The organism is Bacillus sp. K2I17, assembly GCF_002209985.1.
Lineage (GTDB): Bacteria > Bacillota > Bacilli > Bacillales > Bacillaceae_G > Bacillus_A > Bacillus_A wiedmannii.
The window spans coordinates 1-56,310 of record NZ_NJGF01000029.1 but is presented as its reverse complement, the minus strand read 5'-3'; the positions used below and the strand labels follow the sequence as shown (position 1 = coordinate 56,310).

Genomic DNA, 56,310 nt, shown 5'->3' with positions numbered 1-56,310 from the left:
GTTCGATAGAACTCTTTACTTAGGAATCCCTCACTTCTAAACGAAGTGAAAGTGGGGGTAGTTCAACAGAAACTGAATTGTTAATAGCTCATGGTTTTTCGTATAAAATCATATATATGTGTACTTAAAGAAATATGGGTATTACTAACGGTAGACGAAGAAATGAGGGATACTGATAGTAATTTTAAAGCGTATAAAGTCGATGTATACGAACTAAATGTAAAAGTATTCTTGATTTAAATCCTTCTTTTCCCTGATATAAGTAAATGCTATTAGTTGAGTATTCCTTATACTTAGTATTATGAATAGATGAATTGTTTGGATATAATTATTTATAATATCAGTGTAATTTTCTGTTTCGGGTGTACCTTAGTATTTATTATCTATAATGATACCTCAATTTGTAGGATTCGTTATTGACTCAAGAATGACATTACATGGTGGATTTCAATATAAAAGAATTGAAAATACATCTCTAGAATGAACTACCCTTGAATCATAAAGATTTTCTTAGTTATTGATTTTTTTGTATAAAGAGTATTTGTATTTCTTTATAGAAAAAACTGCCTCCCAATCGTTAGACATGTCTAACAGTTGGGAGGCAGTTTTTTTGTGCTCTCTATAGTAGAACATAAAAATTTAATCGCCATTCTTTGAATTTATATCATTACGAAGATGAATGGGTAAGAACTTCGCTAAATATGTCCCTGTTCTTTTAATTTGTATAATTACGGAGGTGAAACAGAAAAGAACTCCGCTGAATTTTATCTTTATTGGTTTTTTATTATAAATCATTAAGTAAGCAAAACGCAATGATTGTACTTAATTTAACAACTATTAAATCATAACATAAATAATAATGATATACAAATAAAATGATATATATATGTTTGATTTTCAACATTATTGGTTTGATTATTATAGGACTCGTTGCAATATATATTGGAGCTAGCATGGCACTATTTTTGAATTATGTAGGGAATAGAAATAGGAAAATCAAGTGAAAATATTACTTGATTTTTCATCATCATCTTTTTTCATTTTATAGCATTCCTTCTCAACCATATAGTCAAAATTCAAGATTTATATCTTGTATCAATAAAAACAGTTAATATGTAAGAGGAGATACCCAGCGTATTCTATTTAGTATGATATAGTAATAAAACATTGATATTATAAATATAATATATTAATATATATAATTATTAATTGTGTAAGAGGTGCATCTATGGAAAGAGAAATATGTTTCAATAATATTTGTGAGGGGAAACCTTTAGTAGGAAAATTGTATAATGTTAGGAAAGAATACTATAGATTAAGTAGTCCATATTTTGATCTAGATCAACTTCCAAACTTCTTAAATATTATCTTAAGTATAGTATTTATATTTATAGTTTTTATTCCCTTTGCATTAGTTTTTAGTATAATTCCAGAGTATTTTGCAATAATACGATTTATATTTGTATGGATTAGTTTTGGTGGTTCAATATATTTAGGGGCAAGATGGTATACCGAGGTAATTTATAGATTAAATAGGATACAAATAAAGAAAAGAGTTGAAAAAAATAATCATACATTGACGAATCTAATACTAGCTGAGAAACAATTAGTAGAACAATTAGATATATTAAAGATACCTGTAGATTATCGTTATCCATATGCAATTAGTAGGTTTGAGAATTATCTCTCTAATTATAGAGCAGATAACTATAAAGATTGCGTGAATATATTTGAGCAAGAAAGACATAATGAAAGAAGAATAGATGAATTAAGAACGATTCAGGAATTACAAAGAGTTACTAATCATAAAATAGATGAAGGAAATACTATTGGTTTAATAAACCTTATAAAAAATAGATAATATGTAATTGTAAATCTCTCAAAGTAGATAAAAATATTATTTTTTTATTTGGTAGTTGTAAAGAAAAACAGTGAAAAGGGCGTATCTAATAAATAAGATACGTCCTTTTTATGTTAATAATTATAATTATTTATTGAGCACGTCTTTTGTATTTCTTGCTTTGAAAGGAACATAGTTAAAACACATTAAAGTGTAGTGACTGTGCAGAGATAATAAAGTCATTTAAAAAATAATATAATTGTTTAAAATTCTTTTTCGAATAACGGAGCAGATTAGTTCAATAAGGAATTAAAATAAGAACTTGTAGATTCTGAAGAAATGGAAAGAACGAAAGATCTTAAATACAAAGTAGGCTCTGTTATACAGAGGTAAAGAGATTATAATTCATTTTTTGTTCTTCGTTCTAATCATTACTGGAAACACGAATATAGTCTAATTGTTTGTACTCATAAATTAACAGCCTCTTTCAAAGTGAGAATTTTAATGTTATTCAATTTAGTTAACTTAAATTATAACAAAAATACACAAAAGGTACTTTTGAATTTTGAAGTGTCCCAAAAGTATTTTTTATACCTTTTGAAGTGTCAAGGTATGAAATGATTTAAGGTTTGGTAAGTATTTATATAATTTAATATTTTAATTAATGAGAGTTATGTTCAGTTTAACTTCCGTTAAATGTGTTTTAGAATTAAGTATGAGCACTTTTTATAAAGAAATGGCGTCTGTTGCAAATATGGAGAAATATAGAAAATCATCGAAAGTGATTGCGCTTTGGGTTAACTTAGTATTAAGGTAACTTTTCTAAGTAAGTATTTAAGGGGTGATTAATTTGAATTTCACATATAAGAGACCGTTAATTTTTATAGTCCTACTGTATATTGTATTGATAGCTTTTAACTATGCAAATCATAATCATTTCAATTGGTTTGAAAACCTTATAAAAACACTATTTATAGTAGCGTTTTTTGAAATTATGATGTGGTTATTTTCTTCCAAAAAAACAACCTCTAGAAAATAAGAGGTTGTTTTTTATTACTTACCATGTTTTTCCTGTCCAGCCTTCTTCTTCATATATACATGTACCTAGATACCAAGCAAGTTGACCAGCTAAACTAACTAAATTACCTTTGACGCCTAATCTAATCATTTTTCTAGCTGCTAATTCATATTCTTTGTTAGTAATATTAGCAATAATAGAACCTAAAAAACCTACTGATAGAAATTCTACATAATTTGCTATAAGTTTTCTTTCTATACAGTTATCTACAGCTTCTGTTTCTTGTTTGAATGGATCTTCATAGCCAGGCGGTGTATTTACACGTTTGATTTCTTGTCTCAATTGTTCTAATTCTTCAGTTTTACCATATTTGTTTTCTATCATATCAATATCAATATCTACTACTCTTCCATGTTTATCTTTAACTGAAGCTTCTTCAACAACAAATTTCAATTGTGCAGCTACTTCTTGTACTAATTTTTCTTCTTCACTATTAATCTCTTGCGCTTTAGAGATTCCAGCGAAAGAAGTTGTAAACAAAGCGAGTACGAGGGCCATTGATACAATACTTCTTAATATAGTCTTCATTTTTAATCCCATCCCTTTTCCTTATTTATGATTTTTTACCGGTATTTTCTAGCGCATTTCTATCTTAATACATAAATATATAAAAATATATACCCTTCAGAAAGCGGAAAAATGATGGAATTCAACGATTATTCACTTTAAAACCGCAGCTTCAAGATAATTGCAATTTAATTATTTGAATATTACGTGTTTTATTTATCAATTAAATTGTGGATATAGAAATAATGTTAGGTAGTGAGTAATTAATAACGAATTGATAGATTAATAAAAAATTCATTATTACCCTTTTAAGAATTAAAAATCCCTAATGTTAAAATGGGGTTTTCTTACAAAAAACGTAATTTTGTACCTTTTGTAGTAGGTGAATTTTTTTGTATTGGGAATTAATACACATGAGATATAAAAACAACACTGTGTCTGAAGACTTTTTAGTGGGGAAGTGGATCCTCCATCATAATGTTTTATGGTAATTCGGGAGTTGGAAAGACAGAAACAGCTAAATTTATTAGTGATTCATTAGGTGGGAACTTATTTCGAAAGCAATTATCTATGTTTCAAAATAATGAACTCTTAGACTACCTTTTTGGAACCAAACATAGTGCGTCCAGTTTTACTAAAGATCTTTCAGAGAGAGAATCAAATGTTATTTTATTGGATGAGTTTGATAAGGCATATTTTTCAAGCTATAATGCTTTTTATCAAGTCTTCGATGAGGGGATATTCGAAGATAAAAATTATAAAGTTAATCTAAAAAATACAATCATCATTTGTACATCTAATTATAAGACACCAGAAGAGATGAGAAGGGCATTAGGAGATCCGATTTTCTTCAGGTTTGACAAAATGATTAAATTAGAAGATTTAACTTTGGAGTCCAAAATAGAAATCATTAATCAGGTAATTTCTGAGGAGTATAAGAAATTAAATTCGGATGAACGACAAGTGGTGCATTATGAAGAATTGAAAAGTAAGTATATAGACCAGGCTAAACGTTTTGTTAATTATAGACATATTAAATTTCTTATTCAAAATGATATAAATGGAATTTTAGTTCGGGATTTTCTTGAAGATCATTGATGCTCAAGTTTATTAAGAGGTTCAGGGAGGAATAATTGTATCTAATTAAATATGTAATTAATAGTAAAGTTACGACTAAAACAATAGACTCGCACCTATTAATAAAGTTAATTTGTTAATATATAAAAAGAACTTGTAGGAAACCCTACAAGTTCTTTTTTAAATGAAACAAACTATCTCATAATTTGAATCGGAGCAAACACTCTAACCACGGGTTAATTTTATTATATACCGATTCTTAAAATATGCGCTTTTTATATTTGAAAATTATGTGAATTTAGAAAGGGAGAATAAATAACTGTCTCAAACACCTAAAAATCCCAACTAAATATTCCGAACAAAACATTTTTAAATCAATATACATTTCATGTTAAATTATACAAATGTAGCATTCTTATAGAAGGACTTATTTTTAAATTAAGCATAGGGAAATGAAATGAATTTTTGTTTGAAATATTTTAGTTATGAATCAATGTTTGAGTTTGATGTGTTCAGTGTTCAATTGTTCGTTTATTTAATTCCTTCTTTATTATATAAGTTTTATATAACAAAGAAAAAAGCTACCGTTATGGATGCTTTTTTCTAAAAATTTATAGATACAAGTTCTTCTTAAAGGTTTTCTAACTATTTTTTCATAGTAGCCCTCATAGCTTCCGTACGTCTAATAAAATAGTTAGATTCTATTAGGTATCTATATAACTTTTCAAAATGAATGTAATTTTCACACCAGAATCGCATATAATTCTTAATTTGAATAATTAAGTTTGCTATATCTTTATTTAGTAATTCGTATATAGATTTCCTTTAATTTAAAAATTTGGCCATTGTCTAATCTCTTCATAATCTACCTTAGTAACAACTTCATATGTTCTTCCAGCACTACCTGGTTTAATAACGACCATACCCATATATGGGATTCCTCCAAAAGCACTATGAGCAATAAAAACCTTATTTTTACCTTGTAAAGGTAGTGTTTGAAAAAGCTTAATCAAATTATCTTTTATTGTTTGTTCTTCAGGTGTTGATACATCGCGTTCTAAATAATCGATTCTACCTAAATCATTATTTATCTGTATATTTTGTGCATCAAAAGCGATTTCACCAGTTTCTCGAGTACGACAGTATGGACTTGTCAGAACAGGGAACTCAATAGGTAGTTTTTGTATTTTGAGTATTTCACCAACTATTTCTGCCTGTCTTCGTCCATTTGCATTTAAATTCCTTTGAGTTTCACATTTTGTTAAATCCACATTGGATTCATGAGTATCTTCTGTTTCACCATGTCTTAAATAAAGGATATAACCTCCTTCCATAATTTGTTCAAATATAGTTTCATTTGAATTTGTACTCATATATGTAATCACCTCTCTAAAATTTGTAAATATATATTTAACTTGGTTTCTTAGTCTATTTTTCATACTGGAAAAACCTTGAAAAATTAATAGTCATTTTGTTTTGTTTATTAGATTATAACAATATTATTATTTTAAAAATGAAATTTAAAAAATCTATGTATAAGGAATAAAATATATCTTTTGCGAAACAATAGAAATTGAATTTAATATTTCATTGAAAAGGAGTGTAATAATCTTGTCACAATTTTTAGATGCCCAAGCGAGCGAAAATGGCACAAAATTTTTAGTCTATGCCCAAAATAAAAAGTTAAAAGGATTTGAACAACCCGAGGTTATCTTCATTAATCTCCCACCTGGTACAATTCAGCCAGGTCCAGAGGATGAGAAGATGTATGTAGTTGATGCTAAAGATAAATCAGAATATAAATTTGTAGGAGAAGGGCCACCATATCACGGACCTCGATTTCCAGCTGTTAAACCAGATCAAGAAGGTCATTTTGATTATGTTAAGCCTAATGAACGTGCCTTTTCTTCTACAGTTATGTATGCAACTGTAAGACGCGTTTTAGATATATGGGAAGATTATTTTGGTCATAAAATTGAATGGTTCTTTCATGCAGAATTCCCTAAGCTAGAACTTATTCCAAGAGTAGAATGGGATAATGCTCACTCAGGTAACGGATTTCTTGAATTTGGGTTTGGCCGTAATGCAGATGGAACTATTGACCACAGTAATCCGTATTGTGAAAATTTCGATGTCCTTGCTCATGAAATGGGTCATACGATAAAAAACTCTATAATTGGCTGGCCAGATAGAAATCAAGATACTAAAGAATATCATGGGCATCATGAAGCTTTTGGTGATTTAATTGCAATTGTCTCTGTTTTGCACTTCGATTCAGTAATTAATCACCTACTTAAAAATACGGAAGGTAACCTGTTCAGTGTTAATGAACTTTCGCGTATGGGTGAGTTGAGTGAGTCACGTGAGATTCGTATGGCATTTAATGATATGAAAATGTCAGATGTTCAAGGCCAAGGAGAAGAGCACCTTTTATCTATGCCATTTACCGGCGGAGCATTTGATATACTAGTACAGGTTTTTCAAATTCATTTAATTGATAAAGGTCTTATTACCAAGGAACTAGGAGAAAAAGCTTATAAAACTCATGATTGTCATACATCAGAGGATGAAAGAAATAATATACACAAAGAATTCGAACAATGTTATCAAGGTAATAAAGATGCGTTTAAAAAAGCATTACTTGATGCTCGTGACTATTTTGGAAAATTGATGGCAAAGGCTTGGAGCAATACTTCTCCAAATAACTTGACTTATGGAAAAGTATTAAATCATATAGTTGAAGCTGATCAAGAATTAAATCAAGGTGAATATAAGCAAGCTATTTTAGAGTGTTTCGATTGGAGAGAGATTCTTCCAGAAGCTGAAGACCATCGTATGCTCCTTAAAACACATATAGTAGATGAATTAGAGAGATAATCTTTTGCTATCTAGTTACTGAATTTCGCTCTAAAATAAACAAACCAGTTGTTACATCTAAAAGTGCTCCTAAAATATCTAGGAGCACTTTTTTGGAAACTTTACTTTTTAATTGCTTACGAACTACCTCATTATAAACACTTCGCCTTACTACCAGGCTAACGTCAATTCTCTCAATTTCTTCAATCTCCCCATTTTTGAAATGAATTCTGTTGTAAAGTTTAAAAAAAGTATAAACAGGTTAATAAATAAGAAGAAATATTTAGAAAGATGCTAGTAATTGTATAAGGAATAGATGGTCTCACTACCTTTTATTATATGGGAAGCATGACGAGGATTTAGAAATATTAGTCCAAGTTTAGAAGTATGAAGACAAGACTTTTTCAAATTATATAAATTGACCGGTAAAAAGAATGTAGATTAAAACCTACATTCTTTATAACTTAGTATATAAATTCTCACTAATAAATAACTTGTAGGATAACAAGTACTGTAGAAGCAGCATGGTTAGTTGTTAGAATCACTTAATAATATGTTTTGACTAAATATGAACAACTTTTGAGTAAACTTGTATTGAGCTATTTGTATTAAAGAGTAGCTTTTTTTATTTCCATTAATTTAGATCTTAACTTTTCATCGTGTGCATATAAATAAAGACCTTTTATCCCTCGTTTTAGCAAGATATTAAGCGCATTTAAAATGATTTCTTCTTTTATTTTTGCAGCATTAGGGTGATCTCCTAATCCTTTAAATGCTTCGGTGTCTTTATATCTATCACTTAATATTAAAAGTTTATTATTTTTTTCATCATAAGTGATAGATGGGCCCAATATTACACCCACATAGTTTAAGTCAAATCCTTGTACAGTATAAATTGAACCTACCTCATCAACTGAACTTCCATGTAAGGAAGTTTTCTCTCGTTGCGCCCATGTTGTAGAAGAATCAGTAAGATTCCATGGTAGATCTAAGCCACCAGTTGTAACATGATATTTTCCACCATCTTTTTTATGTTCAAAATCAAAGGTGGAAACAACTCTAGAAAGTCCCCATTTCGTATTTTGTTGTTGTATTTTTTCATGCATATCAGAAGCATGTTCAAAGATGTCAAAATCATAAGTCTTAGGGACATTTGGCATAGGCGTAATTTTCTTTTGAACTAAATTATCTAACCATGTAACTAATTTATCGCCAGCATGCATTCGCATTTGAGTAGAAAGTTCATATCTTTTAGGCTTATATTTTGATAGGACAGCGTTTAAAGTTTTAGCATCCCAATATGCCTTATTGCGGGTTATTTGCTTAGAATCAAAGATAATAATAGTCACCTTAGCTCTTTTAATAATATCTTCTAGATGGTTTTGACCGTGATATGAATTATAAGAATCTGAACTTGAGAGTAGTAGATGGGCTTCATCAACAAATACAATATCAGCTGGTGTAGTCTCTGTATCTAATGGCATTTGATTAATAAAAGAAGTAGGTTTTAATATCTTATTCTTCTGCATAATTTTCACATTAGAAGCTATGCTATGGAACGTTTTTAATGCTTCATTATGGTTAATCAAAATATAACTGGAAGTATCATATAAATGTGAATTTTTGTTTTTAGACATCTCTAACGTTTTATAATAAAGAGAACTTAAAACAACGCTTTTACCAACCCCAGCACTACCTTCAATGAAAAGCACTTTATGTTCTGTTTTGTTTTGAGTATTCATTTTAAAGAATTGTTCTTCTAATTCATATACAACATCTTGGTATAATTCAAACTGTTCAGATGTAAGTTGTTTAAACGGAGATAGTTTGAAAATATCATTATTCTCAATTAAAAATAGATCCTTATTAACAATCTGTTCAGTATCTTTCAAGGTTTTCCAGATTGCTTCAAAAACTTCATCATTATAAAAGCTTTTTTCATAGTAGTTATGCACAACTGAAGATACAGTTTGACTAACATTTCTTAACGTGTAACGTTCATCACCTAAGAAATAATTAATTAACTTTGTTTCCAAATTATATGTAGCAGATTGATTAAATTTTTCATGTTTAATCAGTGTTACGTGCTTAAAATCATGTCTGTTTTTAACATTAGAAGTATTATTCCTATTTAGTCTATGGTTGTGTAATCTATTAAAAGCATTTACTGTTTCACCAATATAAGCTTCTTTCTCCTTATGTAGGATATATATAATAGGGTAGTCATTAAAAACATTATAATCCGTTTTAATTTTATCAATTTCTTCTTTTGTGAAAGGGATAGTTTTAATCGTTAATCCTTCCATGAATATACCTCCTATTTTTAAAGACCAATGTCTTAGATTCAAAGTGGAAAACTTTACTGCTAAATCTTGCTTAAATAATATGGCATTGAAATACTTAGAAAAAGGTTTTAAAATTATAGAATTTCACTTTAATTGTATAATTTAAAAAATAAATATACAACTTATGTATTATTTATTGGTACAATATAAAATGGCATCTATATTGAGTAATTGATATCTTTGGATATTATGTTTATACAAGAAATATAACTGTTTAATAGAAAATAAATGGATTAAACCTTAATTGAGCTGAAGAAAAATTCTAATTCAGATTCTAATTATGGGAGTTAATTACCATATAAAATTCCAAAGTATGTATTAATTTGTAAAAAATTATCTATTTTAGATTGAAGGTTTAGTATAATAATACTAATGTTTTTTATTTGGGGGTTTGTACAAATTGTTTATTGAAGGAATGGTTGAATATCGGCCAGGCATTGATGCGGAGCGTTACGTTTGGAAGAAAGTAAAATCAGCATTCATTGAACGTGAAAGTTTTGGTTTTTTACATTTTCCAATGTTCAAGGAAAATCATGCTAGTAAAAGAGAAATAGATATCTTATTAGTTGATCGTGACATTGGTGTAACTGTAATTGAAGTAAAAGGAATAAATATAAAACAAATTGAGGGAATACAGGGTCATATATGGCACTTTACCAAAGATTATTATGCATCTAAAGGCGAGCCTTTTAACCAAGCGGAGCAACAATTAAATATGTTGTGTGATGATATTGAAAAAAAGGACAGTCTGAATCGAGCGTTTTCTAAGCGAGCGGTAGTAGCCTTACCTTATATTACGAGTGAACAGTGGATAGAACGTGGTTTTAATCAATTGTTAAATATGCCCTTTATTTTGTTTAAAGATGACCTTGAACAAGGGACCTGGGTTCAAAAACTTGAGCGTATGAATATATATAAAGCAAGATTGGATTTACAGGATTCTCAATGGGATGCATTAAAAAAACATTTTTATATTAGAAATTTGGCAAGGGAAAAAACAGATGAAATAAAAAGCGAAAAACAAAAACGATTCTCTAATTTATATGTTTTTACTAGTGAGGAGCAATTTCACAAAGAGAAAGAGGAAATCGACAAATTATTAAAGGAAGGCCTAAAAATCTATATCTTTAGTACGTTTTCTATTTCTACGAGTTGGCTTGTATTGCAAAAGGATTTTTGTGATGAATTTCAACTTCAAGTTTTTCAAACAAAAGAGACACTCCTTTCAGTGGATACAAGAATTATCCAAGACGGAGAGGTAGAGGCATCCTTCTTAAAGAATATATTGTCTCCGACGTTCCCAGAGTTTAATTTGGGTCAGTATATAGCAGTTCATACGCCGCATACTGATAACTTAATGATTACAGCAGGTGCGGGAACAGGAAAAACATACGTTATGATTGATCGTATTTTTTATCTGTTAGAAAAGGTAGGCATCACACTTAAAGACATCATAATGGTTACTTTTACAAATGCGTCTACTAATGAAATGAAGGAGCGTTTGCAAAAGAAATTATTAAGCATGTTTAAATTGACAGGGAAAACAAAGTATCTTTACTTTGCAGAGGAAGTAAAAAATATACAGATTAGCACAATTCATGCGTTTTCTAAATCTATTTTAACTCAATTAGCACATGAAATTGGTTTTGGTAGAAACTTAAAGGTAAGAAGTTTTATTAAAACGAAGAGTGACATCCTTGAAAAGCTTGCTAACGAGTTTTTCCAAAAACATTCTGCGAAAGCTTTAGTCGATTTAAATTTAAAGTTTTATGAAGTTACAAAAATGATGAAGAGTTTCTGGGATGAAATGGAGAAGAAGGGTTTAACTAGACAAGAAATTGAGTCAATTGATTGGGGTACGGTAGTAACAGAAGAGCATCAGGTTCTTAAGGATCTTTTTCAATATGTATTCAAGCAATGTGAAGGTTTATTAGAAGCACAAAAAAAGAAAGAAAATGCGATTGATACAGGGGATATGGTCCGAAAACTAAAATTATTTACACAAGGTGATACACTCAAACAACTTCAAACTGAAAAATATCTATTTGTCGATGAATTTCAAGATAGTGATAATACACAAATTGAACTAGTGGCTAGTCTACAAAATCAATTAACATATCATCTTTTTGTAGTTGGGGATATTAAGCAATCGATTTATCGTTTCCGTGGTGCAGATTACACGTCCTTTAAAAGATTAGCAGAGAGGGTGAATTCATCATTTACGCCTGTTGCTTTAAATCAAAACTATCGAACAACTAGCAGTTTATTAGAAAAGCTAGATAAGGTATTTTCTGTTTGGGGACAGAAGTGCTGGGGCCCAAAAGGTAAAGAGTGTTTGCTTCCTTATACGGAGGATGATCGTTTGAAGGGGATGAAGATAACTGAACCAACAATAGGGGAGTTCCTTTATCCTAATACAAATAAGGATAATGTAGAAGAAGAAACAGTTCGTCAAATTTTAGAATCTGTGGATATAGCAAAGCAGTTATCAGATGATGAAAATAAAAGAATCGCCCTTGTGGTACGTACGAATAAACAAGCTCTTGAAGTACGAGAGTGGTGTGAAAAAGCAGGAATAGGGACTGTACAAAATTTAGATGGTACGTTTTATAAATCAGATGCAGTCATACATTTTAAAATGATGTTAGATGCTCTGTTGTATCCAGGTGAGGCAAAGCATGTCGTTAATTTTCTACAATCACCTTATTTTAGATATGCAATTCCAACTAAACTACTTATTCCCTTAAAAGGTGATAGTGAGAAAATTATAAAGTTTTTGCAATTGCATATGGGAAATGACTTTACACAGTATCTTGATGAGCTAAAAAGATTACCTGTTATGGCTGTTATACAGAAGATTATCTCTGAAAAGGGATTACTACAAAATATTTCATCCTATTATGAAGTGAAGTATGGAGATGACCCAGACATAGATGAGTCTATAAAACAACTAGAGATTGAGATAGCTGTAAAACAGTATGAGAAAAATTTATATCATTTAATGAACACCATTCAAAAGCAGTTTGATTCCATGAGTGGTACGCTTTGGAACATACATGAATGGTTAACCTTACAAATTCGCGTAAATCGTAATGAAAATGAACCAATGATTGAAACGAAATTAGGAGTTGTAGAAATTACGACTGTTCATCGCTCGAAAGGCCTAGAGTACCATACTGTTATTATGCCTAAACTGAACCACTCATTTAGTAATAAACAAGCCTCTTTTTACATACAAGATGAAAAAGAGATGGGTGACGATAAACGGACTGTTGGTTGGAAAGCTAAAGATATTAAAAATAATTATTTTGCTACACTTCAAAATTATGAAAGTTTTGAAGTAGAAAGAGAAGAAACTCGATTATTGTATGTAGCGATGACACGTGCGAAAAAGAGACTAATTTTAATGATGCCTGAAAAAACAAGTGAAAATACATGGGGTAATTTACTAGGACGAGCTTTTAATGAGGTGAATCATGAACGTTGATGTATATACATATGATGATCCCAAACGTTGGAGAAATCATTCAAAATATAACAAGATAAAAAATGCTATTCATATATGTGCTACAAAAAATATGAAGGACGGTATTATAGAGGCTTATCAAAATAAAGAAGAACGAGAGTTTTGTTATGTGTTTACAATTCGCGAAATTATTGATGAATTATTAACAAGATGGAATTTACCTGAAGAGCAGTTAAAACAATATTTAAAGCTTTCTCGGGTTATCAATGAGCTTAGCACGGATAACGCAGAATTAAAAAATGCATTTAAAAATAATCGTCCTGATCTTCTTGAAACGATTCGATTTCTAACGTATACCGGCGTGAAGCCTATTGATTTAACTACAATAAATCTAGAAAGTAATACGCTAACAGATAAGGAAAAGCTCTTTCAACAAATTTGGTTTGAAGTAGAGGAAAAAGATACTACCTATAAAAATATTCGAAATAAGCTTCGTAAGGGATGGGCAATAGAAGAAATCAAAGAGAAAATCAACAAGCTTTTAAAGGAAAGTGAAAGGCCGGCCCTAGATGTTGGGATGAATCAGCTTGTCTTACATGGATTTTACTTCATTACACCTGAGCAGCAGATTTTTCTACAAGCTCTCAGGAAGGCAGGATTTTCTATTACATTCTTTAATTTTTATGATCCTCGTTTTCCAGCAACCTTTGATTTTATAAAAGGCTTTATTTCTAAAGAATATCAGTGGACTGATAATTGGCAAATTGAAAGTAATCGAGAAAACAAGGAAGAGTCCCTCGGCACTGAATTTCTAAGTGCATTTGAAGGAGAGAATGCACCGGGGGGAACCCTTAAAAAAGAAGTTATTCGTTATAAATCCTTTTTTGATTTTTTAAATGATGTAATTGTTCCTAATTATCCGATTGGTGAGACAGAGGATGATGAGGATAAAAACAAGGATAAAGTACAAATTATTGCAACCAATGCTGATATGTTGAATGAGATTCTTGTTCAATATTATCCGAATAAATTTGCGGAAAACAGAAACTTTTTACAATATCCGATTGGTCAATTCATTAGTAAGATCCATCAGATGATTGATGAAAATACATTGATTTTAAATGAAGATATTTTAATTTCAGCGTTTTCATCAGGGTGGTTATATAACCCTATTAATAAGAAAAACGCTAGAGATTACACATACTTGCTAAAGCAACTGTTACCGTTCTTCGGTAATTGTCATACAATTCATGAGGATTGGTTACCGAGGTTTTCTGATTTAATGAAGCATTACAAAGAAATATTACCAGCCTTTGAAGGACCAGATGATGATAGGGTTGTAACGAGTGTGCGTAGTCCCTTTTCTAAATTTGCTCATTTTTCACTAAGCAAGAAGCAAGTTGAAGAAGTTCACTATTTTGTGAAGCAACTTGTTTTCATTGCGGAAGAATTGTTTGATATAGAAGCAAAGGAAGCTTCTATAAGTGAGCATTTTAATAAATTGTTAGCGATATTAGATAAACATAATCCAATGCAGCATTCTAAATTACTTCAAGATGAAACGGATATTATTCATTCATTGAATGAAAAATTAAAGAAAATTCAGGATGATAATTTCTTTCTATATGATGATGTTGGGGAAGCCATCAATGTTTATTTGAGTGGGAAATTATCAAACACAGATGAAGCCTTTATAAAACCATTTATTGAGGTTGATGGGGAAGCTTTTAAACAAAATATTAATACCTTTTATCTAACAGGGCTAGATGAAAAAGGTCTACCTCTTGATGAATTCAGTACACCATGGCCATTACAGGAGGTTACGTTTGAAAAACTCTCCATTCGTCATGAAGTACTTGAATTACATACATTGAGAAACCAATCTATCAAGCAAATCTCAAGGTATTTACTATTTATTGCTTTGGAATTTTTATTGGATAAAAATACTGAACTGTCTTGGATGCAAAATTTTTTAGATAAGGAAGATCTGCAACCTGCTGTGTATGTCCATCAACTAGGATTAAAAGTAATAGATTATAAGGAGAAGGCAAATCACCTTGTAGTGAAAACACGTCCTAATCCAGTTGATTTTGAAGACATAGCGGTAGATATAAATGATGGGGATTTAACAGAACTAACATTTACAGATTTTCTAATAGAATATAACCAATGTAAAAGGAGATTTTACTTTAGTTATATCCTAGGTCATTCACCTGTTTTTACTGATGAATTTATTCATCAATTTATGTTTACGGAATTAATTCGATTGGTCAAGCGTAGTACCACTTTAGCGGATGAAAAGGTTATTAAAACGGTAAGTGAATTATTCCCTCATTGGACGAACTATAAAAAAGAAGTAATGGCCGAAACGTTTATAAAAATTGCGAGGCAAGATGAAGAGCTAGAGCCAGTTAGTGGAAATATTAGTATCAGTAAAGCAAGGAAGAATTTTCAGCTTCCAGGTCTTACAAATGCTAAAAGAAATGAATGGATAGAAGAAACTGTTAAGAATAAGCCTTCCTTGTTGATTGAGATGAAGGAAGATGTAATGAATGAGAATATATTCCATGCTAAACCAGGAGAAAATTGTCGTTACTGCCCTCATGTAGATATTTGTAGTGAAGGACGACATTTGATCGGTTAGGAGGGAACAGGATGAATAATATTTGGAGGCAAATAGCTACTAACTGGAGAACATTTGAAAACGAAAGTGATTCAGAAGGTTTGATAGAAGAACTAACAAATGATGCATTGAATATGGTTCTAGTAGAAGACTCCTTTAAAAGTGCATTGGAATACTTAGATGAAGAAGAAAATGATGATGACGACGATGATTGGCCGTAATATGATAAGAGAGGTGTAGGAGAAGGGGAGAAACTCCCCTTTGTATGTGTATGGAAAATAAACTTGAGAGTACTGAACTAATATTAACTAAGCAACAACAGGATATAGTTGATTACACAGGGAATGAAATTTTGATTAGAGGGATTGCTGGTAGTGGAAAGACGCTTGTTTTATTAAAAAAAGCGAAGCAAACAGCACTGAAATATCCAAATGAGAAGGTTGTAATATTCACTTACGCGGGATCTCTTTCGAATGCAACTAAATTTTTAATTGAGAAGTACAACCTTCCTAACTTAGAAGTGAAAACATTTCATTCATGGGCGTTTGGTGCATATTGTAAGATTATGAAGAAGAAGCCTATTATGACACAAAAGTATAAACAGGAAGAATTTTTAAAAGAGGCTATAAAAGGCTTAGCAAGTCTTGACCACCGCTTTGTAAAAAATGACGATTATTTCGATTTCCTAAAGGATGAAATACAATGGATTAAAGGAAAAAACATCACTACTTTAAGTGATTATTTGAAAGTAGATCGAAGAGGGCGCGGTACCAATACACGTGTTACCATGAATGATCGTGAGATAATTTATCAAGTCTTTGATCAATATAATAAGAAGAAAAACTATTTACTTGATTTTGATGATTTAGCTGTTGTTCTCATGAAGAATCCGGCTATATTTCCAGATTCCATTAAATATGATCACATTTTTATTGACGAGGCTCAAGATTTACAACAGGTTCAACTGCAAGCATTAAAGCAGATTGCTAGAAAATCATTTATTGTTGCTGCTGACAAGGGACAAAAAATATATAAAACATCCTTTACATGGAAAGAGATTGGTTTGAATGTCACGGGTAATCGTACGAAAATATTAAAGGAATCCTACCGTTCGACAAAACAAATTATTCAATTAGCAGCAAGTCTCCAACAAAATGATATGATTATTCTCGATGAGGAATACGTTATTCCAAATTTACCGGAGAGGGAAGGTCCTATTCCGTATTTAATGAATTGTAAAAATGCTGAATCTCAAGATAGAGAAGTTATTAAATCAGTAAAACAAATTATTGAACAAGCACCCAATTGTACAATTGGTATTTTATATCGTGAGGGATCTTCAAGAAACTCAGCAAAATTTAGAATGCAACGTGCATTAAACGATGCTGGGATTCCTTCAGAAGATATTAGGGAGAAGGGAAATCCACACACTCCTGGTGTAAAACTTTGTACCTTCCACTCAGCGAAAGGTCTAGAGTTTGATTTTGTATATATTATTGATTTAATTGAACCTACTAGAATACCAGATGAGGATAAAGAAGAGAATTATTGGGAAATTGAAAGACGTTTGCTGTACGTTTCCATAACACGTGCTTGTAGACATTTACAATTATTTACTTATGGTGATACGTTAAGGTTGGTTAAGGAATTAGATTCAGATTTCTATAAAAGTTTCAATCTATAGAAGGAAAAAGGGAAATAAAAAACTTATAAGAAGGATAGAAACATTCTATCCTTCTTATTTTTGAATAAAAAGTAGCATTTTATCTAATTAAAAATGGTAAAGTTCGGTAGTTAAAATTTAAAAAATGTACTAATATCAAGATTCGCTTAATCCTCAAAGCAAAATGAAATTATTACCTTTCTAGCTGTAGATATACTCCATTATCAAATATTTCTTTTTTGATAAATCCAGCTTTGATAAACATTTGTTCTACTTTATTACTAATAGGATTATCATTTAAAATCATGGCTGATATATTTTCTCTATAATTTTCTCTATAGTGGTTAACAAATTTAGTTAATGCAGTTGATCCATAGCCACTGTTAGGTAAGAATATAATGATATCTAACTCTATTTCGTTTGATTCTGTTGGAGTAAGTATGATATCTCCAACATGTGTTGCATCATCTAATATAATTTCATAGCAAATTGCATTTTCTGAACATCTAGGAATGAGTATACCAGCAAGTAATTGTTCTCTTATTTTTAAGATAGCGTCAGCAGTAAAATACTCTTTACCAAAAGCATATACATTTTCTTCGAGTACATCAAGAATCTGGGGCGTAAACAATGGCGTGTTGTTGATTTTAAGTTGCATAATTAAGTAAGAGCCTCCCTTAAATTTTAAATACTGTTAAATAAAACTATAAATTGAACAATTATACTGGTTTCTTTAGAATAATATAACATGTTATGGCGTGTTAAATGTATAATTAAATGGTAAAAAAGATTTCATAACATATTTCTTTTTTATGTGGCACCATGCATTGTTTTTATAAGAATTAAATCTTAATACCCATTTAATATGTTTATTTGATATCAATTATGTAGGTGGAAAAAGTAAGTTGTTTTCGAGAAAATTATTTAATTCTCGTAATAAATAACGAATAGAAGCTAATTGAAACTTTTTTATAAATTACTATAAAATTTCACACTAATTTAGTTGGATTTTATGCTAATTTATTTATCTATTGATTCAGGTTTAGTCACTAAATAAAATAAAATTACATTGTATATTCACTGTTCTAAGAAATATAAATATGTAATGTAAAACACAATATAAAAAATCAACATGGTTTAAATGTTAAAGGGGAATATATAAAAGGGATTTAGTAAGAAAATATTATAATTTTAGTTGTAAGGAGAGGAAAGAATTCTATGAATGAAATTGAAATTAAAATGTTTCCAGCATCATATGGAGATAGTTTTTTAGTAACGTGTAAAGGTAAAAAAAATACACATATACTTATTGATATGGGATTTATGTCTACCTACAATAATTCCATTAAACAAGAATTAAAAGCGATTAAAGAGATCAATAAAGAAGAGATTGATTTATTAATTTTTACTCATGTAGATGAAGATCATATACTTGGTGGAATAAAATTTTTCCGAGAAAATGGTAATTTTAATGACCCTCAAATTGTTGCAATTAAAGAGATTTGGTACAACAGTTATAAGCATCTTCAATTTAATAAAAGGCAGGAAGATAAATCACTTAGTAATGAGGAACAGAAACTAACCTCTGTACTAAAAACCATTGTCGAACGGGGACATGCTAGAGAAAAAGGGGTTAGAACTGTTTCTGGTATAAGTATAGGACAAGCTTTTACACTTTCAGCTCTTCTACATGAAAATGGATATGATGATATATGGAATAAATCTTATAATAATAATGTTGTTAAATTAGAAACCGAATTTGATGATAAAACATTAAAATCGCATTATATAAATGAAGAGGTGAAGATAATAATCTTATCACCAAGTCAAGAGAAACTAGAAATATTAGATGAAAAATGGGAAGAATATTTAATTAAAAGGGGATGTTCAAATATTAATAATGGTAATGAGTTAATGGATAGTGCATTCGAAGTTTACATGGCGAATTTACAGGTGAAAAAGAAGAAACGTAGTGTTAATCCAATTTCTATTGGAGCACAGGAGAATATTAAAGATATAGCTGAACAACCTTTTGATTCTGACACCGCTGAGATAAATGGAAGTTCTATAGCTTTCATATTAGAGTTTTATGGAAAGCGTCTGCTTTTTCTAGGAGACTCACATTCATCAGTAATAGAACAAAGTTTAAAGAAAGTGCTCGAGACAAGTGGGGAAAAGAAACTGCGATTTGATGCAGTAAAAATCTCGCATCATGGTAGTAAACACAATACAAGTCCAGATTTATTAAAAATGATTGAATCAGAAAAGTACATAATCTCCACCAATGGGAGGGGAAAGAACTTTAGTCACCCTGATGTAGAAACCATCTATAGAATAATTGCATTTAATACCTTAGAAAAAACAAAAATTATATTTAATTATAAGCCCTTTAATATTTACAATAAGATAAATGTTCAAGGTTTAAAGGAAAAATATAATTATGAACTTAAATACACTAATGATAGCCTATTATCTAAAAAGGAAGAAACAACTAAAATAATTATAAAATAAAAGAGGGAAACTATGTTAGAGATAATTGATAAATTACACATGTTAACCTCCAAGTTATCATGTGGGGAGCAAGGTACTGCTTTTCTAATTGACAAAAATCGTGCTGTAACAGCAAGGCATGCTGTAAAGCAGAATATATTATATCAACATCCGATAAAGCTGGAATTCTATATATCAGAAGGAAACACAATAATTAGGTCCGCACGAGTGATTGATCATGATAAAACACATGATATAGCCATTCTAGAGTTAGATAAGGCAGTAACTCATGTTAACGGGTGGCTACAATGTAGTAGTCGAAAGATTGAAAATGTTGATGATTGGGAAACGGTAGGATTCCCGAGGGATTGGATAACTGAGGGAGAAGGAAGTCGCTATTGTTATATTAAAGGGGATATATTTCTAAGGACTAAAACAGATGCAACAGCTAAATATGATATTCATTTAGCTAGTGATTATATAAAAGAAGAGTGGCCCCATGGTTTTGGAGGGTTATCGGGTGCGCCGTTAATTGTTAACGGTGATATAGTAGGCGTTATAATTGATGAAGAATATAGTGCTATTAAGTCGCCGCTGAAGGCTGTAAGCATAGAGAAGTCTATAGATATTTTTACACGTAATAACATAAGTGTACTTAATGATTCAGCAAATCAGCCATTAAGAATGAAACATCTACTTAGTGAAAGGATGGAATTACAACAAAATACGTGCAAGGAGCTATTCCAGAATTTTGAATACTATGTTTCCCCTCCTTTGTCGGAATTAAGCATATCAGTTAATTCCTATCATTTAAAATATGATGGAGGAGGTACCCATAGAATTAAAGAATTAGCAAAGCATCTAGGTGAAATGTTAATTAAGTATGCTTGTACACTAAGTGATATAAATAAATTAAATAATTCATTAACAGTTAAAAATCTTGAAATTATAAAAGAAAAAACAGATAAATGTATCTCTAGAATAAAAAGTCAAGGGGAATTAGGTCCTCTAATGCTTTGGATGTTATTAGAAGGAGTATTAGGTTTACCTAGAGTATACACAAGAGCAAACTTGTATGACTTAGAACCATTAAATCAAGTTCATGTTGGAATTAATAATGATAATAAATTTTCTTTATACTTTGGGGATGGGAGATTAAAAGATTCATTTGATTTGGCTATTCAAGAAGTTATAGAATCATTAACGGGCTCATTTGATTCAAAATCCCCTTCTTTAGATGCGCAGGATAGCATGTATCTTTTGGATAACTATGCTTTTGATTGTATTGATTCTTGTCGTTTAAAAGATTTACTAGATCCCTTCACTAAGCCACATGAACGGGATTGGACTAAAGTAGCTTGGGAAGTAACAATTTTTACTGGTTATAATTCTAGTACTTTATCAAATCTAGCAAAACGAAATTTATCTAAAGAGGAGCTTGAGCAGGTTTTACGTCATTCCTATGAGCGGGAATATAGAGCAAATCTTTTAAAAATATATGATTTAATAAAGGAAAATATACATATTAATCAGTTGAAAATCCATTGGTTTATGTTACCTTTTAATACAGTTGAAGAACTTGAGAATCTAGTATTAGAGGAGATAAGGAGGGGAATATAAAGTTGGGTATACAAGATATTATTAAGTCAATTGAATCTGCAGACATTATTCCACAATTATTAATTAAAATAAAGAAAATGGAGATACAAAAGGATTTATTTTCTCATACAACGGAAACCATTACTCATCAAGAGATAAAACTATTAATTGAGATAGCTAACATTCTTGCTGCCTCTCCTGAGATAGAACATAAAAAAGAAGCACTACATATAGCAACCTCTCTCCCACTTATTACGGAATTTAAAGGGGTACAACTTACTTCACTCATGATATTAAGAAAGTTGGAAAATTTTCCAGCTATACATCTTCTAGAGGAAAAAAGGAATATTTCGGAGTATAGAAATGGATTAAGTGGACTTAGTTTATTTGAGGCTTATTTCCAGGAAAGTCTTAATACAAGAAATTTCTTTGGGAAAGACTTTGTATTAACAAAATTTCAGAAAAAAGTTTCTAATTTAGTTTCTGAGTTTAAAAACTTGAGCATTTCAGCCCCTACTTCTGCAGGAAAATCCTTTATCTTTTTAAAAGTAATACTTAACTTGATTTATGAAGAGAAAGGAGCTACAGCTATATATATCGTTCCTACAAGGGCGCTCATAAGACAAGTAATGAATGATTTTTTGGAGAATATTAAACAATTTAATTTAGAAGATATATATATTGGTTGCTCTTCTGAAATAAGTAGTTTATTAGGTCGTACGGGTAAATCAAATATTTTAGTGTTGACACAGGAAAGACTATATCAACTGTGTACTAAAGAAAATGTGAAAACATTAAATACAAAAATAATAGTTGTAGATGAGGCACATAATATTGAAAGTGGTGGAAGAGGAGTATTACTTGAAGGAGCTCTTAAGTATGCACAGATTTTATGGCCACAAGTTCGTTTGTTGTTTTCAAGTCCATTAGTTAGTAATCCAGAGAAGTTATTAAGTACATTTAAACTAGAAGATTCTTGCCCAGAAAAAGATTTGTTTCCTTTGGTTAGACAGAACATTATTGAAGTTCAAAGAACTTCAAAAAAACTTATAGTTAGTTCAGATTTTAAAAAAAATAAGTTTGAGATCGCACGAATTTCCTATGTGAATAATGGTAGTTCTAGAGCGAAAATTTTGGCTAATGTAGTAATTGAATTGTGGAATGAGCAAACATCAATTATTTATGCTAGTGAGCCGATGCTATCTTCAAATGTAGCTCGTGAATTATTTAATAGTGGGAAGTTTCCGCAATTAAATGATGAAAGATTAGATGAATTTGCTGATTTTATCGAGGAGTACATTTCTGAAAGGTACGAATTATCTGAATTTATAAGGTGTGGAATAGCCTTTCATTTTAGTGCTTTGCCACCTATTGTTCGAGCTGGAATTGAAGATTTATTTAAATGTGGTGCGTTAAAAATTATTAGTTGTACATCTACCTTACTTGAAGGGATAAATATGCCCGCGAAAAATATTTTTACATATAAACCAAATAAGGGGAAAAATACACCTATTGATAGACTGAACTTTTGGAATTTAGTAGGTCGTGCTGGTAGAATGGGGACTGACTTTGCCGGAAATATAATTTGTATAGACCCTAATAAATGGGATGAAAACCCATTAGAAGGAGAAGTATTGCAACAGGTAATTCCTGCATCTGAGAAAAAACTTGTAGATAAAGATGAAAGTGAAAAGTTAAAGGAATACATCGCCAATAGAGATAAACCATCAGGGATTGATGATTATAATGAACAACTGGCGAGTATGATTATTAGAGAAAAGATACGAGGAGAACAATTAGTTAATTCAATATATATGAGTCAGGAAAATATACAAGTTTTAAAAGAAATAGACGAAATCACAGAAACAATATTAAATGAATTTACTGCTCCAATTGAATTATTAGAACTTAATCCAGGAATAGACCCTGATCGTATTAATGATTTATGGAAGTTCTTTATGCAAAATGAAGAGTTATATAAGCAGTTAATACCTCGGTTTCCTTATGAAGAGGAAGGTTATCAAAGGCTTAGGTTAATGATAAAAATAATAAAGAAAGTTTTTCTATTCAATGAAGATTGGTCTGAAAAGTTTATAGAAAAAATTACTGCTGTAAGTCATAATTGGATGATTGGTGCACCACTATCTAAAATAATATTTTATAATAAAACAGTATTGCAAAAGGAACCAAAGAAAATTACAAGTTATGTGAAAGAACAAATAGATTTTCTTAATACCACCATTAGATATAAGTTAGTTAAATATTCACAAGTATACACAGAGGTGTTAAAAGTATTTTTAGATAGAATTGGGAAGAAAGAAGAAGCGAAAAAAGTTGTAAATATATCTGTTTATCTAGAATACGGGGCTTGTTCTGCACCTGCATTAGAGTTTATGGCTATTGGACTTCCAAGAGAAGCTGCAGTCAAGTTGGAAAAATTAATAAACAAAAAACAAAATGCTACTAGTGAATATTATTTAAAGTGGCTTAAAAATTTAGATTTGGACGCATTAAAGATATCAAGTTACTTGAAAAAGCAAATAAAAAATGTTCGAGAAACGCTGTAGATATTCTATTTTTAGGATTTAAAATTTCCGATGAAGTAGTCTTTAAAGAGGAAATCTAAATTAAAAAATTGCGATTCTTTTTATTTAAAATACTAATTAAACAAATCTTAATCGAAACAAAAGCTCATTACATAAGACTCTCCCTGATAATCAAAGAGAGTCTTATGTCTATATTAAGGTCAAGTGTATTAGATTATGAAGCGGATAAGGTAAAGAAATTAAAGAACAAGTAGTAGGCGAATTCATAGAGAGTTCGCTTTTGATTTAATAGTTTACAGACAAAAATTGTAAACAACACCTTCACCAACTTTAGTGTGATAGAACTTCTTGAACAAATCGTCAATCGTTTGTATAGCAAATGTTTGTAACTCTTTCTTTACACGTTTCCCTTTACGTTTTGAAACTGTTCTTTCATTATTATTATTATTATTATTATTATTATTAGTTGTCATACAAAAAATTTCGTTTTTGAAAATGAGATGATAGACGTATAACTGTCGTCTTAGCTAACCGCCCCCGGTTTAGACGGCAACTGCGCCCTCTGCACCAAGTCAGTTACCATATCAAACGTTAATCTGATGAGGCTTACGACCAATGTATGACCTCGGAGAGGCTCGAACCAGCGACCGCCACCCTGTCAAGGGAACTTCCCAGTGGACTGTAGAGGCTTAGGGTCAGTAAAACCTATATGTATCAAGGCTCTCAAGTTATTATCCTCATTGAGAACCACTTCAGTTAGAGTTTCTTACGGAAAATACTAAAGTAGTTTTAATATTTAGTCAACCCTCTTTTGCTACGACCTCCCACAGGCTATCTATCTTGGTACAACTGGGGAGGTAAGTTGATGGATGGTAGACCACAGAGGTAGCTCTCTCTCTAGGTACTACTACAGTGAACAGTCACTATCGTTCTAGAAGATACCACTACAGGGTTAACTCTTCAACCCCCACCTCGATGAGATCCCTTTTAGCTATCTTCCTGTTAGAATGAATGGCCATTCACCTCAGTAGCTTTCCTTATAGTCTGCTACCTCAATAGGTACTTCTACACAGTGTATACAATCATGCATAAACGAGTAGGTAAACCCTATAGATAAAGCATTCCTGTCTCATAAGTATGCAACGAGATAGCATGAATCCTATGCAGATAAATATACAGATGATACCTATAAGGGGTACGCAACTCCTTGTGGCTCTAGGGGTAAAGGCTTGTCGGACGGTCTCTAGAGAAGTTCCTATAAGCTATGTTATGTTAACAAGATAGTCATTACCTCCTCAGTCAATCACCTACAGAGACAGACAATCTAGAATGCCCTGTAAGGCTTCTGACGAAACTTAGCTGAATAGCAGACTATAACTTCTTGTGCAGGATAATATAGAGCCTCTGAGGAGTGTACTAGTCGATTTACCTATCAGGATAACTCCCTTGTCTACCTCGTGTATGCGTGTGAGTGCGCCTACGTGGGGGAATCCCCTCCAGTATTATCGTATAGGGGGTGTGTACCTACGTCGGTTGTTAACAAACGTAGACGAAATATATTAGAAATTTTTCTCCCAAAAGTTTTCCTATTGAGACTGCTACCTCATTAGATTTACCTAGTACATTATGTACCAATTAGTTTTCCATAGAGTCCGCCAGTTGTAGTATTACCTACGAGCGGTACCTCAGGAGATCGGCTACCTCGGTATTGGAGCTGGTAAGCGACATACCATTAGGATATGCCTATCAGAGATTTTTATAAAATATATTTTCTGAAGGTTGCATCCCTTGAGCTGGCTTACACAGTACGTAACTCAGGAGACCGCCACCTTAGTAGATCACCACTTTTAGCCGACACTAATCGGTATCACCTAGCAGTTTATCTCACCTAGTTAACTTGATAGATGAGATATAGTAGTAACATGTAGCATTCATCTTCTAAGTTACCTGTTTAACGTCCTCAAGCGTTAATATCTAGTGGTGAAATACATTGAGATTATCCTAAAATAGCGCGAATCTCGTACTCTATCTAAAAAGAGATTACTAGATAGGTAAAACTAATAGTTCACCTAATAGAAATAATCACTAGAGAAAGAAAAAAAGGACTCTAGAGAATAACCTATCAAGTATATCCTATCTCGGTAACGAGAAAGAATAACCCTGATAGAATAATCTAAGAGTTGCTACCTCAGTAGGTATTGTATTTAATGATTTTAAAAAAAGGACTCCTAGAGCTGGGACAATAGAGGTTATTCTTTAAAGGCTTTTCTATCTCGTTACCGAGAAGGCAGATCCTTAAAGCTATTCTCTATAGGTTGTCCTTCTCAGTCCTTTATTTTTGTTTTGAGAAGTTAGTAACTATGAGGTAGCCTATTAGTTTCTTCTCTATAGTTTACTATATCTAGGTTATTGCAGATTATCTGCATGGCTAATACTATAAGGAAGTCTAACGGAGATAGCCAATTATAGGGTGTCTCCTTTTTGTTGTGCCTTTGGAGAGATAGCTTAGTAGGGTTTCTATAAGAATAAAGAAGGGTTTTACATGGTGAAACAGGGTTTAGCCTTAGAGCCACAAGGGATTGAGCCGATTTTTATCGACGCATTTTTTTTACGTATTTGGGAGAATCGACGCATTTTTTTACACTTTTTGTTGTGTCTTTGGAGAGGTAGCCGAGTAGGTACACAGATACAGAGAAACCCGACATTGAAAATGGCTGTATACCTTGGGAGAGTAAGGGTGAAGGCGCTTTTGATAGGGCCGGTTTCATACACCAAAATTGGATGAGCCTTGGAGGTACTACTGTATAGGGGAAACAAAGTAGGTCATGGTGTAACTACTATATTGTAAGCCAACAAAAGAGATAGCGCGGGAAGGGTACTACAGTATAGGGAAACAAATGGGTAACGCTTTGTCTCCTAAATTTGTAAGCCAACAAAAGAGATACACTACGCATTATCTACTTCATTAGTACAAGGAGTTAGTCCTATTTTATTTACCCATACAAGCATAAACTTTTATGCTACTTAAGGAGGAAAACAAATGAATAGAGAAGCAAACAAGCGCACACTAGAAAGATTCAACGCCTACCGAGATAGCAACGGAGTTACTTTTCAATTTTTATCTAAACAGGTCGGTCTCCATTATAACAATATATCTAAGTGGAGAGCGAATAAGATGCAGTTTAGCCTAGATACATTGAGACGGATAGAAGCCTACATTGATGCTAAGGAGGGAAAATAAATGTTACTAACAGAAAAGGTTGCTAAGGATTTTCTACACGAGAACGGATATGAAGTACTAACACCAGCTCAGATGGATTCTCGAAAAAATTACGCCGAGAAGAAATCTAAACAAGACAAGCACCACCACAGTAGAATGATACTAGAAAGATATGATGCTATTAAGGAAAACTTAACGTTACAACAACATGGGTTACTACTCTACTTAGCAACTTGTATGAGTATCGGCCATGATGGAATCTTGTGTGATAGCCGAGGAGATCGCATAAGTGTTAAAAGTCTAGTTAATAAACTAGGAAAAACTCGTTCTCAGATTAACAAAGTGTTAGCCGAGTTAGAATCCAATGGAGTTATCAAACGAGTGACAGAGGGGAAAACAACGTATGTAGATATGACTGATGCGGTTTACATTTGTGGCAAACTAGAAGGTAAATACAATACAGTGAAGCTATTTAAGACTCATTTACACGAGAAGGCGAAGGACTTACCGTTGAATGCTTTAGGATTATTCGCTCTGTTGCTAACTCATATGAACTGGAAGACGAATCTAATTGTAGAGAACCCCAACGAGCAGGACACAAAGAAGCTTGTACTACTGAAGCGAGCTCATTTGGTTGGTCTATTAGGACTATCAAAGCCTACTGTAAACAAACTTATGACAGAATTGAACCGAGCTAGGTTGATTGTAGAGGTGAAGACTATAACGGAGGCTATCTGTTTAGATCCTAAGGCTGTTAGTAGACAAGCTGAGAAGATTACACTCGAAGACCTTCTTGATAGCATCGAGGAGGCTTCTCTTTCTATTAGTAACTTCAAGAAGTAACCCCTAACCTATTGTCTTCATAGGCTCGCCTCTGAGCCAATCTTAATAACAAAACAAGGAGGAAAATTAAATGATCTACACTAAACAGTTTACTTTAGAGTTATTAGCCGAAATGAAATACATTGGAAATCCAATTACCGAGGTGGTACTAATGAGAGACCGTCCTCACCTGTACAACTCAATGAGATGCTACTTTAAGAGCTTCGAGGATGCACTAGCTCAGATACAACCATTTGAGCCAACTCCTTATATGGTAAGCAAACGAGACAAACGAACTATTGAGCGTATCGAATTAGCTACTAACTAAGAGGAGGAATGCTAATGAGCAGAATCAAATGGACGAAAGAGTTAGTCATCGAGCATATCCGCGAAAGGGAAGCGATAGGGGAGTCACTAGGAGGTGGATCTATACAGAAAACTAATCGTTCTCTGTATAGTGCTGGCTGCAGACTCTTTGGCAACTGGTCTAGTGCTTGTGAGGAAGCAGGTGTTTTAGTGCCAGCTAACCCTAAAGTAACCAAGGCAGAAGTACTCAAAGTGTTTGAACTACCTCAGGTGGATCAAGTGAGCCGGTCTAATAAGGCATATGAGGACTTCAGAATAATAACTCCAGATTATGAAGAGTATACTAGAAAGCTAGCATGGAGAATGATAGGAACAATCGGATTAGCAGCAGATCCATTTAGTTTCATCCCCGAGAAGACAGGAGTTAACGTGAGAATCTTCAATGATTGGCTAAGAGGAAGCGCAACAATGGGGTACGATGATACGATTACAATAGGTAAATACTTGAGAGAGCTGGCTCAATAGGAGTTGGTTCTCTTTTTGGTATACACTTGTATATACAACTCACACAACTGTTACTATATAGTAGGGAAACAAAAGAGTTGCTTCTTTATCGTTTCCTCCATAGTTTTACTCATTGTATCATCCCCCTCCCAGTACCTAGTGAGAACGGAAACTTACTAGGCACAACCTTAATCTTGTATGTTGCTAGTAAGGTGTATGCCTCCTGAGGGCTAACTCTCTCTTGACTTACTAGCAACATAGAGGGTTAAGCCTCTACCATTTATATAACCTTCTGAGGTGATGTTTTAAGGGGACATCTAATCGGGACTTACTCCTTGTTCTCACGAGCAGGGAGTCCTTTTTAAATAACTAATCGGTACAACTTAGTACCTATATAGATTAACTGATTAGGAGCTGATAGTATATGAGACTATCTCACGAAGAAAAGGAAATTAAGACTTGCTTAAATGAAGCTACACGAGAACGCTACAAGAAGTATAAACAACTCACAGGTTGTTCTAATACTGCATTTGCTAACAAAATCGGTTTTAGTAGATGTACATTCCAAAATTGGTTAGCTAACAAGTTCGACTTTAGTGTAGGAGCTTGTGAGCATATGCAATTCATCATGGGTTGTATCCATGACGAGTTAGCAACAATTAAGTAGCACTAATGAGACGGATAACTGCTGAAGGTATAAAACTACCGGAGGTTACTGTCTCGTAGCTACTACAAAGGGAACAAACTTATATGATCTCCTGAGGGTTATATTCTACTTTGTTTCCTTTGTAATAGTTCAGCTACTGAGTAGCACTTACTACACTATTACCATAAAACTAATTGGCTCATCATAGTAGCCACACAGGAGGAAATATAATATGTCAGATTTAATCTTAGGTCAACATCCACTACTAAAGAAACAATTCATTGATGCTCGTATTCGTGAACTATCAGAGCCACGCTTTGTAGCAGATGCTTTACTGATGACTGTCTCAGCAGATGCACTAGCGGTTAAATTCTTCAAAGACGGAGAGGGTTACAACTCTTACGAAGAAGTACCTGAAGTAGGTGAAGGTTCAGGGTTCAAACGCATTGGCTTATCAGAGGACGCTCGTTTGGAGATGATCCGTAAGTATGGCCTTGAGTTTACGTTCTCTTATGAGATGCAAAAGTGGGGAACTGCTGGACAGTTCGAACGAGCTTTCCGTAAGTTATCTAGCTCAGTAGTAGCTATGGTGAATGGAATGGTTTACGATAAGTTACACGATTCGGCAACTGCTGGGAATGGTAACTTACAGAACAAAACAGATAACTATTGGAATGCCCCTGAGGTAGGAGCTACTGCTGGACAACCTCTACCTCCAAATGGTGCTGACAATATGATCGCTGACATTGTTAACGCTAAGAAGGTAGCTAAGGACAAAGGCTACAAGTTAAACACAATGGTTATCGGTACAGATGTAGAAGCAGCACTACTATCTAGTAAACCTGTTCGTGATGCTCTAAGCAAGAACAACACAGATCTGACTCTGTTTGATGGCTACATTGGAGACTTCTTACAAATTTCAATCATTGTAGATGAGCATTACCCAGCAGATCAAGCTCTACTGTTAGAGCGTAAGATTGTAGGGGAGATTGCTGATGCTGAACCATTACGCTCTACTACGTACAACCAAGAGGAAGACATGACAACTATCGGACGTGTTACTCGTTTCACTACTGCATATGTGACAGACCCTTCAGCGTTATTCCTAATCAAGAATGTCCTCAACTAATTAACCCCCTAAGGAGCTTGCCATCTCGTATGGTGGCTCCTTTTCTTATTTAAACTAACGAGGTGAAACAAATGAAACTAGTAAAGTTTAATTATACAGGTGAGCTAGTGGACTCCTTCTCAGAGGAGGGAAGCGATCTAGTGAAGGATGCTGAGTTGTTCTACACAGGCAACCACAGAGGACGCAACTATACAGTGAAAGACTTACAGGCTTTGGCTAGCTCGTTCAACAAAGAGGATGATGTTCCTATTCAATTAGATCACTCAGAGTCAGCTAGAGACACTGTAGGTTTCCTAGAGAGTGTATCTGTAATAGGTGATAAGCTCTACGGAAAGTTACGTATTGTAGAGGATTCCATTAAGGAACGAGTACGAAAGGGACTAGCTAAAAAGGTGTCTATCTCGTTCTATACAGACTCTAGCGGTAATCCTACGAGAATAAGAGAGGTCTCCCTAGTAGCATTCCCTCAATTGAAAGGAGCTACTTTATTTAGCGAGCAAGCACACTCCCCAAAGTACACTCCTCAAGAGGTGTATGCGTCTTTCTCTATGGTAATGAATGCTATGGAAAAAGAGAAACAAGACTTCCAAGAAGAATACCAACAGTATAAGCGATCACTACGAGTATAAGGAGGCTGATTAGATGAACAAAGTAAAGATTGTTACCCACTCAGGTGGCACGTTAGATGTAACACTAGAGGACGGAAAGTTAGCTGACTTTATCGGCTGGCTCGAGGGGGAAGAGTCTACAGTGTTTCCTATCTCGGTAAATGATAAGAAGACAATCTACCTAACGAGCGTATCTGTAGAGTTATTCTCAGTAAACAAGGAGGAAAAGTAATATGACTAAAAAAGGTGAGAAGCATAGATACTCCTCTCCGGAGGCAAAGGCTAGAGCGTTAGCGAATCTTCCCCAGAAGGGACAAAAGAGGACTTATTCCTCAGAGGAAGCAAAGGAACGCTCTCTAGTTAACCTTAAGAAGCCTGACGGAAGTGGACATTATTACATTCACGGCATCTACTCGAAGAACTTCCGCAATAGTTGGACAGAGGAAGAGCAAGCCTACTATGATGACTTCATGAGCCACTATAAAGAGGAATATTCTCTGAGCAAAATGGATGAGGATATGCTAGATCGCTATCTCGTAGCAATGATTAAGACGAGACGGATTGACTCTGTAGGAATGGAGTATGCTATGAATCGTAGCTCTAGTAAGATGAACTTTGACCAGGAAGCTGTTCGTATGGCCCAAGAGCTGGGACTATCTCGTAGGTATCGACTAAGTAAGGGTAACGTAGAGAACAAGTCAGAGTTTGACGTATCAGTACTCTTTGATGGTATGAACGATAAGCAATAATAACACTAGGGGGAATGCTTATGAAGTACCGTTGTTATGTGAGATGGACACACTCAGGTAGAGAGTATCTCTCGGAGTTTACTACTGAGACCGCTAACCCTGAGGAGTGGCTCATACAGGATATTACCAAGTGTTATAATAAGCAATTCAGATACACTATCGATGGAAGACTAATAGGAGTGGAACTAGAAAGGATGTAATTATCTTGTGAGACCGGACTATTACTACTACAAGCTCATAGGTGCTACTATGCTGATAATCTTTGGAGGCATCGTTATGATGCTCACTCTCATGAGCCTGTAACTATATATAGGAAATAAGATACCGAGAGAGCAATTCTAAGGTGATTAACTTTATCTAGTAGGGTACTAGTAGACTAATCTCTTGAGAATGTGCTGTCTCGGTTTTTTTTGTGAGGTAGCCACTCCGAGGCTGTATCCTTGTATAAAAAATACACGTTCACAACATCGAGGTATTACCCCAGTAGACCAATCTCACATAGGGTATTCCTTTTGTTGGTTGCCAACTCTATAATTATTTATGATAGGTGGTGATAAGATGATACCTATGCTGGAATACAAAGATATTTCAAATCAAACACTAAAAGTAGAGGTTATCTTAGGTTCAATGTACTTTACAATTAAGGATGAATACAGACGTTATGTCCATTGTGTATTCTCAAGCGGAGGATCCCGTGAGTTTGCGAGAATCTTAAATAATGGAGAGGTGGCAGAGGTGTTAGATCGTGGAGGAGATCCATTAAGAATTCGTCCTCTGAAAGGTGATCTCCTCGGTATTGAAATTGAATCGAAGGAAATGGTAAAAGGGTTTGTGTTAGATAAACAGCAAGTTCAAGAGTTATCTGATTGGTTCCAACGAGTGCATAAAATATAATTTCAATTACTGTAATGTTACCCCGAGGAAGAAAGTAAAAGAGCCGACTCAATAAGAGCCAGCTTGAGGGGGAGTGTCCTAGAGTTTTTAGTTTTCCCCCTTAGTTATTATCTTCTCGATCCCACACTCTTAGTTTACCCTTCTCGAATACCATTACTGCAAAGTCGATTTCACCGATTTCCTCTCCGTCACCATCGTAGGTAACGTTTGTGTAGCCATTAGAACTGGTACGCTCTCCTTTTCCTCCTACAAGGTCTGCAACCTCTGAGAGTGTCATCCCTTCCTCTAAAGAGTTGTATTCTTCTTCAGAGATTGTTGAACTGTTGCAAGCACTCAGCAGGATAATGCTGAACAGGAAAACAACTATTCGCTTTTTCATTAGTATTCCTCCTCAGTTAATTCATCTAGATTAAAACTAAGAGTTTTAGGGATTTTGCTTTTTATTGAATATATATGAACAAACGTACAAGAAAAACATACTCATTTTACATTGTATATAACAGTATGATACGTAAAGGAGTTTGGTTGTTCATGTCATCAAAAAATAAAAAATGCTGCAACCCTTGTTACCAACCGTTAGGGAGTGGATTTTCCTCTACTTGTTCCAACAGTTGTCCTCAAGAAGGATGCCGCAATGATCGTATCGTAAGTGATGCAGTCATTCATTCCGATTTGCTCATCATTCGCCAAGACTTTTGTGTGGACGCAACTGTGGGAGTGGCACCACCCCCAGACGGCGTTACGATTCAAGAATTTATTGAAAATACGATTTTTCAATATGCACCAGGTGTTGATCTTCCGACAGCCCCTCTCCGTCTGATGACTGTCATCGCTCAAAATCTCTCCAACAACTTTGTGAATGTAGCAATACAACGTTCCGCCCCCTTAAATACTGATATTCCACCAGTGACATTAGCTAATGCTACAGCTACGCCGAACAGCGAGATAGCTTTGTCTGCTCCTAATGCGAATAGACTCATCGCTTCTGCGGAAGTTCCAAGCCGAGTACGATTCTTTATTACGATTTTTTATCCAACAGATCCGATAATTCCAGGGGACCCTATTTAGCAGAGGAGTTGCAAAACAAGGAACTTCTGCTTACGAGAATTATGTAAATGAGCTGTCTAAAATATTGGCGATTCCCGATAGTGTGTGCTTCTCCTCAGATTAATCTTGTAGGAAATTGAAAAGTTTATTCTTCAGTTTTCTTTGCTCAACAGACATCATCTTTGAGAGAACGCCAAATAAATAACCTTTGAAGTCTTTTCTAATCTTGTTCATCTTTAGAGCAAATACAGATTGTTTGAACGCTGAGATTGCCACCTCAGTTGTATCAACTAAGTCAGGTGCATACTTGCTTGCAGCCAATTTAACTTTATTCCAAATAGCATATATCTCCTTAGCTGTATCAAAGAAGGGGGATACTGTATTGATAAATTCCATAGGTACACATGAGTTAACCAAATAAGATGAATCTAAATCATCCAGTTCAACAGGTGCGCTATTACGTATCTTTAATTCTTTAGAGCTTTTAGTTTTAGTTGTAATGGCTTCGTTCTCGTGAGATGGCTCGTTAAGTTGCTCAGGAGTAGGATCGGTAGCTTCCTTACAAGATGCCAGTTCATGGTGACGCTCGAAAGGATTAATTACACAGAGGAATGATGAGTAGCCACCCTTAACAGGTTTAAACTGTTCAATACGAGTAACGATTCCTAGCTCGCTAAAACGTTTGAGGGCACGCTGAATAGTACGCTTAGAGTATCCTGTTAGATCAGCTAGCGTGTTGTTTTTTAAATATGAAACTCCCACGAACTTACATGAGTAGTTTGATAGCTTTAGAAGTATTACTCGCTCGCTATCTTTTAAGTTATATTCTTTTAGAATAAGATCAATAGTTTTGTCCATCTCAGCTACTGAATCAAATGATATGTATTTTCTGAGTTCCTTCATTAGTATAGTCCTCCATCTTTATAGAAGGAACACCTCTTGAGCTAGTACCAATAAGCATGATACAATAGCAAACAAGAAAGCTCCTTCGAGTTTTCTTCCGAGAGAGAACCCTGTCCGGTCGCCAAACTAGAGCAGGGTTCTCTTTTTATTTGTCTTAAATCTCAAGTGAATTAAGTGGATTAAACTTATCGTTTTGTTCTTTCAAGGCAGTACCCCAAAGAGCAAGATACCTCTCAGTCATTCTTAAATTGCTATGTCTCAGCATTCTTTGGAGAGTGAAAACGTCCATACCGGCCATTAAGCAACGATGAGCAAAAGTGTGACGGAAAGTATGAGCTGATAAGCGAACATCTGAGAAGTTCATTACTTGTTTGAGTCGCTTAAATACGAGTTTGATTCCATTAGGTGTAAGCTGATTACCTTCTCGCGTAGTAAAGACGTACTCAGAGATTTTACCTAGCTCACGTTCTACAAACACCTTGTACTCACAAAGCTCTTTTACAAGCTTCTCTGTGAGAGGGACAGTCTGTTGCTTTCGAGCTTTACCGAATAGGGTTACGGTTTGGTTTACCAAATCCAATTCACTCCAGCGTACATTGATAAGCTCTCCTAATCTCGAGCCAGTTCCTAAAAGGAAAACAATAATAGTGTGATCTCGATAAGCGTAGAAGCTTTTATTTCTTGCTTTGAGTCTTCTATAGTAGCGAAGCATTTGTTTGATATGTTCATCTTGAAAGACCTCAATTTTGACTTCCTCTTTAGCAAGCTTCATTTTACGAATAGGGTTTTCTTTCTCGGTGATAATCTCCTCATGTTGTAAATAGTTAAAGAAAATCTTGAGATGGTGAAGCTTGGTATTTCTAGTTACTACGTTGTTACCTCTTGTCTTTTGGCAATACATGAGGTAGCCCTTAACAGTTGCTTCTCTAATATCTCGTGTATCTATTAGTTCCCTCTCAGAGCAGAACGTTTGGAACTCATGCATGGTAGCCATATAAGATTGAATTGTACGAGGGGACAGATTAGCGAACTCTTTTTCCTCCTTGAAATCCTTCATAGCAAACTTAATTAGCATTTTCTTCTCAGTCCTTTCTCGGTTTTATAGAAACAAAAAAGAGGACTACCCCTGAGCCAGCTGGTTTGCTGACTAGAAGTAGTCCTCTGTTAACTTGTGGTGTCTGATGGAGACCTCCACAGTTTTAGCTTGTGAGAATACCCTCTCAAGCCTTGATACTATTAGGTTTTATGACCCCGGAGAGGCTCGAACTCACGACCTCCACCCTGTCAAGGTGAAGGTTATTTAAATAATCTAGTCTTCTCTTTGTATTATAAACTCCCAAAACTTCTTTAATTCCTCACGCTTTTGAGGAGTCGCATTTATTATATCTTCAAACCATTGATAAAGCTCAGTATCTTGTATGTCTGTAACTTGTCTCATTTCAGTTGTACCGAGGAGGTAATCAATTGATACTTCAAAGAAAGTCGCTAATTTTATCAATGTATTATAATCAGGCTCTCGATTTCCTTGTTCATACATTGCATATGTAGTTCGAGCAATCCCTAGTTGCTTTGCCATGTCTTCTTGACGCAGTTTGCGTTCTTTTCGAAGAGTGTGTAGTCTAGTGCCAAACATATGCTACCTCCTTTTAGGTGTTTTCTATATCAATTATAACGTCACAATATGTAACATTTAATAAAATACACGAAATGTGTAAAAAACATTGATTTTAAACTTGTTATTATGTAATATAATCTATAGTTACACATTTTGTGACAATGAAAGAGGGGGAATAATGAGGTTTTGGTTATTGGAAAAACGTAAAAATAAAGAGAAAACACAAGATTATATAGCATATAAGGCAAGAATATCTAGAAGTATGTATGCAATGATTGAAAGTGGTGAAAGAAATCCAAGTGTTCCTGTCGCAAAGAATATAGCTAAGGTACTAAATTTTGATTGGACTCTTTTTTTTGAAGATTAATGTCACGATACGTGTAATTGTTAGGTCGAGTATTTCATTTCTATATTGTTTTCCTAAAATGAAATAATTTATTAATTATTTTTAAGAAAATATTAGCTAAGGGAAGTGTTTAAATATGAATATGAAAACATTTGAAATGCGTGAAAAACGATTAGCAGAACTACTAGGTGCAAAAGTACTGTGGGAATTTATAAGTGCTGTTACAGAAGAAATTGAAAAGCAGGAATTAGAATCTACGCCAGGATTATTAGAAGATCTATTCATACATGTGAAAGAAACCATTCAAATTCAAAATATGAATCAACGCATAACAAAAGCCCCTGTAAAAACAGAGGCTGATGATATAAATAAAGATACATTATTTATGGAAGCATATGTAGAATTAATCAATCATAAGTTTATTATTTCTGAATTAGCTGTAGAGCTTTCATCTGTTCTAAAAGAATTAAATTGTTTTGTTCAATCATCTTTGCCACAGCTTCAAAGTGAGCTTGATTCTCAAGAACCTCAATCTGCTTCTCTTTAGGAAGTGATTGAAGTATTTCTTTTATTTCTTTACACTCGTATATGTTATTCTCCGAGTCTTCAATTAATTTATTGCGGCGATTGGTGTATTCAAGTGCACCTAAAGTCGCTAATGCACGAGGATCTAATCCTAGAATTTCCATGTATTCCTCTCCTTTCCTCTACAATAATTCGATAGGGGAATGGAGATTCCTTTAGTAATTTAGTAAAGTCTTTATACAGTTATACAAATTGTTAATGATTAGTGAGCATGTTATTTAGCAGGAATGTAATAGAATTAGACTTTAAAGTGCTTCTAAAAAGGATCAAAAGAAAGGGGAATCCAGTAATTCTCACTCTTTTTCCGTAAATAATCTACATATGATATGGTTGTTTCCTTTTATCATGAATTTTACATTGGATTCTTTAAAGAAGGGTAGATAGCTATAGGGTATGTAATATGAATAGATAAATGAAAGGGAAGAGAATTGTAACCGTCAGTATTATAGGTATATTAAGGGGTTATCAGGTAATATGTTTTAAACTGTTTAAGAGTGGGAGTCTATGTATCACTCGTTACTTAAAAAATAAAAGATTAGACATTAAAATAGGGAAAAGTATTTAAGTTACTTGTATAGATGAAATAATGGAGTGTAACAAATTAAAACACGATGAAACATGTTGAAATAAATAGAAGGGGATCTTGAGGTAGGCTAAGGAGAGAAATAAGGCATGCTGAGAAAGTGGCTATTGAATTCGAAGAAGTTAAAGTTTGAAAGTTGTCACTTATGTAAGAATATCTATTGCTATTTTACTCTATATAAAAAAGAAGCTGTACAAAAGTACAGCTAGACCTCTGCACAAATTTATATGGCCTTAATGACGAACTTGGATTGAGGTATATATAGTAATTGAGCTGCTAAGGAAGTTGTTGTGTTAGCAAATGGGTATGTTTCCTTATAAGGAAAACTACTATACACTATTTCATTCATTTCCAAGGTCGTAAACAGTTTTTTTAGGATTTTTTGAGAAATTTTATTTGTACAAGCAGCAATAAAATCAAAATCTTTTTTACTTATTTCTTGAATTGCATGTGAAAGAAGGCTGGTGACTATCCCACTTCCCATCCAATCTGGATGACAAGCGCCCATATCTAGATAAACTAATTTTTCTTTATCTAAATGAGAAAACTCAATAGATTCTGTCTCTAATGTATCTAAAAGTTGAAAAATAGGATCCATTTGTGGGCATAGTTCATTTGCCTTATCTTTATCTATTAGTGGCTGGGTTACTTTTCTTGTTAAAAGAACACCGACAATTTGAAAATTATCTATTGCTACAAATGACATTGCTTGAGATACAGCTTGCTTTATCATTTCTTCGCACATTTTGTGAAAAGGAGCAAAGGGAATTTGTAAACTGCTTACAAGAGGTTCGTTATTCACAAAAGAATGTGCAAGTAAATGTGCTGCATCTTTCACGTGGTGTGTATCTAGTAGCTCTATATTCATATGTTTTTCCTCTTTTCCTGATATAGTTAATAGTAATTAAAAGAATAAAGATTTTTATTTAATTTAGTTAAATTTAACCATTAAAGCGCTAACAAATGTGGTTATTAAACATATGAATAAATCTGTTTAGTAGCAATCGAAATATGTTCATAAAGAAATGATACGATCTCATCTAAACATTCAACAGTTGTATATGGAGAGATAGAAAAGAATTTTAATGTGGAAATCGGATTTCTATCGCTACTGTTTAATACATCTACTACACAAGAACGAGTTGTATCACCAAAAAATACTTGATCGCGATTTTTTCCTAGATAATTAAATAGTTCTATATTTAATCGGTTTGTATCCTCAATTTCTTCTTTTGTTGCAAGACCTATTCTTTCTTTTTCCCAATTTTCTTGGCCATCTCCATTCATATAGAAACGGAAGGTTGTAATTGGTCCATATGTAAAATCATTAGTGATTGCGACTTGAGGTAGAGCTTCACGCAACTTCTCTCTAAATGATAGATTTACACGAACATAATTTGCTAATAATTTTTGATATCCTTCAATTCCAAAGGCTAATAGATTGATATACATGGGAATAGCGCTACCAGCTCGTGAACATTCTAAGGTATAGCCTGTATGATAACTCCCATAGGATCTATTACCAAGATAAGGTGTATCATCTTGTTCAATGTCCATCAGTTGTAAATCAGTATGATTTTTTACGATTAAAATACTTGAAGCATAAGGTGTTTGTCCTAATTTATGAAAATCAAAACATACACTGTCTGCAAGGGACATATATTGCATTTTATCTTGTACGTATTGTAAGGCATTTTTCACATTAGGTTCAAATGAGAGTAAATTTTCTTCAAAACTATAATTATTAAAGAAACTATAGAATCCGCCCATTGCAGAATCCGCATGGATATAAATAGGTTTTAATTTATATTTTTTCTGTATTGCTTCAGCGCTTTCTTTAATTTTTTTTATATCATCAATGGTAAATGTATCTGTTGACCCCATAGTAGCTAGAATATAAAGGGGGATACCTCCATTTTTAATAACTTGTATCATTTTAGCCTCTAAATCTTCTATATCCATAGAATTTGTATAAGGATCAGTCTTCACTTTTATTAAGTGATTTGACCCTATGCCAGTTGCTTCAGCTGACTTTAATAAACTATAATGTGCATTTTCAGAAGCAAAGCAATAAACATTTTGTGGAGCACCATGTTCTTTTGCTAATGGGAATTGTTTAGAAATTGCTAAACGTAAGCTCGAAAATACACAACCTTGTCCACCCCATGTTGTATAACCACCGCTATTATGTGGATTATAACCAATCAGTTTTGAAAGCATGGATACAACTTTTACCTCTGCTTCAGCTGCCCCTGGGCCATAGACATCCCAAACGCCATTACCATTTAAAAGTGCCATGGTTAGTACACCTAATAGTGAAGGTATACTTGGTAGTGGTACAGCGTTAGACAAGTAGTATTTATTTGGATAAGGATGGCCATTCATAAATTGGTTTAGCTCTTCTATAACCTCAGACATAGTGATTCCATCTAGTGGTATATGACTTTGGTGAATTAAGCTATTATAGTATCCTTCTGATTTTTCCTCACATTTACCTAAAGTAGCTCGCTCTTCATTTTTTAATTGGTCAAGATTTTTAATTATTTTCTGCATAGATTTTAATAAAAGTTGTTGTTTTTCTTCATTTCCGTCAACGCTCGGAAATAGTTTTAAAATATCTTGCATGCAGTTACTTCTCCTTGTAAAAAACTGGATTTTTATTTTACTTGGTTAAACATAAGGGTAAAATAATTTGTAATTGCCCTTTTGAATCCTTAGAAATGAGGAACTATTTAGAAAAAAATGTAATTCCATAGAAAATTATATGAACTATGGAATTTAAAGTAAAGAAAAATTTTTTGATTTATTTTTAAAAAAGTAATTGTGAGATAATGAAGTTTCTAAAAATATATCTGAATTAATTGTTTATTCAATTTATATGTTGTCCTAACATGTATTGAACTAGTGTAGTAGATATTTTAATATAATGTAGAACTATTATAAGGTAGTTGAATATAAGGACTCAACTACCTTATAGACTGTAGATATTGTTAGGAAAAGATAAAAAATAAGGTGGAAGTGTTAAAGATATGTTCTAGTGGAGTAGAAGTAGTAGTATGGATTTGGTCGTAAAATCAGCATAATTTTTTATAGAAGAATAATTATTCGATCAAAGTTTCTTAATGAATTCAATTTCATTATTTAATAATAATGGACGAGTTAAGTGTAAAGAATTTTCTTCAACCTGAGTAGAATTTTTTGCACCAGGAATCGCAACTGAAACAGATGGGTGGCTTAAAACATAACGTAAGGCGATTTGCGCTAGACTTCGATTTGATCGTACAAGTGAACCTAATTTCTCTACTTTGTTTAAGCTATCTTTAAACCACTTTTCTTTTGGCCAATCTTTTCTTAAATCATCGTCTGGAAATTGAGTTTCATGATTAAATTTCCCAGTTAAAATTCCCATCTTAAGTGGACCTCTTATCACAGCACCTAAATTATGTTTTTCAATATAAGGAAGGATGTCTTTTTCAGGTTCTTTATTTAAAATACTATAATCGAATTGTACAACATCTAAATCATCATTCTGATTAAAATGTTTAATATAATCTAAATCATTAGTAGAAACGCCAACTGCTCTCACTTTGCCAGATTTTTTTAAGGTTTGGAAAGCTTGTAGAAAGGCTTCTGTTTCTTCAGGTTTATCCCACCAAATATGACAAAAGTACACATCTATATAATCCGTTTTAAGCCGCAGTAAACTAGCATCAAACGCATCAATGATCGTTTGAGGATCTCCATAAACGGCTGGTTGATTGGGGTCATAATGATGACCAATTAATCCACCTTTTGTAGAAAGAATGATATCCTGCCTACGTTTATTTATAGCTTTTGCAACTAACTTTTCGCTATGACCTAATCCATAAACGTCAGCTGTGTCAATAAAATTAACCCCTAGGTCAATTGCTTTATTGATTGCCTCAATGGATTCAGTATCTTTTACTGCTCCCCATTCATCTCCACCAATCGCCCAAGAGCCGAATCCTATCTCTGAAACTATTAATCCCGTTTTACCTAATAATCTATATTCCATTTTGTACGGACTCCTCCTTTTCAGTGTATATTATTAGAAATATACATAGTGACCAGTTGGAATATTCTTGAATTTGGTTTCGGGTGTAAATTAGAGTATATATTTTAATAAATATATATGAGATTACTTTATAAAAATTAATTGGAATTATTAGTAAAATGGTTTTTTATGCTTAAATTGAATAAAAGTATGAACTTTCACGATATAAATATGAATTTTATTCATCATTTTAATAACTATGCAATAAGCGAAATAAATGTTGAATTTAGTCGGAAAATATACATTTACAAATCGCAGAATGTGTACATATAGTTGTAATTGTAAATATTATCCGTTTTGAAATATTTATAAAAGGAGAAATTCATATGAAGGAAATACAAAAGCAATATGAAATTGTAGAAGAATTGGATGCAACAGTAGGGCAAGAAGCATTATGGATAGCTCATCAAATGGAATTAGAAAATGGAATGAACAATGAAGCTACCATAATAAAGCTAAAAGGAAATCTTCAAATAGAAAACTTTAAGAAAGCGCTTACTTTAATAGTGCAATCTCACCCGGCGCTACGTACACTATTTATTAAGAGGGACGAAAAAATTAAACAATTCATTCAAAAGAGTATAGATTTTGATATACCAATTAAGGATTTAACTGCTTTTAAAAACACAGAACAAAAATTTATTTTTAAAAAATTCTTAGACTCTATAGTGAATGAGAAATTTAATTTAGAAGAAGGGCCTTTGTTTAAATTCCACATCATTAAATTGTGTGAAGATGAATTTATTTTACATATGATTTTTCATCACATTATTTATGATGGATGTAGTTTAGGGATTTTTATCCAACAATTGTCTCAAACGTATTGTGAATTACTTCAAGAAAATACGGGTTTAGTATTAGAATCTCCTTATAAGAGCCTTGTAGAATTTGAGGAAGGTTTTATTGACAGTGCAATATATAGAGAAGGATCATCCTATTGGAAAGATTATTTACAAGGTGAATTACCTCCTACAGAGTTTCCTGCTACTATTAATAAAATGAATGAACCGATATATACGAACAAAAATATAAGCAAGAATATTGATGCCGATCTATTTTATCAAATACAATGTTTTGCTAAAAGAAATAACTTAAGTGTCTATCGGGTTATGTTAAGTACTTATTGTGCCTTGCTTCATCAAATGACAAATGCTGAAGAAATTATTGTAGGAATTCCAATTAATACTAGACCACAAACGGAAGAAGGGAATGCTTTTGGTTATTTTGTTAATACATTACCTATACGTATAACAATAGAAAAAGGTGATACATTTAAGGGGATACTTAACAAGGTGAATAAATCTGTTCATTTGGCTATTAAGTATAAACATAATCCATATTCACATATAGTAAGAGATTTAAATCTAAATAATAATACACATCATAATATGATTTATTCAACAGCATTTAATACGGTAAGGATACCTCAATTGAAAATTCCCGATATTGAGTCCACAGTTTTAACAGATTGTAAAAGAGTAAATCCTTTTAACATGACCTGGAGAATAATGAGATATGAAGGGGAAACAGAGAATAAAATTGAGATTGACTATAATTCAGCATTATATAAACCAGATAGTATGAATGATTTAGTTGAAAGATATATATATTTGTTACAAAAACTAATGAAGAATGTGAACGAACCTATCCATTCATTGGATTTACTTTTAAAAAAGGATCATCGTTTATACAAAGATATAAACTCAAATACTCTTGCATATCCTAATTCAAAAACATTAGATCAATTAATTGATTTACAAGCATTAAAATCGCCAAATCAAATAGCGATTTCAATGGGGGATAAATCGATTACCTATTATGACTTGCAGCAAAGGTCAAATCAAATTGCGAATTATTTACGTGAAAATGATATAAAAAAGGGACAGCGTGTAAGTATTACTATGGTGAGAGAGATTGATACAATTGTATGCATTCTAGGTATACTAAAATCAGGTGGAGTTTATGTACCAATCGATCCAAAGTTTCCTGAAAAAAGAATAGAATTTATATTAAAAGATAGTGAAAGTCAAATGATTATTACAAAGAAAGAATTCAGGGGATTAATTGAAAGTTTTGCGATTCATACAATTTTTCTAGAGGATTTTCATTACACTAATTCTATAGGAAATATTGCGTCTACACATAACATAGAAGATGCTGCGTATATTATCTACACGTCAGGTTCAACCGGTTTACCAAAAGGAGTAGTTGTACCACATAGAGGAGTAATTAATTTATCATATTCATTAATGAATCAATTTAATTTAGACAAAAATGATGTATTTTTACAATTTGCAACAATGATTTTTGATGCCTCCATTATGGAAATGTTTCCGATTTTGTTATGCGGAGGAAGAATGCATTTAATTTCTGAAATGGAAAAACGTTCTGCAGAAGAATTTATAAATGTAATTAACAAGAATGGTATTACATTTGTTCTTTTACCAACTGCATTTTTTAAATTAATAGCTGATATGCCAAAAGAAATGTTGCTTAAATTAAATTCCTTAAAATGTGTATTTGTAGGAGGGGAAACCATACCTGCTGAATCAGTTCGTAAATGGCAAAGTAAAGTAGGGTTAAAGATTCCAATTCTTAACGCATATGGTCCTACTGAAGCTACTGTATGTACAACCATTTATGAAGTAAATCATGAGATAAAAGAAGAAACTTCTAATATCCCAATAGGTAAACCAATTGCTAATAGTAAAGTTTTCGTTGTCAGTCCGTTCAACACGTTATGTCCGTCAGGAGTAGTAGGTGAATTATTCATTGGTGGTGATGGGGTTGCTAAAGGATATATAAATCAAAAGAAAAAAACAGAAGAGGCATTTATTTCTTTCGAAAAATCATATAATCGCAATAAAAAAATATATCATACTGGGGACTTAGTACGTCTTTTACCAAATGGAAACTTAGAATTTATCGGAAGGAAAGATAATCAAGTAAAACTACGTGGGTATCGAATTGAGCTTGATGAAATAGAAAGAGCATTATTTAAACACCCAGAGGTAAAAGATGCAGTAGTAGTAACTTATCAAAATGACAAAATTGCTAGCTTTTATGTATCAAAAGACAATACAGAGATAAAACAAGAGAACTTAAAAACATTCTTAAGTGAAAGATTACCAGATTTTATGATGCCAAATTATATATTTCATCTTAAAACATTTCCATTATCACCAAGTGGTAAGGTTGATAGAAAAAAATTAGAATTACAAATCCCATCTTTACTTGAAAATATGCAAAATCAATATATACCACCAATAAGTGGCACAGAAAAAAGGTTGGCAAAAACATGGTCAGAGATTTTAAATTTAGGGAAATATAGAATCAGTAGAGATGACGACTTTTTTAAACTTGGGGGACATTCATTAATTGCTGTGCAAGTATTAAATCAAATTCAAAAAGAGTTTCATTTGAAAATAGAAATTAGAGATATTTTTGAGCATACAACAATTGCTAGTCTATCTGCTTACATCGATAAATTAATGGAAGCAAATCATGATAGGGAAGAACAGAAGATGCAAATATTAAAAGTTGCAGATAAGGAAAGTTATCAGTTATCAAGTGCTCAAAAAAGAATCTGGTTTTTAAATAAATCAAACGCTATTAATAGAGTATACGATACACCACTACACATATATATTGAGCCGAGTTTGAAAAAAGATATTTTACAGGACGCCATAAGGTTTTTAGTTGAACGACACGAGATGCTCCGCACAGTGTTTATTGAAAAAAATGGGGAGCCTAGACAAGTCATATTAAAATCAATAGCGATTGACTTGATACACCATGAGATTGAACACATGGCTAAAAAGGAACAACAAGAATATATACGTAGAACAATAAATCAAACGGATCATACACCATTTGATTTGGAAAATGGACCGCTTTTCCGGATTAGAATTTTTAATCTTGATAAGAAAAAATCCTATTTATATATCAATTTACATCACATTATTACTGATGAGTGGAGTGTAAGGAATTTATTAGATGAATTAATGAAGGTATATAGTGCCTTTGCTAAACGAAGAAATCCTGCGTTGCCAACTATCTCTAATCGATATGTAGATTATGTTGAGTGGGAACAAGAGCAGTTAAATCTAGGTCGGTGGGATACAGAAAAATCTTATTGGATGGCCGAACTTGCAGCACCTCTTCCTATACTAAATCTTCCCTTAGATTTTAGTAAGAATCATCAAAGTACAAATAGAGGTACAGTATTTGAAATGAAGTTAGATAATAAAATGAAAGAGTCTTTGAAACAAGTATGTGAACAAGAGAATGTTTCGATGTATATGCTATTTTTGGCAGCATATATTCAATTGTTACATTATCTAACGGATCAAAAAGACATTATTGTAGGTACACCGGTTGTTGGAAGGAATTATCAAGAATTTGAACAAATACAAGGATTTTTTGTAAATACTTTAGCTATTAGAACACAATTAAATGATGTGAAAAATTTAAAACAGCTATTACAAGTAGTGAGAGAAAAATGTTTGAATTCTTTCCAAAACCAATCATACCCATTTGATAAAGTAATTGAGCAAATAAATCCGGATAGAAGCTTTGGAAATAACCCGATCTTTTCTACTATGTTTAGTTACCAGAAAGATATTTTGCAACAACATGATGCGTACAAGCTTCAATTGTTACCTAATAAACAAGATGTTAGTAAGTTTGACATTTCTTTAGCTGTTGAAGAAGGATCGGATTATGTAGAGATTTCATTTGAGTATAATATTAATCTTTTCAAGGAAGAGTCAATTAATAGGTTTACTCAAAATTTACTTAATATACTGGACGCATTTATTCATCAAAGAACAGTGGCATATGAGAATCTTTCATTCCTATCGCTGGAAGAGGAATCTCTATATAGAAAGGTAAATCATACAGAAAGACCGTATCCTTATTTTCAAAATATACAGGAGCAATTCTATAAGCAAGTAGAAAGACAATCAAATCGGATTGCTATAGCGACTGAAACAGAGTCTTTAACATATAGGCAATTAAATAGGAGTTCTAATCAAGTAGCTCAACATTTGCTTGATAAAGGTATAAAAAAAGGTGACAAGGTAGCCATATTTTTAGATAGAAGTATGAATAGTATCGTTTCTATGATTGGAATATTAAAAGCCGGTGCTGCCTATATACCAATCGATGTAAAATACCCTGAGGATAGAATAAATTATATAGTTCGTGACAGTGAGGCATGTAGAATTATAACGAGTAACAAATACAAAAGTCATTTGAATTTAAGTGAGTATAAGGTTTCAATAATAGAGGATATATATCGTACGACTATAAATGATGATGTGAAAATTTTAAATAAACCAGATGACTTGGCATATGTAATTTATACTTCAGGATCAACAGGTAAACCTAAAGGTACATTATTAACACATAAAGGAGTATTAAATTTAGTTGAATGGAGAAATGAAGTATTTCAGATTTCTCCAAATGATAAAGTAACACAGTTTTATTCCCATAGTTTTGATTCTTCTGTATCGGAAATTTTTTCTACCTTGTTAAATGGGGCGGAACTATATTTATTAAGTGATGAACAGCGCTATTCGACTGTCGCATATGCTCAAGCCATTCAAGAAACACAAGCAACTATTTCTGACTTGCCCACAGTATTTTTCAATGAATTATCGACTTCATTAACTAAACTGGATAGTGAAAAGATACGTTCTTTAAGATTTATAATAATGGGAGGGGAAGCTGCATCAACAAATGCTATTAGAAGTTGGCAAAGTACTTTTAAAAACCAAGTACAGCTTGTAAACGAGTATGGCCCTACTGAAGCAACTGTTTCAGCAATGTATTATTTCATACCAGTCTTAGAAAGGGAAAATAATCTTTTAGGAAGCATACCGATTGGTATTCCAATTTCTAATACAAAGGTTCATATATTAAATTCATATATACAACCTTGTCCGGTAGGGGGCATGGGTGAATTATATATTGAGAGTTTAGGATTGGCTCAAGGGTATTGGAAGCAGGAAGAGAAAACAAAACAGGCATTTATTTCGAATCCATTTTCGGAAGATAAGAGTAAAAGATTATATCGAACAGGTGATTTAGCAAGATGGTTATCAGATGGAAATATAGAATTTATGGGAAGAAAAGATAAGCAGGTTAAAATTAGAGGGCACAGAATTGAATTAGGAGAAATAGAAGATGCAATGTTACAACTTGAGGGGATAAGTCAGGCTGTGGTAACACAAACGAAAGATGGAATGTTACTGCAAGCTTATTATAAAACAGTGGACGGTATAGGGATAGAGAAAAATAAGTTAGCAATACATTTATCAAATGTATTGCCAGAATATATGGTCCCTAAATATTACTCTCACGTGTTAGAAATACCAATAACGGCGAACGGGAAAATTGATTTTGAAAAGCTGCCCAAAATAGAGTTTGATTATGAGCAAAACGATGAGTGCAAACTTAAACCTCAAACTAAAGTGCAAAAAAACATTGCAAAAGTATGGTCTGAAGTTCTAAACATAAAATCTATAGGTTTAAAAGATGATTTCTTTAATTTGGGTGGACATTCTTTAAAAGTTATGCCGGCATTAGTCAAATTAAAACCGTTATACCCTAACTTGAAAATTCAAGATTTCTTTAAGTATAGAACAATAGAAAAAATAGCCTCTCATATTGAAGAGATGGAAGATATGTCGTTCAAGAAAGAGAAAAATATGAATGTAGCTCGTATGGAAAATGAACCGAAAACGACTCCTGTTTATGAAACAACTAAATTAGAAGAATGTGAGTTAGATATGATGAATTATCCAAAAGCAGTTTTTCTTACAGGGGCAACAGGATATTTAGGGGCACATATTTTAGAACGGTTATTACAGTTGCCATCTACGACTATATACTGTTTAGTAAGAAAAAATGAGAATCAAGTAATTGGTGCAAAGTTAAAAGAAAGAATGGAGTTTTATTTCGGTAAAGAAATCCTTCAAAAGTTAGAGGAGAGAGTAGAATTTATTGAAGGAGATTTATCTTTGATGAATCTAGGTCTAGATTCAAAGCAATTGGACCATTTAAAGAATAAGGTAGAGTCAATCATACATTGTGGTGGAGAAGTTAGACACTATGGGGAACGTGAGCATTTTCAAAAGGTAAATGTTCAGTCTACAAAATACTTATTGGAATTAGCTAAGAATACAAATGCACGTTTTCATTATATATCGACTTTAAGTGTAGTAGGTCAGGCTGAAAGCGATCCAAAAGAATTTGAATTCTTTGAGTCTAATTTTGATAGAGGGCAAAATTTAGATAATGTGTACTTAGAAAGTAAGTTTCAAGGCGAGAAAATGGTCAGAGAAGCAATGGAAAAAGGAGTTCGTGCCACGATATATCGTGTGGGGAATTTAGTGGGTAATTCTAAAACAGGTAAATTTCAATACAATATAAATGAAAATGCATTTTATAGATTATTAAAAGGGATATGCCTATCTAGCATAGCACCTGAAATCAATACGTATGTAGATTTAACGCCTGTAGACTATGGAAGTTTAGCTATTACTGAATTATCCTATAAGGCCAATACAGTAAATAAAACCATGCATATTTGTAATCCCAATCAACTTAAATGGGACCAATTTATAAATAGTTTACAAGATTTTGGATACGATATTATGTTAATGAAACAAGAAAAGTATATAGAGAAGTTTTTTAATACGAATCTAACTACTGATGAACAGAAAGCTTTAGAGCTCATAATGCCTTTATTAGAATCTGTAGAAGAGCTATCAGTAGCTATACCATCTTGTTTATACACGCAAGGATACTTAAAGAATGTACATTGTTTAGAACCAAATCAAGAGTATATCAATTTGTTATTAAATTATGCTATGAGTATCGAGTTTTTACCAACCGTTAAAGAACCAATATTGCTATAGAATATACAATCGATTTTGAACAGATTGGTTTATAAATATGAAGTTTTGAATATTTGTTTACTTTCGCTTGTTTTTTGGAAAAGTAAAAAGAACTTGTAGTTTTATCTACAAGTTCTTTTCGATTAAAAGGTTTATACATTTAGTTAGTTGGATAATATTTCAATTCTTCATATTACTAACAAAAGAAATTAACCAAGACAAATAATGCTTTTCAATAAGAGAAAAAATACAATTTTATATTAAGACCAAATCCATCGATCATCAGTTAATGCTTGAGAATCATTAACTTTTTCAATCTCATCTGTTATCGACCACTCATTACTTCTTTCAGCGTTCGCCATATGAACTTTAACCTTTTCACCTACATTAAATTTCTGCCCGTGTGTCAAATAAACTGTAACATTACGTTTACTTCCGTCATTTCCAGTATATTGAACAATTACATAATTATATTCTTCTATTCCAGATTTAAACTTATCTACTTTTGTAACATGTCCTATTTCATATTCGTATGCAAAAACATGTTTTAAATAACTTCCCTGGTGTAATGTATCAGTACCTTGAACCTTTTCAATTGACTCTGCAACCATATAGTCCGTAAAATTACGCATCATTGCACCAGTAGCTTTTATTTGATCACCAACTTTTACATTTGGTGTAGAGTTGAAATAAATACTAATAGGCTCTGAATACTTTGTTGATTCAACAGAGATAACATTATCAGTAACCTCAACTACACGCCCTTCAATTGTTGATAAATTTGACTCGATAGAAGCTGCACTTGCTTTTGTTACTTCTAATCCTGGTAGATTTGTGCCTGCAAGAGCTGCAATTCCTAATGCACCAGCTAAAATGATTTTTTTCATACCTTATAACATCTCCATTCCGGTTGTAGTTAAATGCGCAGTTAGGTTTAATTGGTAAATAACTTTCGTATATCACCTAACATGTAATCATTATAGTTACAATAAGAATGATTATCAACTACAATTGAAATGTAATTTTGCATAATAATAAATCTTGATTTAATAATTTATCATTCAAATGGAAAGGAAGATGTGTATGTATGTATGAAATTGTTACCGTAGAGCAAAAAGGAACCTTCGTGCGAAATGGGGAAAGAAAAATTCTAGGCTTAAATGGTCAACATATGAATTTCCTAATTAAACAGTGGAAAATTATAACTGTGAAAAAATTATACAAGGTTAGATTATCTCTTCGAGAGGAAATTAAGGAGAAGTGTAAGGGAATCGAAGGATTAAGAGAGAAATACAAGCCATTTAATACATCTAAAAAAGACGAAATAGGCTACCATGACTGACTATTTCTATTTTTTATTGCAAATTAATCCGCTCAATCCACCTGTTTTTGTAGAGCTCTAAAAGATGGGGAAACAGATTTTAACATACCGACTCGAAAACTTCGACTCTTAGAAAACGTTAATAAAATGATTGTAAAATAAATAAAGAAAGATAAATAGATTTTCTCAATAGTAAAATTATTTACAAAATAGTAAAATATAGGTATATCATTGTCGTAATAAACACAAAAAATAAAGAGGGGATGAGGAAAATGAATTTAAAACAATTAGGGATTATATTATTAGGAACCGTAACACTTGTGTTTAGTAGTACAAATTTTGTGGACGCTGCTAGAAAACAGAAAGAATTTAGAGATACGGAGCCAAATAATACTCTTGAAACAGCCAATAGACTAGATTTAGGATATGATTGTGTGGTTTATGGCAATTTAAATTTAGAAGATAAAGACGGTATAGATATCTTTAGATTTTCTCCAAGTGATACCATGAAAGTTGAAGTTACTTTGCAGGGAATGCATGATGATAATGATTTTGATCTATTTGTACGAAATTCGAAAGGTAAAATAATAAAAAAATCTTTGAACCTTTCTAATGATATGGAAAAAATTATTTTTGAAGCGGAAGAATGGGAAGACTATTATATTGAAGTAAGTTCATCGGTAAGAGGGAATGAAGATAATAACTTTGATTATATTTTAGTAGCAGAAAAATATTAAAACTAGTAAATTTAGAGGCCATCCAAATGGGTGGTTTCTTGTTTTTCAAGAGATATATGCGTAAAGCCAGTTGGGGTTATTTTTTCGGAGTATTATTTTTACTTAGTGGCTTATCAAACGAAGTATGACTTTGAATTGTAATAGTAAATTAATGAATTGATTAACCTATAAAAACGTAGGAATTAAATATTTTTACGTTTTTTTGTACATAACCTTTAAATAAACAGGTTGTTTTTTGAAAAAGTTGAAAGATGGTATTTATATTGGCGCGAATATCTATTACAATGGACCCTATAAAAAAAGTAGTCGCAAGTGCTACTACTTTTTTTCAAAAACATTATGATTCAAATAACACATTTAGCGTAAACTTGCGTTTAATGGTACTTGAGAATAAACTGTGAAATTGTTACCATAAGTACCGTGTCTTAAAAATGAGGAAGAAATTGAACTGTTCCAGCTTTTGTAGGTAGACCCAGATGTATCTGCTCTTAGAAGTACATTTGAAAAGCTAGCTTGGCTAAAAGTATTACGTCCAGTATCTTCAACCCCCTGAACCATTTTTACAGGTTCATATTGAGAAAATGAGCCATATACAGGCTGATTTGCATATCTAGGGCTTCCATTTACATACATAGTAACCGTACCATTTCCGTTATTAACGAGTTTAAGGTTTACTCGATCACCATCTTTAATTGATGCATCATACTGTGTGTTCCAATACTTACTGTTTTGACCTGATTCATTATATCCTGAATTTAGAAATACTTTATATCCACTTGGTGTTTTGGAAATACCACCCTCAACTTTAGATGCTCCAATACCTAAATACCAATTCACATACCCATCTTTAACAACAACTGATTTTGGTAGATTTATATCAGCTGCAATCCCAGTATAGGTACTATTTGTAACACTTTTTACAGCACCTTCTGTAGCTGCAAAACTAGTAGTTGAAAACATTGATAGAGAAATTAGAAGTGAACCAACTAGATACATCATTTTTTTCTTACTTTTTCGTAATACTTGATTCATTTTAGATCCCCCATATTTTAAATTATTAAATTGTATGGAAAGTTGGCCAACTAACTACAACTTACAAATTAAAGATATATCAGGTTTCATTTAATGTATATATTTTCCTGTTAGAAGTCATCGAAATGTCAAATAAATTTGTTTTTTCATATTTATCAATATAGGTGGAGTTGACAGATTAAAGTCGTATGTCTATTTAAATGTAAGAAGATTTTGTTAAAAAATATAAAAACCTATAAATGTGTTGGGGATAATATGTACTACGATTCATTTAGGAGAGAGAAATATGGAATGAATATAGATTTTTTTCAATAGGTAGATCTGAAGTATTTAGAAATAGATTAAAAACAAAGGAAATAAATGAATCGTTTTTGTTAAGGAATTCATTGAAATAGTTCGTAGATGAAGGGGAATATATGATTTGAAAGACATGGATTTCCTATATACAAACAAGAAAGGGGATCCAGCTATGGGAATTACAAATACAAGATCGAAGTTAGATAATGTAGCTATTGAAGAGGCTATAAAGGCATTAAAAGATGAAAATGAATGTTTACGTATGGAAATCGATTACTTAAAAAAGTTAAAGGCCTTCGTTCAAAAAGAGATGGAATTACAGAACAAGACAAAGCAAAAGTAATTTATCTTACAAAATTCGAAGGTATGGAACATATTAAGATAGTATTAGATAATTATATAGTTCATTACAATCGCAAAAAAATCAAAGTACAGTTAAAAAGAATGAGTCCAGTATAATACCGGACTCACATTCAAACAGCCGCTTAATTCTTTGTTTAATTCTTCAGGTCCAGTTCATCATAGGTTATCGATTGTTGGCATGCTACGCTCAGTGATTGTTATTCTTTAACTCATCTCATACTACGTTAGTTTAAGTACTGAGAGTAAAAGAATAGGAATAGAAAAATTAATGTTTTGCTAAATAATCTATTAAAGAAACTTAAAGGAATAACAAGTTCTCCTATTGTAAGGATTTTAAGTTTATCCTTATTTAGTCCTTTTATTAATTCTTTTAATGTTTGGAAGTTTATTTTATTAACGAAAGACCAACTTGGCACAGCTTTTGTATCTGAACCTATTTTGAAAATGATATGAATACTATGTGCATGAAAACCGCTTATTATTAAAATAAGCATAAATCCTAAAATAATGAACCAAGTCATTTTTCAACATCTCCTTTCAGTATTTAATATTAAGATATTAAACCTATTGAGAAAGTGTGCTGTTGTCCATGAAAAATATTGTGAAATTGTTGAGGAAACGTTGAGAATGTTGAGATGCTATTGATTGTAGCGGAGTTAATAATGCTTGTCATATTATATGTGTGAAAAAAGGGAATAGGAAAGAGAACAGTTGCGTAGACTGTTCTCTTAAGGAGCGGAAGTGCTGAACATTTTCAATGACAATGATTCAAGCATTCCGTTAATAGTATGTGTAAAAATTTATAATTCATACCCAAGAAAGGCAGCTATAAAAAATAGCCGCCTTGCCTCAGGGAGAATTCAAGAAAATTAGAGATTCATTATGGATACAGATTGGCTGTTACCAATCTATTCGTAGTATTGGAAATAATTCCACAAATTATTCGTAAGTTAAAATCTCAATTCATCGTAGGATTGTTCACAGTTAATAAAGTTGTTTAAAAAAGTGGTATTAATTGGAATTCGAACTCTTTATCCTGTATGATGAAAATAGGGATATCCTAATATCTTTATAGATAATAAAAAGGGAATGCAGGAGGAGTTGTCATGAAAAATATAAAAACGGCTATGACATTGGTACAATCACATCTTAATGAAAATGAGATTATTGAAAATAGCCTATATGTAATGTTTCAATATCAAGTATTTGGTATGGGTAGTCAAAGAAAAGGGATATTGGTCGCTACAAATGAACGTATGTGTTTTTATACAAAATATTTAGGGAGTGAAACGTTTAAAGTATTTAATTATGCCAAAATTAACTCAATAGATGTAGAAAAAGGATTATTAACAGGAAAGAAAATCATTTTTTTTCATGATGGCGAACGTGAAGTGATGAATTTAATTGAGGAAGGTGACCTGGAGAGGTTTGCAGTATTTGTAAAAGAAAAAATTATGATCTTGAAATAAAGAAGTTTGTTTTTTAAATTTGCTTCTCAAATTAAACAATATTATTATTTGCTAAAATCGAAAACATTAAAAAAAACAAATTTTAAATGACTTTAATAACCTCCTATCATACTGTTTGATGGGAGGTTATTGCCTTTCTAAAGATAAAATTAAAGAGTTTTATTATCCTTATACAAGGATGGGTGACATGCAAAGTAAAAATAGCACTTTTTAAAAGTGCTATTTTTAAGGTGTGCATTAGGACTTGAAAGAGGCATCAATGACAATTTAGAAGGAGATATCTCTATACAACATATAGAGATGCTATGGAAAAGTGAAAATAATTTTCTTGCTAATAATTAATTTTCATAATGTGAATTCCTTTTTTTGAAAAATCATGTTGTTACAATGAATTTTTCTGAGATTATATATGCTTTTAACTGTAGGATGGAAGCTTCCGTAGCATAAAAGCGGGTACGAAAAATTGTTGTGCGAAGTTTTTAGCTGTTGCTTTTTGATAATCTAAAAATATTTGATGTATTAATAATTGATTAATAGAATGAAATAGGATATGACAGATCCCATGGCTAAAATCCTCCCATTGTTCTTGCTGAGAGATATGATTATCAATAACTTAGTTTGCTATTTAATTTCTTTCCTTTGAATGACTTCCAAATGGATTACAATAAAATGTTTAGCTATTTGCAATCTCAATCCTCCCTAATTTGCTTGGGAACAATAATAGATAAGGATTTGTGCAAGTGCTGGATACAGTCTTCGAGTTGTGATTGATTTATGTTTCCAATAAATTAATACATGATTAAGTTATAATATTTTCTATAAAGAAAGTTAAAACAAATAGTATTCAAGAAGAGATTATAGATAGATGAATTGAACTACTCACCACTTAACGTACTTACGGACTGTTTGAAGTGGGAGATTCCTGCGAACACCGATGTATCCAAAAGTTATCTTAGCAGGCTCTGCCCGTAGTCCCTACGGTGAAAACATAAGTATCTTTTGTACGTTGACTCACCACGCTTCCTACTTTAGCTTGGTTTTCGCAACTTCAGCAAACGTGGGGCG

The 56,310-nt window shown here is 32.5% G+C and carries 42 protein-coding genes and 1 pseudogene; 28 read left to right on the top strand and 15 right to left on the bottom strand.

Annotation, left to right across the window (positions count from 1 at the left end; all coding sequences use genetic code 11):
- Nucleotides 1-1,228: 1,228 nt before the first annotated feature.
- Nucleotides 1,229-1,861 carry a hypothetical protein gene (locus CER22_RS24220; protein ID WP_088609768.1) on the top strand — a complete coding sequence of 211 codons (633 nt, stop codon included), beginning with the start codon at nt 1,229-1,231 and terminating at the stop codon, nt 1,859-1,861.
- A 1,036-nt stretch (nt 1,862-2,897) separates the two neighbouring features.
- On the opposite strand, the gene CER22_RS24210 is transcribed toward CER22_RS24220, so the two are convergent.
- Nucleotides 2,898-3,458, bottom strand: a complete 561-nt coding sequence (locus CER22_RS24210) for a hypothetical protein (RefSeq protein ID WP_088609767.1) — start codon at nt 3,456-3,458, stop codon at nt 2,898-2,900.
- Between the two features lie 444 nt (nt 3,459-3,902).
- On the opposite strand from CER22_RS24210, the gene CER22_RS24205 reads away from it, so the two are divergent.
- Nucleotides 3,903-4,523, top strand: a complete 621-nt coding sequence (locus tag CER22_RS24205) for an AAA family ATPase (RefSeq protein WP_088609766.1) — start codon at nt 3,903-3,905, stop codon at nt 4,521-4,523.
- A gap of 809 nt (nt 4,524-5,332) precedes the next feature.
- On the opposite strand, the gene CER22_RS24200 is transcribed toward CER22_RS24205, so the two are convergent.
- A complete protein-coding gene (locus tag CER22_RS24200; RefSeq protein WP_179211931.1) occupies nt 5,333-5,875 on the bottom strand; it encodes a histidine phosphatase family protein in 543 nt (180 codons plus the stop codon).
- A gap of 238 nt (nt 5,876-6,113) precedes the next feature.
- Between CER22_RS24200 and CER22_RS24195 the strand changes: the two genes are divergently transcribed.
- The gene (locus tag CER22_RS24195) at nt 6,114-7,379 is read left to right on the top strand and encodes a hypothetical protein (RefSeq protein WP_088609764.1); all 1,266 of its coding nucleotides are present in this window, start codon (nt 6,114-6,116) and stop codon (nt 7,377-7,379) included.
- 587 nt (nt 7,380-7,966) lie between these two features.
- On the opposite strand, the gene CER22_RS24190 is transcribed toward CER22_RS24195, so the two are convergent.
- Nucleotides 7,967-9,664, bottom strand: a complete 1,698-nt coding sequence (locus CER22_RS24190) for a DUF2075 domain-containing protein (RefSeq protein ID WP_088609763.1) — start codon at nt 9,662-9,664, stop codon at nt 7,967-7,969.
- Nucleotides 9,665-10,103: 439 nt separating this feature from the next.
- On the opposite strand from CER22_RS24190, the gene CER22_RS24185 reads away from it, so the two are divergent.
- From CER22_RS24185 to CER22_RS24170, 4 genes are read left to right on the top strand one after another with little or no spacing between them, the layout of a single operon-like run.
- Nucleotides 10,104-13,190: a UvrD-helicase domain-containing protein gene (locus tag CER22_RS24185; protein ID WP_088609762.1), complete on the top strand. Its 3,087-nt coding sequence runs from the start codon at nt 10,104-10,106 to the stop codon at nt 13,188-13,190.
- A complete protein-coding gene (locus tag CER22_RS24180) occupies nt 13,180-15,813 on the top strand; it encodes a hypothetical protein (RefSeq protein WP_256943729.1) in 2,634 nt (877 codons plus the stop codon). Before CER22_RS24185 ends, CER22_RS24180 begins: the two co-directional genes overlap by 11 nt.
- Nucleotides 15,814-15,824: 11 nt before the next feature.
- Entirely contained in the window at nt 15,825-16,013 is a 189-nt protein-coding gene (locus CER22_RS24175) for a hypothetical protein (protein WP_016135811.1), read from the top strand.
- 44 nt (nt 16,014-16,057) lie between these two features.
- The gene (locus CER22_RS24170; protein WP_256943728.1) at nt 16,058-17,476 is read left to right on the top strand and encodes a UvrD-helicase domain-containing protein; all 1,419 of its coding nucleotides are present in this window, start codon (nt 16,058-16,060) and stop codon (nt 17,474-17,476) included.
- A gap of 172 nt (nt 17,477-17,648) precedes the next feature.
- Here the strand turns inward: CER22_RS24170 and CER22_RS24165 are convergent, their stop codons facing one another.
- Complete coding sequence (locus CER22_RS24165) at nt 17,649-18,113, bottom strand: hypothetical protein (protein WP_088609760.1); 465 nt, start codon at nt 18,111-18,113, stop codon at nt 17,649-17,651.
- 560 nt (nt 18,114-18,673) lie between these two features.
- Here CER22_RS24165 and CER22_RS24160 point away from each other — a divergent pair.
- The 12 genes from CER22_RS24160 (at nt 18,674) to CER22_RS24085 (ending at nt 32,968) form a co-directional block, all read left to right on the top strand.
- Nucleotides 18,674-19,966: an MBL fold metallo-hydrolase gene (locus CER22_RS24160; protein WP_088609759.1), complete on the top strand. Its 1,293-nt coding sequence runs from the start codon at nt 18,674-18,676 to the stop codon at nt 19,964-19,966.
- A gap of 12 nt (nt 19,967-19,978) precedes the next feature.
- Nucleotides 19,979-21,565 (top strand): HamA C-terminal domain-containing protein, encoded by a 1,587-nt coding sequence (locus tag CER22_RS24155; protein WP_088609758.1) that lies wholly within the window; start codon nt 19,979-19,981, stop codon nt 21,563-21,565.
- A gap of 2 nt (nt 21,566-21,567) precedes the next feature.
- The gene (locus tag CER22_RS24150) at nt 21,568-24,111 is read left to right on the top strand and encodes a DEAD/DEAH box helicase (RefSeq protein WP_088609757.1); all 2,544 of its coding nucleotides are present in this window, start codon (nt 21,568-21,570) and stop codon (nt 24,109-24,111) included.
- Nucleotides 24,112-27,130: 3,019 nt separating this feature from the next.
- Nucleotides 27,131-27,331: a helix-turn-helix domain-containing protein gene (locus tag CER22_RS24135; protein WP_088609754.1), complete on the top strand. Its 201-nt coding sequence runs from the start codon at nt 27,131-27,133 to the stop codon at nt 27,329-27,331.
- Complete coding sequence (locus CER22_RS24130; protein WP_088609753.1) at nt 27,332-28,153, top strand: MarR family transcriptional regulator; 822 nt, start codon at nt 27,332-27,334, stop codon at nt 28,151-28,153.
- Between the two features lie 321 nt (nt 28,154-28,474).
- Nucleotides 28,475-28,963, top strand: a complete 489-nt coding sequence (locus CER22_RS24120; RefSeq protein ID WP_088609751.1) for a hypothetical protein — start codon at nt 28,475-28,477, stop codon at nt 28,961-28,963.
- A gap of 403 nt (nt 28,964-29,366) precedes the next feature.
- Nucleotides 29,367-29,609: a hypothetical protein gene (locus CER22_RS24115; RefSeq protein WP_088609750.1), complete on the top strand. Its 243-nt coding sequence runs from the start codon at nt 29,367-29,369 to the stop codon at nt 29,607-29,609.
- A 211-nt stretch (nt 29,610-29,820) separates the two neighbouring features.
- Nucleotides 29,821-30,717, top strand: coding sequence for a phage major capsid protein (locus CER22_RS24110; protein WP_088609749.1), 897 nt, complete (start codon nt 29,821-29,823; stop codon nt 30,715-30,717).
- A gap of 71 nt (nt 30,718-30,788) precedes the next feature.
- Entirely contained in the window at nt 30,789-31,346 is a 558-nt protein-coding gene (locus tag CER22_RS24105; protein WP_088609748.1) for a hypothetical protein, read from the top strand.
- Between the two features lie 13 nt (nt 31,347-31,359).
- The gene (locus tag CER22_RS24100) at nt 31,360-31,557 is read left to right on the top strand and encodes a hypothetical protein (protein ID WP_088609747.1); all 198 of its coding nucleotides are present in this window, start codon (nt 31,360-31,362) and stop codon (nt 31,555-31,557) included.
- Nucleotides 31,558-31,795: 238 nt separating this feature from the next.
- Complete coding sequence (locus CER22_RS33740; RefSeq protein ID WP_232294958.1) at nt 31,796-32,074, top strand: hypothetical protein; 279 nt, start codon at nt 31,796-31,798, stop codon at nt 32,072-32,074.
- 558 nt (nt 32,075-32,632) lie between these two features.
- Nucleotides 32,633-32,968 carry a hypothetical protein gene (locus tag CER22_RS24085; protein WP_088609744.1) on the top strand — a complete coding sequence of 112 codons (336 nt, stop codon included), beginning with the start codon at nt 32,633-32,635 and terminating at the stop codon, nt 32,966-32,968.
- Nucleotides 32,969-33,068: 100 nt separating this feature from the next.
- Here the strand turns inward: CER22_RS24085 and CER22_RS24080 are convergent, their stop codons facing one another.
- Nucleotides 33,069-33,347, bottom strand: a complete 279-nt coding sequence (locus tag CER22_RS24080; protein WP_061681416.1) for a hypothetical protein — start codon at nt 33,345-33,347, stop codon at nt 33,069-33,071.
- Nucleotides 33,348-33,685: 338 nt separating this feature from the next.
- Here CER22_RS24080 and CER22_RS24075 point away from each other — a divergent pair, with 338 nt between their 5' ends.
- Entirely contained in the window at nt 33,686-34,036 is a 351-nt protein-coding gene (locus CER22_RS24075) for a hypothetical protein (RefSeq protein WP_142293544.1), read from the top strand.
- A 99-nt stretch (nt 34,037-34,135) separates the two neighbouring features.
- Here the strand turns inward: CER22_RS24075 and CER22_RS24070 are convergent, their stop codons facing one another.
- The 3 genes from CER22_RS24070 to CER22_RS24060 all read right to left on the bottom strand — a co-directional run bounded on the left by CER22_RS24070 (nt 34,136) and on the right by CER22_RS24060 (nt 36,551).
- Nucleotides 34,136-34,918 carry a helix-turn-helix domain-containing protein gene (locus tag CER22_RS24070; protein ID WP_088609742.1) on the bottom strand — a complete coding sequence of 261 codons (783 nt, stop codon included), beginning with the start codon at nt 34,916-34,918 and terminating at the stop codon, nt 34,136-34,138.
- A gap of 154 nt (nt 34,919-35,072) precedes the next feature.
- A complete protein-coding gene (locus tag CER22_RS24065) occupies nt 35,073-35,993 on the bottom strand; it encodes a tyrosine-type recombinase/integrase (RefSeq protein WP_088609741.1) in 921 nt (306 codons plus the stop codon).
- Nucleotides 35,994-36,227: 234 nt separating this feature from the next.
- Complete coding sequence (locus CER22_RS24060; RefSeq protein WP_088609740.1) at nt 36,228-36,551, bottom strand: helix-turn-helix domain-containing protein; 324 nt, start codon at nt 36,549-36,551, stop codon at nt 36,228-36,230.
- Between the two features lie 160 nt (nt 36,552-36,711).
- Between CER22_RS24060 and CER22_RS24055 the strand changes: the two genes are divergently transcribed.
- Both CER22_RS24055 and CER22_RS24050 read left to right on the top strand, forming a co-directional pair.
- Nucleotides 36,712-36,900, top strand: coding sequence for a helix-turn-helix transcriptional regulator (locus CER22_RS24055; RefSeq protein WP_088021183.1), 189 nt, complete (start codon nt 36,712-36,714; stop codon nt 36,898-36,900).
- A gap of 115 nt (nt 36,901-37,015) precedes the next feature.
- Nucleotides 37,016-37,426 (top strand): hypothetical protein, encoded by a 411-nt coding sequence (locus CER22_RS24050; protein WP_088609739.1) that lies wholly within the window; start codon nt 37,016-37,018, stop codon nt 37,424-37,426.
- Nucleotides 37,427-38,270: 844 nt separating this feature from the next.
- Here CER22_RS24050 and CER22_RS24040 read toward each other — a convergent pair.
- The 3 genes from CER22_RS24040 to CER22_RS24030 all read right to left on the bottom strand — a co-directional run bounded on the left by CER22_RS24040 (nt 38,271) and on the right by CER22_RS24030 (nt 42,083).
- Nucleotides 38,271-38,915, bottom strand: coding sequence for a hypothetical protein (locus CER22_RS24040; RefSeq protein ID WP_088609738.1), 645 nt, complete (start codon nt 38,913-38,915; stop codon nt 38,271-38,273).
- Between the two features lie 104 nt (nt 38,916-39,019).
- Nucleotides 39,020-40,672 carry a pyridoxal phosphate-dependent decarboxylase family protein gene (locus tag CER22_RS24035; RefSeq protein WP_088609737.1) on the bottom strand — a complete coding sequence of 551 codons (1,653 nt, stop codon included), beginning with the start codon at nt 40,670-40,672 and terminating at the stop codon, nt 39,020-39,022.
- A 484-nt stretch (nt 40,673-41,156) separates the two neighbouring features.
- Nucleotides 41,157-42,083 (bottom strand): aldo/keto reductase, encoded by a 927-nt coding sequence (locus CER22_RS24030; RefSeq protein WP_088609736.1) that lies wholly within the window; start codon nt 42,081-42,083, stop codon nt 41,157-41,159.
- 365 nt (nt 42,084-42,448) lie between these two features.
- Between CER22_RS24030 and CER22_RS24025 the strand changes: the two genes are divergently transcribed.
- Nucleotides 42,449-50,047, top strand: coding sequence for a non-ribosomal peptide synthetase (locus CER22_RS24025; protein WP_088609735.1), 7,599 nt, complete (start codon nt 42,449-42,451; stop codon nt 50,045-50,047).
- Nucleotides 50,048-50,286: 239 nt separating this feature from the next.
- On the opposite strand, the gene CER22_RS24020 is transcribed toward CER22_RS24025, so the two are convergent.
- Complete coding sequence (locus CER22_RS24020) at nt 50,287-50,913, bottom strand: ATP F0F1 synthase subunit alpha (RefSeq protein ID WP_088063445.1); 627 nt, start codon at nt 50,911-50,913, stop codon at nt 50,287-50,289.
- A gap of 200 nt (nt 50,914-51,113) precedes the next feature.
- Here CER22_RS24020 and CER22_RS24015 point away from each other — a divergent pair, with 200 nt between their 5' ends.
- Together CER22_RS24015 and CER22_RS24010 are read left to right on the top strand one after the other, a co-directional pair.
- The gene (locus CER22_RS24015) at nt 51,114-51,368 is read left to right on the top strand and encodes a hypothetical protein (RefSeq protein ID WP_088609734.1); all 255 of its coding nucleotides are present in this window, start codon (nt 51,114-51,116) and stop codon (nt 51,366-51,368) included.
- 251 nt (nt 51,369-51,619) lie between these two features.
- Nucleotides 51,620-52,084 carry a hypothetical protein gene (locus CER22_RS24010; protein ID WP_088609733.1) on the top strand — a complete coding sequence of 155 codons (465 nt, stop codon included), beginning with the start codon at nt 51,620-51,622 and terminating at the stop codon, nt 52,082-52,084.
- Nucleotides 52,085-52,441: 357 nt separating this feature from the next.
- On the opposite strand, the gene CER22_RS24005 is transcribed toward CER22_RS24010, so the two are convergent.
- Complete coding sequence (locus tag CER22_RS24005) at nt 52,442-53,116, bottom strand: hypothetical protein (protein ID WP_088609732.1); 675 nt, start codon at nt 53,114-53,116, stop codon at nt 52,442-52,444.
- Nucleotides 53,117-53,585: 469 nt separating this feature from the next.
- On the opposite strand from CER22_RS24005, the gene CER22_RS24000 reads away from it, so the two are divergent.
- A complete protein-coding gene (locus tag CER22_RS24000) occupies nt 53,586-53,756 on the top strand; it encodes a hypothetical protein (protein ID WP_179211930.1) in 171 nt (56 codons plus the stop codon).
- 23 nt (nt 53,757-53,779) lie between these two features.
- A complete protein-coding gene (locus tag CER22_RS34220) occupies nt 53,780-53,872 on the top strand; it encodes an IS3 family transposase (RefSeq protein ID WP_161796075.1) in 93 nt (30 codons plus the stop codon).
- Nucleotides 53,873-54,000: 128 nt separating this feature from the next.
- Here CER22_RS34220 and CER22_RS23990 read toward each other — a convergent pair whose 3' ends face one another.
- On the bottom strand, nt 54,001-54,297 hold the full coding sequence (locus CER22_RS23990) for a hypothetical protein (protein ID WP_000219733.1): 297 nt from the start codon (nt 54,295-54,297) through the stop codon (nt 54,001-54,003).
- Between the two features lie 585 nt (nt 54,298-54,882).
- Between CER22_RS23990 and CER22_RS23985 the strand changes: the two genes are divergently transcribed.
- A complete protein-coding gene (locus CER22_RS23985; RefSeq protein ID WP_088609729.1) occupies nt 54,883-55,245 on the top strand; it encodes a PH domain-containing protein in 363 nt (120 codons plus the stop codon).
- A 377-nt stretch (nt 55,246-55,622) separates the two neighbouring features.
- Here CER22_RS23985 and CER22_RS34130 read toward each other — a convergent pair.
- Nucleotides 55,623-56,030 (bottom strand): annotated as a pseudogene (locus CER22_RS34130) (ImmA/IrrE family metallo-endopeptidase); the annotation flags it as partial.
- Nucleotides 56,031-56,310: the final 280 nt, after the last annotated feature.

Bases quoted from the DNA above. Each gene is read 5' to 3' on its own strand.
- CER22_RS24165 (WP_088609760.1), bottom strand. From the start codon at position 18,113: ATGCAACTTAAAATCAACAACACGCCATTGTTTACGCCCCAGATTCTT.
- CER22_RS24005 (WP_088609732.1), bottom strand. From the start codon at position 53,116: ATGAATCAAGTATTACGAAAAAGTAAGAAAAAAATGATGTATCTAGTT.
- CER22_RS24065 (WP_088609741.1), bottom strand. From the start codon at position 35,993: ATGCTAATTAAGTTTGCTATGAAGGATTTCAAGGAGGAAAAAGAGTTC.
- CER22_RS23985 (WP_088609729.1), top strand. From the start codon at position 54,883: ATGAAAAATATAAAAACGGCTATGACATTGGTACAATCACATCTTAAT.
- CER22_RS34220 (WP_161796075.1), top strand. From the start codon at position 53,780: ATGGAACATATTAAGATAGTATTAGATAATTATATAGTTCATTACAAT.
- CER22_RS24085 (WP_088609744.1), top strand. From the start codon at position 32,633: ATGATACCTATGCTGGAATACAAAGATATTTCAAATCAAACACTAAAA.
- CER22_RS24060 (WP_088609740.1), bottom strand. From the start codon at position 36,551: ATGTTTGGCACTAGACTACACACTCTTCGAAAAGAACGCAAACTGCGT.
- CER22_RS24055 (WP_088021183.1), top strand. From the start codon at position 36,712: ATGAGGTTTTGGTTATTGGAAAAACGTAAAAATAAAGAGAAAACACAA.
- CER22_RS24105 (WP_088609748.1), top strand. From the start codon at position 30,789: ATGAAACTAGTAAAGTTTAATTATACAGGTGAGCTAGTGGACTCCTTC.
- CER22_RS23990 (WP_000219733.1), bottom strand. From the start codon at position 54,297: ATGACTTGGTTCATTATTTTAGGATTTATGCTTATTTTAATAATAAGC.
- CER22_RS24035 (WP_088609737.1), bottom strand. From the start codon at position 40,672: ATGCAAGATATTTTAAAACTATTTCCGAGCGTTGACGGAAATGAAGAA.
- CER22_RS24070 (WP_088609742.1), bottom strand. From the start codon at position 34,918: ATGAAGGAACTCAGAAAATACATATCATTTGATTCAGTAGCTGAGATG.
- CER22_RS24115 (WP_088609750.1), top strand. From the start codon at position 29,367: ATGAGACTATCTCACGAAGAAAAGGAAATTAAGACTTGCTTAAATGAA.
- CER22_RS24135 (WP_088609754.1), top strand. From the start codon at position 27,131: ATGAATAGAGAAGCAAACAAGCGCACACTAGAAAGATTCAACGCCTAC.
- CER22_RS24020 (WP_088063445.1), bottom strand. From the start codon at position 50,913: ATGAAAAAAATCATTTTAGCTGGTGCATTAGGAATTGCAGCTCTTGCA.
- CER22_RS24025 (WP_088609735.1), top strand. From the start codon at position 42,449: ATGAAGGAAATACAAAAGCAATATGAAATTGTAGAAGAATTGGATGCA.
- CER22_RS24160 (WP_088609759.1), top strand. From the start codon at position 18,674: ATGAATGAAATTGAAATTAAAATGTTTCCAGCATCATATGGAGATAGT.
- CER22_RS24120 (WP_088609751.1), top strand. From the start codon at position 28,475: ATGAGCAGAATCAAATGGACGAAAGAGTTAGTCATCGAGCATATCCGC.
- CER22_RS24050 (WP_088609739.1), top strand. From the start codon at position 37,016: ATGAATATGAAAACATTTGAAATGCGTGAAAAACGATTAGCAGAACTA.
- CER22_RS24180 (WP_256943729.1), top strand. From the start codon at position 13,180: ATGAACGTTGATGTATATACATATGATGATCCCAAACGTTGGAGAAAT.
- CER22_RS24000 (WP_179211930.1), top strand. From the start codon at position 53,586: ATGGGAATTACAAATACAAGATCGAAGTTAGATAATGTAGCTATTGAA.
- CER22_RS24155 (WP_088609758.1), top strand. From the start codon at position 19,979: ATGTTAGAGATAATTGATAAATTACACATGTTAACCTCCAAGTTATCA.
- CER22_RS24190 (WP_088609763.1), bottom strand. From the start codon at position 9,664: ATGGAAGGATTAACGATTAAAACTATCCCTTTCACAAAAGAAGAAATT.
- CER22_RS24080 (WP_061681416.1), bottom strand. From the start codon at position 33,347: ATGAAAAAGCGAATAGTTGTTTTCCTGTTCAGCATTATCCTGCTGAGT.
- CER22_RS24040 (WP_088609738.1), bottom strand. From the start codon at position 38,915: ATGAATATAGAGCTACTAGATACACACCACGTGAAAGATGCAGCACAT.
- CER22_RS24110 (WP_088609749.1), top strand. From the start codon at position 29,821: ATGTCAGATTTAATCTTAGGTCAACATCCACTACTAAAGAAACAATTC.
- CER22_RS24030 (WP_088609736.1), bottom strand. From the start codon at position 42,083: ATGGAATATAGATTATTAGGTAAAACGGGATTAATAGTTTCAGAGATA.
- CER22_RS24130 (WP_088609753.1), top strand. From the start codon at position 27,332: ATGTTACTAACAGAAAAGGTTGCTAAGGATTTTCTACACGAGAACGGA.
- CER22_RS24010 (WP_088609733.1), top strand. From the start codon at position 51,620: ATGAATTTAAAACAATTAGGGATTATATTATTAGGAACCGTAACACTT.
- CER22_RS24205 (WP_088609766.1), top strand. From the start codon at position 3,903: ATGTTTTATGGTAATTCGGGAGTTGGAAAGACAGAAACAGCTAAATTT.
- CER22_RS24200 (WP_179211931.1), bottom strand. From the start codon at position 5,875: ATGAGTACAAATTCAAATGAAACTATATTTGAACAAATTATGGAAGGA.
- CER22_RS33740 (WP_232294958.1), top strand. From the start codon at position 31,796: ATGAGCCACTATAAAGAGGAATATTCTCTGAGCAAAATGGATGAGGAT.
- CER22_RS24220 (WP_088609768.1), top strand. From the start codon at position 1,229: ATGGAAAGAGAAATATGTTTCAATAATATTTGTGAGGGGAAACCTTTA.
- CER22_RS24210 (WP_088609767.1), bottom strand. From the start codon at position 3,458: ATGGGATTAAAAATGAAGACTATATTAAGAAGTATTGTATCAATGGCC.
- CER22_RS24175 (WP_016135811.1), top strand. From the start codon at position 15,825: ATGAATAATATTTGGAGGCAAATAGCTACTAACTGGAGAACATTTGAA.
- CER22_RS24015 (WP_088609734.1), top strand. From the start codon at position 51,114: ATGTATGAAATTGTTACCGTAGAGCAAAAAGGAACCTTCGTGCGAAAT.
- CER22_RS24170 (WP_256943728.1), top strand. From the start codon at position 16,058: ATGTGTATGGAAAATAAACTTGAGAGTACTGAACTAATATTAACTAAG.
- CER22_RS24100 (WP_088609747.1), top strand. From the start codon at position 31,360: ATGAACAAAGTAAAGATTGTTACCCACTCAGGTGGCACGTTAGATGTA.